This is a genomic window from Pyxidicoccus xibeiensis (assembly GCF_024198175.1).
Lineage (GTDB): Bacteria > Myxococcota > Myxococcia > Myxococcales > Myxococcaceae > Myxococcus > Myxococcus xibeiensis.
In genome coordinates, this window is the sequence record NZ_JAJVKV010000011.1 from 288,358 (window position 1) to 346,028 (window position 57,671).

The 57,671-nt window shown below is 69.4% G+C and carries 41 protein-coding genes (2 of these 41 only partly in view); 23 read left to right on the forward strand and 18 right to left on the reverse strand.

What is annotated here, in order from left to right:
• Window positions 1–1,672, reverse strand: partial view of a protein kinase domain-containing protein gene (locus tag LXT23_RS36685; protein ID WP_253985121.1) — the 5' portion only. The gene continues 1,904 nt to the left of window position 1, outside the view; the window shows 1,672 of its 3,576 coding nt (coding positions 1–1,672); the start codon lies at window positions 1,670–1,672; the stop codon falls past the left edge of the window.
• A gap of 419 nt (window positions 1,673–2,091) precedes the next feature.
• On the opposite strand from LXT23_RS36685, the gene LXT23_RS36690 reads away from it, so the two are divergent.
• The 3 genes from LXT23_RS36690 (at window position 2,092) to LXT23_RS36700 (ending at window position 3,783) form a co-directional block, all read left to right on the forward strand.
• A complete protein-coding gene (locus LXT23_RS36690; protein WP_253985074.1) occupies window positions 2,092–2,775 on the forward strand; it encodes a S1 family peptidase in 684 nt (227 codons plus the stop codon).
• A gap of 96 nt (window positions 2,776–2,871) precedes the next feature.
• On the forward strand, window positions 2,872–3,174 hold the full coding sequence (locus LXT23_RS36695) for a hypothetical protein (RefSeq protein ID WP_253985075.1): 303 nt from the start codon (window positions 2,872–2,874) through the stop codon (window positions 3,172–3,174).
• Window positions 3,175–3,375: 201 nt separating this feature from the next.
• Complete coding sequence (locus tag LXT23_RS36700) at window positions 3,376–3,783, forward strand: response regulator transcription factor (RefSeq protein WP_253985076.1); 408 nt, start codon at window positions 3,376–3,378, stop codon at window positions 3,781–3,783.
• A gap of 1 nt (window position 3,784) precedes the next feature.
• Here LXT23_RS36700 and uraH read toward each other — a convergent pair whose 3' ends face one another.
• The 5 genes from uraH to LXT23_RS36725 are packed head-to-tail and all read right to left on the reverse strand — an operon-like array spanning window position 3,785 to window position 8,497.
• The gene (gene uraH / locus LXT23_RS36705) at window positions 3,785–4,129 is read right to left on the reverse strand and encodes a hydroxyisourate hydrolase (RefSeq protein ID WP_253985077.1); all 345 of its coding nucleotides are present in this window, start codon (window positions 4,127–4,129) and stop codon (window positions 3,785–3,787) included.
• The gene (uraD, locus tag LXT23_RS36710; protein WP_253985078.1) at window positions 4,126–4,635 is read right to left on the reverse strand and encodes a 2-oxo-4-hydroxy-4-carboxy-5-ureidoimidazoline decarboxylase; all 510 of its coding nucleotides are present in this window, start codon (window positions 4,633–4,635) and stop codon (window positions 4,126–4,128) included. Before uraD ends, uraH begins: the two co-directional genes overlap by 4 nt.
• Window positions 4,632–5,654: an allantoicase gene (gene alc, locus LXT23_RS36715; protein WP_253985079.1), complete on the reverse strand. Its 1,023-nt coding sequence runs from the start codon at window positions 5,652–5,654 to the stop codon at window positions 4,632–4,634. The genes uraD and alc overlap by 4 nt, the downstream gene beginning before the upstream one ends.
• 33 nt (window positions 5,655–5,687) lie before the next feature.
• Window positions 5,688–7,055: an allantoinase AllB gene (gene allB / locus LXT23_RS36720; RefSeq protein ID WP_253985080.1), complete on the reverse strand. Its 1,368-nt coding sequence runs from the start codon at window positions 7,053–7,055 to the stop codon at window positions 5,688–5,690.
• Window positions 7,052–8,497 carry an FAD/NAD(P)-binding protein gene (locus LXT23_RS36725; protein ID WP_253985081.1) on the reverse strand — a complete coding sequence of 482 codons (1,446 nt, stop codon included), beginning with the start codon at window positions 8,495–8,497 and terminating at the stop codon, window positions 7,052–7,054. Before LXT23_RS36725 ends, allB begins: the two co-directional genes overlap by 4 nt.
• Window positions 8,498–8,680: 183 nt before the next feature.
• Between LXT23_RS36725 and pruA the strand changes: the two genes are divergently transcribed.
• Together pruA and LXT23_RS36735 are read left to right on the forward strand one after the other, a co-directional pair.
• Window positions 8,681–10,336 carry an L-glutamate gamma-semialdehyde dehydrogenase gene (gene pruA, locus LXT23_RS36730; protein WP_253985082.1) on the forward strand — a complete coding sequence of 552 codons (1,656 nt, stop codon included), beginning with the start codon at window positions 8,681–8,683 and terminating at the stop codon, window positions 10,334–10,336.
• A 7-nt stretch (window positions 10,337–10,343) separates the two neighbouring features.
• Window positions 10,344–11,192: an aldose epimerase family protein gene (locus LXT23_RS36735; protein ID WP_253985083.1), complete on the forward strand. Its 849-nt coding sequence runs from the start codon at window positions 10,344–10,346 to the stop codon at window positions 11,190–11,192.
• A gap of 124 nt (window positions 11,193–11,316) precedes the next feature.
• Here the strand turns inward: LXT23_RS36735 and LXT23_RS36740 are convergent, their stop codons facing one another.
• Complete coding sequence (locus LXT23_RS36740; protein WP_253985084.1) at window positions 11,317–12,513, reverse strand: cytochrome P450; 1,197 nt, start codon at window positions 12,511–12,513, stop codon at window positions 11,317–11,319.
• A 72-nt stretch (window positions 12,514–12,585) separates the two neighbouring features.
• The gene (locus LXT23_RS36745) at window positions 12,586–13,509 is read right to left on the reverse strand and encodes a LysR family transcriptional regulator (RefSeq protein ID WP_253985085.1); all 924 of its coding nucleotides are present in this window, start codon (window positions 13,507–13,509) and stop codon (window positions 12,586–12,588) included.
• 80 nt (window positions 13,510–13,589) lie between these two features.
• On the opposite strand from LXT23_RS36745, the gene LXT23_RS36750 reads away from it, so the two are divergent.
• The 6 genes from LXT23_RS36750 to LXT23_RS36775 all read left to right on the forward strand — a co-directional run bounded on the left by LXT23_RS36750 (window position 13,590) and on the right by LXT23_RS36775 (window position 19,577).
• A complete protein-coding gene (locus LXT23_RS36750) occupies window positions 13,590–14,825 on the forward strand; it encodes an acyl-CoA dehydrogenase family protein (protein ID WP_253985086.1) in 1,236 nt (411 codons plus the stop codon).
• Between the two features lie 3 nt (window positions 14,826–14,828).
• Window positions 14,829–15,653, forward strand: a complete 825-nt coding sequence (locus LXT23_RS36755; RefSeq protein WP_253985087.1) for an SDR family oxidoreductase — start codon at window positions 14,829–14,831, stop codon at window positions 15,651–15,653.
• A 15-nt stretch (window positions 15,654–15,668) separates the two neighbouring features.
• Entirely contained in the window at window positions 15,669–16,769 is a 1,101-nt protein-coding gene (locus LXT23_RS36760; RefSeq protein ID WP_253985088.1) for a phosphotransferase family protein, read from the forward strand.
• Entirely contained in the window at window positions 16,769–17,461 is a 693-nt protein-coding gene (locus LXT23_RS36765; RefSeq protein ID WP_253985089.1) for a histidine phosphatase family protein, read from the forward strand. The genes LXT23_RS36760 and LXT23_RS36765 overlap by 1 nt, the downstream gene beginning before the upstream one ends.
• 11 nt (window positions 17,462–17,472) lie before the next feature.
• A complete protein-coding gene (locus LXT23_RS36770) occupies window positions 17,473–18,219 on the forward strand; it encodes an SDR family oxidoreductase (RefSeq protein ID WP_253985090.1) in 747 nt (248 codons plus the stop codon).
• 68 nt (window positions 18,220–18,287) lie between these two features.
• Window positions 18,288–19,577, forward strand: a complete 1,290-nt coding sequence (locus tag LXT23_RS36775; protein ID WP_253985091.1) for an Nramp family divalent metal transporter — start codon at window positions 18,288–18,290, stop codon at window positions 19,575–19,577.
• 14 nt (window positions 19,578–19,591) lie between these two features.
• On the opposite strand, the gene LXT23_RS36780 is transcribed toward LXT23_RS36775, so the two are convergent.
• Both LXT23_RS36780 and LXT23_RS36785 read right to left on the reverse strand, forming a co-directional pair.
• A complete protein-coding gene (locus LXT23_RS36780) occupies window positions 19,592–20,170 on the reverse strand; it encodes a hypothetical protein (protein ID WP_253985092.1) in 579 nt (192 codons plus the stop codon).
• Between the two features lie 122 nt (window positions 20,171–20,292).
• The gene (locus LXT23_RS36785) at window positions 20,293–21,177 is read right to left on the reverse strand and encodes a bifunctional transcriptional activator/DNA repair enzyme AdaA (protein WP_253985093.1); all 885 of its coding nucleotides are present in this window, start codon (window positions 21,175–21,177) and stop codon (window positions 20,293–20,295) included.
• A 160-nt stretch (window positions 21,178–21,337) separates the two neighbouring features.
• On the opposite strand from LXT23_RS36785, the gene LXT23_RS36790 reads away from it, so the two are divergent.
• Both LXT23_RS36790 and LXT23_RS36795 read left to right on the forward strand, forming a co-directional pair.
• Window positions 21,338–21,979, forward strand: coding sequence for a glutathione S-transferase family protein (locus LXT23_RS36790; protein WP_253985094.1), 642 nt, complete (start codon window positions 21,338–21,340; stop codon window positions 21,977–21,979).
• 270 nt (window positions 21,980–22,249) lie between these two features.
• A complete protein-coding gene (locus LXT23_RS36795; RefSeq protein WP_253985095.1) occupies window positions 22,250–23,560 on the forward strand; it encodes a homoserine O-acetyltransferase family protein in 1,311 nt (436 codons plus the stop codon).
• Window positions 23,561–23,579: 19 nt separating this feature from the next.
• On the opposite strand, the gene LXT23_RS36800 is transcribed toward LXT23_RS36795, so the two are convergent.
• The 5 genes from LXT23_RS36800 to LXT23_RS36820 form a co-directional block, all read right to left on the reverse strand.
• The gene (locus tag LXT23_RS36800; protein WP_253985096.1) at window positions 23,580–24,671 is read right to left on the reverse strand and encodes a potassium channel family protein; all 1,092 of its coding nucleotides are present in this window, start codon (window positions 24,669–24,671) and stop codon (window positions 23,580–23,582) included.
• Between the two features lie 14 nt (window positions 24,672–24,685).
• On the reverse strand, window positions 24,686–25,891 hold the full coding sequence (gene tatC, locus LXT23_RS36805) for a twin-arginine translocase subunit TatC (RefSeq protein WP_253985097.1): 1,206 nt from the start codon (window positions 25,889–25,891) through the stop codon (window positions 24,686–24,688).
• Window positions 25,892–25,933: 42 nt separating this feature from the next.
• The gene (locus LXT23_RS36810) at window positions 25,934–26,509 is read right to left on the reverse strand and encodes a twin-arginine translocase TatA/TatE family subunit (protein ID WP_253985098.1); all 576 of its coding nucleotides are present in this window, start codon (window positions 26,507–26,509) and stop codon (window positions 25,934–25,936) included.
• A gap of 133 nt (window positions 26,510–26,642) precedes the next feature.
• Window positions 26,643–27,926 (reverse strand): MFS transporter, encoded by a 1,284-nt coding sequence (locus LXT23_RS36815; RefSeq protein ID WP_253985099.1) that lies wholly within the window; start codon window positions 27,924–27,926, stop codon window positions 26,643–26,645.
• A 39-nt stretch (window positions 27,927–27,965) separates the two neighbouring features.
• Window positions 27,966–30,020 (reverse strand): methyl-accepting chemotaxis protein, encoded by a 2,055-nt coding sequence (locus LXT23_RS36820; RefSeq protein WP_253985100.1) that lies wholly within the window; start codon window positions 30,018–30,020, stop codon window positions 27,966–27,968.
• A 106-nt stretch (window positions 30,021–30,126) separates the two neighbouring features.
• Between LXT23_RS36820 and LXT23_RS36825 the strand changes: the two genes are divergently transcribed.
• From LXT23_RS36825 to LXT23_RS36850, 6 genes are all read left to right on the forward strand, one after another.
• A complete protein-coding gene (locus LXT23_RS36825) occupies window positions 30,127–31,152 on the forward strand; it encodes a histone deacetylase family protein (protein WP_253985101.1) in 1,026 nt (341 codons plus the stop codon).
• A 235-nt stretch (window positions 31,153–31,387) separates the two neighbouring features.
• Window positions 31,388–32,632, forward strand: a complete 1,245-nt coding sequence (locus LXT23_RS36830) for an SH3 domain-containing protein (RefSeq protein ID WP_253985102.1) — start codon at window positions 31,388–31,390, stop codon at window positions 32,630–32,632.
• 27 nt (window positions 32,633–32,659) lie between these two features.
• Entirely contained in the window at window positions 32,660–37,543 is a 4,884-nt protein-coding gene (locus LXT23_RS36835; RefSeq protein ID WP_253985103.1) for a hypothetical protein, read from the forward strand.
• Window positions 37,543–40,020, forward strand: a complete 2,478-nt coding sequence (locus tag LXT23_RS36840; RefSeq protein WP_253985104.1) for a hypothetical protein — start codon at window positions 37,543–37,545, stop codon at window positions 40,018–40,020. Before LXT23_RS36835 ends, LXT23_RS36840 begins: the two co-directional genes overlap by 1 nt.
• A gap of 32 nt (window positions 40,021–40,052) precedes the next feature.
• Window positions 40,053–41,606, forward strand: coding sequence for a hypothetical protein (locus tag LXT23_RS36845; protein ID WP_253985105.1), 1,554 nt, complete (start codon window positions 40,053–40,055; stop codon window positions 41,604–41,606).
• Window positions 41,603–42,565 carry a LysM peptidoglycan-binding domain-containing protein gene (locus LXT23_RS36850; RefSeq protein ID WP_253985106.1) on the forward strand — a complete coding sequence of 321 codons (963 nt, stop codon included), beginning with the start codon at window positions 41,603–41,605 and terminating at the stop codon, window positions 42,563–42,565. Before LXT23_RS36845 ends, LXT23_RS36850 begins: the two co-directional genes overlap by 4 nt.
• Window positions 42,566–42,577: 12 nt before the next feature.
• On the opposite strand, the gene LXT23_RS36855 is transcribed toward LXT23_RS36850, so the two are convergent.
• Window positions 42,578–42,973 (reverse strand): response regulator, encoded by a 396-nt coding sequence (locus tag LXT23_RS36855; protein WP_253985107.1) that lies wholly within the window; start codon window positions 42,971–42,973, stop codon window positions 42,578–42,580.
• A 307-nt stretch (window positions 42,974–43,280) separates the two neighbouring features.
• Between LXT23_RS36855 and LXT23_RS36860 the strand changes: the two genes are divergently transcribed.
• Together LXT23_RS36860 and pyrF are read left to right on the forward strand one after the other, a co-directional pair.
• A complete protein-coding gene (locus LXT23_RS36860; protein WP_253985108.1) occupies window positions 43,281–44,042 on the forward strand; it encodes an SDR family NAD(P)-dependent oxidoreductase in 762 nt (253 codons plus the stop codon).
• A 27-nt stretch (window positions 44,043–44,069) separates the two neighbouring features.
• Window positions 44,070–44,939, forward strand: a complete 870-nt coding sequence (gene pyrF, locus LXT23_RS36865; protein ID WP_253985109.1) for an orotidine-5'-phosphate decarboxylase — start codon at window positions 44,070–44,072, stop codon at window positions 44,937–44,939.
• Here the strand turns inward: pyrF and LXT23_RS36870 are convergent.
• Window positions 44,920–47,493, reverse strand: coding sequence for a penicillin-binding protein 1A (locus LXT23_RS36870; RefSeq protein WP_253985110.1), 2,574 nt, complete (start codon window positions 47,491–47,493; stop codon window positions 44,920–44,922). The genes pyrF and LXT23_RS36870 overlap by 20 nt on opposite strands.
• 24 nt (window positions 47,494–47,517) lie before the next feature.
• Window positions 47,518–48,483, reverse strand: a complete 966-nt coding sequence (locus LXT23_RS36875; RefSeq protein ID WP_253985111.1) for an RluA family pseudouridine synthase — start codon at window positions 48,481–48,483, stop codon at window positions 47,518–47,520.
• A 44-nt stretch (window positions 48,484–48,527) separates the two neighbouring features.
• Between LXT23_RS36875 and LXT23_RS36880 the strand changes: the two genes are divergently transcribed.
• A complete protein-coding gene (locus LXT23_RS36880; protein WP_253985112.1) occupies window positions 48,528–49,997 on the forward strand; it encodes a pentapeptide repeat-containing protein in 1,470 nt (489 codons plus the stop codon).
• Between the two features lie 1,539 nt (window positions 49,998–51,536).
• Window positions 51,537–57,671 carry the 5' portion of an RHS repeat-associated core domain-containing protein gene (locus LXT23_RS36885; RefSeq protein WP_253985113.1) on the forward strand. It continues 342 nt past the right edge of the window, so the window shows 6,135 of its 6,477 coding nt (coding positions 1–6,135); the start codon lies at window positions 51,537–51,539; its stop codon lies beyond the right edge, outside the window.

Here is a 57,671-nt window from a genome sequence, read left to right on the forward strand (position 1 = left end):
TGCTGGCGGGCAGGGGCCGGGTGTCCAGCCCCTCCGCCGCCGTCCACCGGCCGCCCACGCGCGCCAGCGCGTTCTCCTCCACCAGCGCGCGCAGGCACTCGGTGGCGAAGAAGGCGTTGCCGCCCGTGGTGGCGTGCAGCCGCGTCACGAAGCCCTCGGGCACCGACAGGCCGGGCAGCGCCAGCTCCACCAGCGTGCGCACGTGCTCGGCGGCCAGCGGCTCCAGGTCCATGCGCGTGGTGAGCTTCTCGTCCACCGTCTGGAAGGCCAGGCTCAGCCGGCTCAGCTCGCCGGAGCGGAACGTGCCCACCACCATGCCGCGCGTGCCGTGCAGCGTGCGGATGAGCACGTTGAGGACCTCCAGCGTGGCGCTGTCCGCCCACTGCAAGTCCTCGAAGCACAGCACCAGCGTCATCTGCCGTCCCAGCGCCTGCACCCACTCGGCCAGCGCGCCGAAGAAGGCCAGCTTCTCCTCGCCCACCGCCTGGGGCACCGCGACGGCGTCCGGCCCCAGCCCGGGCAAGAGCCGCCCCAGCTTCGGCGACAGCCGCTCCAAGAGCTCCACCGGCGTGTGCGGCAGCAGGCAGCGCAGCGCCTGCGTGATCGGCGCCAGCGGCGCCTGGCCCTCGGCCCGGCACTGCCCGCGGCCGAAGGGCAGCTCCGCCAGCTTCGCCTGCAGCTCGAACTCCTGGAGCAGCCGCGTCTTGCCCACGCCCGCCGGCGCGCCGATGAGCACCGCGTGTGACTGGCCCCAGTCCGCCTCGGCCAGCGCGTTCATCAGCGCTTCCAGCTCCGCCCCGCGCCCCACCACCTCCGGCACGTGCAGGTAGCTGGCGCGCGCCGACAGCGTCTCCTCCGGCAGCGGCTCACCGCTGGCGTGGCACAGCGCCTCCAGCAGCTCGCCGGCGTCCTGGAAGCGCTCGCGCGGGTCCTTGGCCAGCAGCGTGAGGATGAGCTCCTCCAGCCGCGGCTCCACGGGGCATATCGTGGACGGCCTCGGCGGCGGGCGCGTCAGGTGGTCCGCCAGCAGCGCCGCCGGGGTGTTGCGCTTGAAGGGCAGCCGGCCCGCGACGAGGTAGTAGGCCATCACCCCCAGCGAGTAGAGGTCCGCGCGCCCGTCGATGCTCGCGCCGCGCTGCCACTCCGGGGCCAGGTACTCCAGCGTGCCCTTGAGCCGCCCGGGGCTGGGCGTGCCCAGCTGGTGCATGACGCCGAAGTCCATCAGCTTCACCGCGCCGGAGCGGGTGATGCGCACGTTGCTGGCCTTGATGTCGCAGTGCACGTACAGCCGCGAGTGCAGGAAGGCCAGCACCTGCGCCATCTGGATGAGCACCCGGTACAGCGTCGGCGTGTCCAGCGGCGTGTCTCGCACCAGCGAGCTCAGGTCCTTGCCGTCCACCACCTCCATGGTGATGAAGCGGTTGCCGGCCTCCGTCATGCCCCAGTCGAAGACCTTCAGCGTGCCGGGGTGCTGCAGCTTCTTCATCGCGAAGAACTCGTGCCGGAACATCAGCACCAGCTCCTCCGTCTTCGCGACCGTCAGCCCCGCGGGGACCTGCATCTCCTTGAGCGCCACCTTGCGCTGCTCGTGCAGGTCCGCCGCCAGCCAGATGCGGCCCATGCCGCCCTCGCCCAGCAGCCCCTCCACCCGGTAGCGCCCCGTCACCACCATGCCCACATCCAGCGAGCGGCGCTCCCCGTCCCCCGCCACCGGCAGGGTGATGGGCGTACGCAGGCGGTCCCCCCATGAACTTGGAGGACGGCTGCGCTCGTCCAGGACGGCTGTCTTCTCCTCGTCGCTCACGAAGGTGGGGTGGACCCGGCGGGTCAGCGGAATCCAGGGGTCAAAGGACTATCACGTTTCCATGGGACCGGCACATTCCATTGTCACTGAGGCACATGGCACGCGGAGGGCCCTGACACATGTAACAGCGGAACGGCGCTCCGTGTCGTGACGGCAAGCGTCAGCCGTTGCGAGCCCCGGCCGCGTGCCTGCCCGACGGCCCTGCCTGAGGGGCGCTGTGGGTGGGTGCACATCCTTCCTCGCGGGGACGCCAACCAAGGGGCTGTGCCCCGCGAGGGAGGCGGACGATGCGAGCGGGCTCGAAGCGGTGGCGGAGGTGGGCGTCGGCCCTGGCGGGCCTGGCATTGGCGGCATGTGAGGGACGGCCTGCGGAGGCGCCTCGGGACGACGCCGCGCCCGCGGACGTGGAGGACGTGGAGGCGGCCACGGTGACGCTGGACGCGGGCCACTGCGCGGGCGTGGTGGTGGAGGACGGCCGGCACGCGCTCACCGCCGCGCACTGTGTCCGTCCGGCCCAGAGGCGGGTGGAGGTGTCGTTCCTGGACGGACAGCGGCTGGCTGGCACCTACGTCGACGTGGACCGGGGGCGCGACGTGGCGGTCATCCGGTTGGATGAGCGGGCGCCGGTGCGGCCCCTGGACGTGGCGGACGCCCTGCCCGCGCCCGGTGACGGGCTGGTGTTCGCCGGCCGGAACGACCGTCCGGGCGAGCCGCAGGAGGCGATGGTGGAGCGGCTGGGCCCGTGTCCCTCGCTGCCCGGAGTCCCCGCCGCGCTCTTCACCACCATGCGGGGCGAGCCGGGGGACTCGGGCGCGCCGCTGGTCGACTTGCAGATGCGGGTGGTGGGCCTGGTGCACGGCGGCGCGGCCTGCCGCATCGCCACGCCCACGAATGGCCTGGGCATGCGCGTGCAGGAGCTGTCCGGGCAGGGCCCTCGGATGGCGCGAAAGGGACCCGCCCGGCCGCGCTAGCCCACCGGCCGGACGGCCAGGCTGGCGTCGGTTGCCCGCTGCTCCGCTGCTTCCGAACTTGTGCCGTGCGGCGTGAGCACACACGGAGGCGACACCATGGCGGGCAACAAGGGCAAGGGTCCCAACGACGAGCATCCCCGGGGCGAGAACTTCCAGCCCCGCAACCGGGGGCAGATGGAGGACGCGCAGGACCGCGGCGCGGCCGAGGTGGCCCGCCGGCTGGCGAGCGAGCGCGACGCCAACCGGGGCCCCCACTCGGACACGACGTGGGAGGAGCGCGTCGAGCGCGGCGAGGAGTGGACCACGGAGAAGGTGCCCGAGCGCGAGGCCCGGGGCGACGAGGAGCCGAACTCCGAGGTGTCCCGCCGGGGGTTGGTGAATCCCCCACCTGAGGAGTAGGGCCCTCACCCGCCGGGGGCGGACGCTCCAGGCCGCGCCCGGCGAGGCGAGACACCCGGTGGGGCCCCCGCACCCCGAGCGGGGGTGGCGCGGACCCCTTGCTCGGCGTGCGCGGTGCGGTGATGCTGGAGGCGCAGTCGAAAGGAACCGGCGCGCTCGGTCCTGGCCGATCGCCTCACCCACCCTGGGAGTCGGAGCACCGTGAAGCCGAAGGTCCTCATCGTGGAGAACTCCTGGACGATGCGGGAGACGCTGCGCCTCCTGCTCTCCGGCGATTTCGACTGCACCACGGCGGCGGACGGAGAATCCGGTCTCGCGCAGGCCCTGGCGGACCCGCCGGACGCGGTGCTGTCCGACGTGAACATGGACGGCATGGACGGCTACGAGCTGTGCCGCCGCCTCCGCGCCGAGCCCTCGCTGAAGGACATCCCGGTCGTCTTCGTCAGCGGCTATCCCGCGCGTGAGGACGTCGGCCCGGACCAGGGCGCCCCGGATGCGTACCTCGTCAAGCCGGCGAAGCCCACGATGCTCATCGCCCAGCTCCACGCGCTGCTGCGGCGGGACGGCGGAATCCCGCCTCCCGCCAAGGCCATGGGCAAGAAGGGCTGAGTCAGCTCCCCCGGTACGTGGAGTAGCCGAAGGGGCTCAGCAGCAGCGGCACGTGGTAGTGCTCGTCGGGCGCGGCCAGCTCGAACACCACCGTCACGGACGGGTAGAAGCCCTTCACGCCGAGCGTGCGGAAGTACGCGCCCGTGTCGAAGGCCATCCGGTAGACGCCCGGCTCCACGCGGGCGCCCTGCGGCAGGAAGTCGCGCACGCGCCCGTCGTCGTTGGTGACTCCGCGCGCCAGCTCCTTCCAGGTGCCCGAGGGCCCCTGCACTTCCAGGGTGATGGGGACGCCCGCGGCGGGGCGGCCCCGGTTCGTATCGAGGACGTGGGTGGAAAGAGTGCTCATGACGCCAGCAGCTTCTCCAGACGGATGCGGGTGATTTTCGCCTGCTCGCCGGCGGCGATGCGCAGCTCCTCGTCCGGCGCGTTGTCCAGCCGCTCGCGCAGCAGCTCCAGCATCTCCGCCGCGCTCTTCCCCGTGGCGCACACCAGGAAGATGAAGCCGAAGCGCTTCTCGTACTGTGCATTGCCCTCGGCCAGCCCCTGGAGCACCGCCTCGTCCGCGCCACTCACCCCGCCCTGCTCCTGCGAGGACCAGCTGGCGGTGGAGGCGAACTTCGCCCGCAGCTGCGACACGTCGCCGATGCGCGGGTGGTGTGTCATCGCCTCGCGCCAGTCCTCCGGGCCCGTCTGCTTCCAGAGCCACGCCGCCTCGGAGAACAGGTGCTCCGCGTCGCGGAAGGGGCGCGCGCGCACCATGGCGTCCGCCCAGCGCGAGGAGCCGCAGCAGCGCAGCATCTCCGCGCGGGCCTCGGAGACGAGCAGCTTGTTGAGCCTTTCCAGCGCGCTCATGCCGGCCGCCCGTGGACGCGCAGCCGGCTGACGCCGCCGTCGGGGAAGATCTTCAGCCGCACGTGGGTGAAGGGCCCCTGGGCCGTCAGCTCGGACTCGTAGAAGTGCCGGTGGTCCGCCTGCAGCTTCGTGCGCGGCAGCAGCTCCGTCCAGGTGATGTGGTGCGCGTTGGCGAAGTCCACCACCGGCTCGCGCAGGTAGCAGCCCTCGAGGGACGCCGACTCGGGGAAGTTGCCCTTGTAGTGCGCGGTGTCCACCTCCACCTTCTGCACGGAGCCCGGCACGGCCAGCTTCACCACAATCCAGTCGAAGCCCGGCAGCGTCCGCTTGCGGCGCGTCTCCCAGCCCTCGCCCATGTTGGCGGCGCGCCCCGGGAGGATGAGGTTGTCCTTGGGGCCGAAGAAGGCGTCGTTGCACGCCACCACCGTGCCGCCGTGCTCCGCCGCCGCCAGGTCCACCGTGCCGCCCGCGCGGGTGAGGCGCTCGAAGTCCGGCCGCACCTCGCCGTGCACGCGCAAGCGCGCCACGCCGCCGTCCGGGAAGATGTTGAGGCGCAGGTGCGTCCAGCGCTGCTCGCTGGCGATGGGGAACAGGTTGCGCGAGCCGCCCTGCAGCCGCAGCTGCGTGAGGATGTTCGTCCAGCGGGCCTGCGCCAGCGTCTCGGGCGTGGGCGTGCCCTCCACCTCCAGCGCGTCCACCGAGGCGTACTCGGGGAAGTTGCCGAGGAAGTGGTTGGTGTCGATGTCCACGCCGCGCACCACGCCCGGCAGGCCGAGCTGGAGGATGCACCAGTCATGGCCGGGCACGCGCTTGCGGCGCGACTCCCAGCCGTCCATCCACTTGCCCTGCTCGGTGTACTTGCCGGGGATGAAGACGCCCCGGCCGGGCTTCAGGAGGTTCTCCTTGGCCGCGAAGAACTCGTCGCTGGCCAGCAGGGCCCGGCCGCCGACGTGCTCGGCGGCCAGGTCGATGAGCTCGGTGAAGGCAACGCGCAGCTTCCCTTCCTCGGGTGCGTGCATGGTCTCTGTGTTCTCCCAGGATCTTCAGTTGCTTCAGGCAGCGACGCGCGCCGCGACGGGGCGGCGCACCCAGCGTCCAACCGGGCGCGGCAGCTCCTGGCCGCGCTCGAAGACCTTCATCCCTCGCAGGAACGTCATCTCCACCACGCCGTTCAGTGTCCGGCCCGCGTAGGGCGTCAACGGATGCCGGTGTAGCAGGCGCGAGCCCTCCACGGTGAAGGAAGCCTCCGGGTCGAAGACGACCAGGTCCGCGTCCGCGCCGGGCGCCAGCGTGCCCTTCACGCCGTACAGCCCCACCAGCCGCGCCGGGGCCTCGCACATCCAGCGCGCCAGCGCCTCCAGCCCGTGCCCCCGCCGCCGCGCCTCCGTCCACACCGCCGGCAGGCTGAGCTGCAGCGAGGCAATCCCGCCCCACGCCGCGCCGAAGTCCCCGCGCTCCAGGTGCTTCAGCGCGGGCGTGCAGGGCGAGTGGTCCGACACCACCAGCTCGATGTCGCCCTGGGCCAGCCCGGCCCACAGCCGCTCGCGGTTCTCCGCCTCGCGGATGGGGGGCGCGCACTTGAAGTGGGTGGCGCCGTCCTCGATTTCCTCCGCCGTGAAGGACAGGTAGTGAGGGCACGTCTCCACCGACACGTCCAGGCCCTCGCGCCGCGCGTCGCGCAGCACCGGCAGCGCGTCCGCCGAGGACAGGTGGACGATGTGCACACGGCAGCGGTGCTTGCGCGCCAGCTCCACCATCATCCGGATGGCATCGTCCTCCCAGCGCTTCGGCCGCGACTCGAGGTACCCCCGGTAGGTGCGCGGATTGGCGCCCGCGCCGCCGTCCACCGGGGACTCCAGCTCCGCATGGACGATGAGCGGCACGCCCCGGCGGGCCAGCACGGGCATGGCCACGTCGAGCACCTCGCGGGTGGCGGGGGGAAACTCGTCCACGCCGGACGGGCACAGGAAGCACTTGAAGCCGGAGATGCCCGCGTCGATGAGCCCCTCCAGCTCCTCCGCGTTGCCGGGGATGACGCCGCCCCAGAAGGCATGGTCCACATGGCAGCGGCTCCAGGCGGTGCGAGCCTTGAGCAGCAGCGCATCCAGCGTGGTGGTGGGCGGCAGCGAGTTGAGCGGCATGTCCACCACGGTGGTGATGCCGCCGGCCGCCGCCGCGCGCGTGGCCGTCTCGAAGCCCTCCCACTCGGTGCGGCCGGGCTCGTTGATGTGGGCATGGCTGTCCACCACGCCGGGCATCACCACCTTGTCGCCCACGTCCGTCACCGGCAGGCCCGAGGGCACGTCCGCGGGGGACACCACCGCGGCCACCCGGCCGTCGCGCACCACCACCGCGGCCTCGCGCAGCCCGCCCGGCGTGAGCACGCGGCGGCTGCGCAGGACGAAGTCCTCTGCGTTCATGATTCGAATTCCTTCTCGTCGTAGCGTTCCAGGGACTCGAAGAAGGCGTCCCGGTCATCCAGGTAGAGCTGCCGCGTCACCCCGGACACGAGCCGGGGCAGGCCGTACTTCATGCCGGAGATGCTGGCGCCGCCGAAGCCCAACGACAGCAGGCAGCCGAAGGTGAAGTTGAAGATGGAGCCGAGGTGCGGCGCGCGGCCCGGGTGCTTCTCCTGCAGCTCGAAGTGGGCGCCCAGGTACGGGTGGCGCGACAGGTCCGCGTGCTCCTGGCCCGGGGGCGGGGTGTAGCGGTCCTTCCACAGGGCGATGTCCTCGTGCAGCAGCGCCAGCTCCGGGCGCAGCGACAGGTCCGTCACCGTGCCGCTGCCGACGATGAGCTTGTCGAAGGTGAACTGCCCGCCCGGCGTGGTGATGCGCGCCCGGCCGCCCACGGCCTCCGCGGACAGCCAAGGGCTGCCGCCGTGCAGGTGGAACTGGGGGTAGTCCCGGGCGCGGCGGAAGGTGTCCGCGGGCGGCAGCTGCCCCATCTCCATGATGCGGTGGATGAAGCGCCACCGGTCCGCGTCCGGCAGGTCCGCGTGGTGCTTGAGGAAGCCGACGAACTCCGCCCAGCGGTACGGGTTGACGTTGGGCAGCGACTTGCGGCGGTAGAACAGGCGCACCTCGGCGGCGCCATGCTCCAGCGCCACCGCCGCGTTGTCGAAGGCGGACGCGCCCGCGCCCAGCACGCCGATGCTCTTTCCCCGCAGCGCCTCGAAGTCGATGGCGTCCCGCGTGTGGGCGTACAGCTCGCGCGGCAGGTTGGCCACCACGGACGGCACCTCCCAGCGGCCCGAGCCGTCGATGCCGGTGGCCAGCACCACCTTGCGCGCGTACACCACCCCGGCGTCACCCTCGCGCGTGTGCAGGAGGGGCGCGACGAAGCACTCCTCCTCCGCGCTCCACCGGAGCGCCCCGACACGGGTGCGGCAGCGCACGGGGATGTCGAGCGTGCGGCGGTACCAGTTGAGGTAGTCCGCCCACAGCTCCTTGGGGATGCGCTCTACGGCCTGCCACGAGTCCGCGCCGTGCAGGGCCTCGTACCAGGACTGGAAGCAGAGGTTGGGGAGGTTGTGGTCCGGGCCGGTGAGGTGCTTGGGCGTGCGCAGCGTGTGCATGCGCGCGAAGGTCTTCCAGGGCCCGGCCAGGTCCGGCTCGCCGTCGTCCACCACCAGCAGATTCGTGACGCGCTCGCGCATCAGCCCGAAGGCGGCGGTGAGCCCGCTCTGCCCGCCGCCGATGACGAGCACGTCCAGGACCTTCTGCCCGTCGCGCGTGCAGCGCGGCAGCACCCAGGGGCGGCGGGGGTACTCCAGCCGCTCCAAATCCCGCCGGATTGCGTCCTCCAGCGAGGCGAGGCCGGGAGAGGACGGCAGCTCGGGACCACGGGCGGGGATGCGCATGGCCCACATCGTAGCCGCGCACCGAGTCACCGGGCCAATGTCACCCGGATGACAGGGAACTCCCTGGAAGTCCGAGGGGCCCCGGGGGCAGCAGCCCGCTTCCTCGCTTCCCCGGCGGGGCGGGTTGGCTATGCTCCGCGCCCCTTCGTTCCGTCCCTTCGTTCCGTCCCGAGGTCAGCCCGCGTGATCAACGCCCATACCCGCGTCCCGCCGCCGAAGAACGAGCCCGTCCTCTCGCACGCGCCCGGCTCGCCCGAGCGCCGTGAGCTGCAGGCCACGCTCAAGCGCATGAGCGGCGAGCAGCTCGACATCCCCATCATCATCGGCGGCAAGCACCTCCGCACCGGCAAGACGGACACGGTGCGCATGCCGCACAAGCACTCGCACGTGCTGGCCACGCTGCACGAGGCCGACGGCAGCCACGTGGAGCAGGCCATCCAGACCGCCATGTCCGTGAAGGACGACTGGGCGCGGATGCCCTTCCAGTCGCGCGCGGCCATCTTCCTGCGCGCCGCGGAGCTGCTGGCCACGCGCTACCGGCCCATCATCAACGCGGCCACCATGCTGGGTCAGTCCAAGACGGCCCACCAGGCGGAGATCGACGCCACGTGCGAGGCGGTGGACTTCCTGCGCTACAACGTCCACTTCGCCGAGCAGCTGCTCTCCATGCAGCCGGAGAACGCGCCGCAGACGTGGAACATGTCGGACTACCGCCCGCTGGACGGCTTCGTCCTCGCGGTGGCGCCGTTCAACTTCACGTCCATTGCCCTCAACCTGGCCACGGCGCCGGCGCTGATGGGCAACGTGGTGCTCTTCAAGCCGTCGTCCACGGCGGCCCTGAGCGCCTGGTACATCATGGAGCTGCTGCGCGAGGCGGGCCTGCCCGACGGCGTCATCAACATGCTCCCCGGCGACGGCCCCACGGTGGGCAACCCGGCCATGGCCAGCCCGCACCTGGGCGGCATCCACTTCACCGGCTCCACGCCCACGTTCAACGCGATGTGGCGGACGGTGGGTGAGAATATCTCCAAGTACAAGCAGTACCCCCGGCTGGTGGGTGAGACGGGCGGCAAGGACTTCATCGTCGCCCACGCGTCCGCAGCGGATGACCTGGAGGCGCTCGCGGTGGCCATCGTCCGCGGCGGCTTCGAGTACCAGGGCCAGAAGTGCTCCGCGGCCAGCCGCGTCTTCATCCCCGAGTCGCTGTGGCCGAAGCTCAAGCCCCGCCTCCAGGCGCTCACCGCGGACATCCGCATGGGCGACGTGACGGACTTCCGCAACTTCATGGGCGCCGTCATCGACGAGAAGTCCTTCAAGCGGACGTCCTCGTATATCGAGCTGGCGAAGAACGACGCGCAGGCCAGCATCGTGGCCGGCGGCACCGTGGAGTCCAAGGACGGCTGGTTCGTGAAGCCCACGCTGGTGCAGCTCAACGACCCGCGCCACCGCATCCTGCGCGAGGAGATCTTCGCTCCGGTGGTGGGCATCCACGTCTACCCGGACGCGAAGTACGAGGAGACGCTGCGCGAGGTGGACCAGGCGGCGTCCTACGCCCTCACCGGCGCGGTGTTCGCGCGGGACAGGAAGGCCATCGACACGGCGCTGCGCGAACTGCGCCACGCGGCGGGCAACTTCTACATCAACGACAAGCCCACGGGCGCGGTGGTGGGCCAGCAGCCCTTCGGCGGTGGCCGTGCATCCGGCACCAACGACAAGGCGGGCTCGCTGCTCAACCTCATCCGCTGGACGAGCCCCCGCACCATCAAGGAGACCTTCGTCCCGCCCGTGAAGGTGCCCTACCCCTTCATGGACAGCGACCCGAACGAAGGCGCCATCTGAGGAGCGCATGAGCGGCCCGTTCCCTGGCATCGCCGGTCTGGACACGTACGCGCTGGTGGACGGCGGCAGCCGCGTGGAGGTCATCCCCTCGCGCGGCGCCCTCGTCACGCGGATGACGGTGGAAGGCGACGAGGTGCTCTACCTCGACGAGGCCACCGTCGCCGACCCGGCGAAGAACGTGCGCGGTGGGATTCCGGTGCTGTTCCCCATCGCGGGGGCGCTGCCGGGGGACACGTTTCCGGAGGGCCGCCAGTCGTACACGCTGCCGCAGCACGGCTTCGCGCGGCGGCTGCCGTGGCAGGTGCGGCAGGCGGAGGATTCCCTGCTGGTGGTGGGCCTCACGTCCAGCGAGCAGACGCTGCGCCAGTTCCCCTGGGCGTTCGACGCGCAGCTCGCCTTCTCGCTGGTGGGCACACGGCTGACGTTGGACTTCGACGTGGAGAACCGCGACAACCGGCCACTGCCGCTGCACCTGGGTTTCCACCCCTACTTCCGGGTGCCGGACGCCGCGAAGGCTCGGGCGGGCGTGACGACGCAGGCCACGCACGCGTGGGACAACCGCCTCAAGCGGGAGGTGCCCTTCACCGGGTGGGACTTCACCGTGGACGAGCTGGACCTGCACCTGAGGGACCACAAGGACGCGGGCACGAAGCTGGAGCGCGGGCCGGGGCTGCGGCCGGTGCACCTGTCGTGGAGCCCGGAGTACCGGCTGATGGTGGTGTGGACGCTGAAGGGCAAGGACTTCATCTGCGTGGAGCCCTGGACGGCGGCCGCGGGCGCGCTGGCTACCGGAGAGGGGCTGCTGCACGTGCAGCCCGGTGAGCGGGCCTCGCTCGCCTTCGACATCGAGGTCTGAACGGGGCGTGAGGCCGCTGGCACCTTCGACGGTGCCGGCGCTACCTGGGCTGATGGAGGCTCACTTCGCGCGTGAGGTGCCGGCACCTGGAAGCGGTGCCGGCATCATCCGGGCCACGGCGGGCTCACTCCGCGTAGGCCACCACGGGCATGCTCACCGGCCCGCGCACGGTCATCGACTGGTTCCACTTCAGCGGCCCGGCCGGGGTGAGGCGGGCGAAGCGCGTCAGCAGGGCCTCCAGGCCGAGCCGCGCCTCCAGCCGCGCGAGCGGAGCTCCCAGGCAGAAGTGGATGCCGTGCCCGAAGGGCAGGTTGTTGGTGCCCTCGCGGTCCATGTCGAAGGCGTCCGCTCCGGCGAAGTGCGTCTCGTCCCGGTTGGCTGCGCCCATCATCAGCGCCACGGGGGAGCCCTTCGGAATCGTCACGCCGCGAATCTCCGTATCGCCGGTGGTGACGCGCATGATGGCCTGCACCGGCGGCTCGTAGCGCAGCACCTCCTCCAGGAAGCGCGGAATCCGCGAGCGGTCCGCGCGCAGGCGCTCCAGCACGTCCGGGCGCTCCATCAGCACGCGGACCGAGTGGCTCATCAGGTGGATGGTGGTCTCCAGCCCGGCCACCAGCAGCAGGAACATGAAGTTCATCAGCTCGGTGTCGGTGAGGGACTCCCCGTCCACGCGGGCATTGATGAGGTCCGTCACCAGGTCATCGCGAGGCTCGACGCGGCGACTGGCCAGCACGCGCCCCATGTACTGCTCCGTCTCCTTCACCGTGGCGCGAATCTCCTCCATGCGCGGCGTCTCCCGCTCGGGCCTCGGGCCGATGGCGGAGATGCTCGTGAGGTCGTCCGCCCAGCGCTTGAAGAGGTGGTGCTGCGTGGGGTCCAGGCCGATGAGCTCGCCGATGACGCTGGCGGGCAGCGGCAGGCTGAAGGCATCCACGAAGTCCACCGGAGTGCCCTCGGGGAGGCGGGCGACGATGGAGTCCGCGAAGGCGCGCACGCGCGGCTCCAGGCGGGCCAGCGCGGACGGGCCGAAGGCGCGGTTGACCAGGCTCCTCAACCGGCCATGGTTCGGCGGGTCCATGCCAATCATCGAGTCCGCGAAGGGGTTGTGCCCCAGCCACGCCGGCTTGGTCGCCACGCGCATGCCGATGTTGGAGAACACCTGCGGGTTCTTGAAGGCCGCCACCACGTCGTCATGCCGGGTGAGCACCCAGTAGCCGCCCGGGTCCACCTGGCACACGGGGGAGCGCCGCAGCTCGGCATAGGTCGGATAGGGATTGGCCCGCACCTCGGGCAGCAACAGATTCACACGTCCGCTCATGGACGGAATCCTCGCCTGGGTGCGGGGACGCGCGAAACCCCGAAACCTCCCCGGGCCCAGGCTCCCGAAATCCTACCTTGCACGCAGCAGTGAGCCCGTGAGCGACAGCAACTCCGAGCGCAGCCATCGGCTTCGCGGCTCGCTGTCCACCTGCCGGTGCCAGTAGAGGTGGAGCTCCAGCGGCGGCAGCGCCAGCGGCATGGGCAGCAGGTGGTTGCCCAGGAGCGCATGGAGCGCCTCCGCGCGGCGCCGGGCCATCGTGAGCAGCAGGTCGGAGCTGGAGACGATGTGGAACGCGGCCTCGTAGTGCCGGCACCGCACGGTGACGTCGCGCTGATAGCCCAGGCGGCTGAGCACCAGGTCCTCCACCGCCAGGCCCGTGCGGCGCGAGGACACGGTGACGTGCCGGGCGGCCATGTACGCCCCCACGTCCAGCTTGCGCCGCCGTCGGCTCACCACGCAGAAGGTGTCCTGGAGCAGCGAGGTGTGCCGCAGGTCGGCGCCTGTCTGCTGCTCCACGTCGATGGCCAGGTCCAGCCGCCCCGACGCGAGGTCCCGCTCCAGCCGGGCCCGGTCCAACCGGACGCTGCTGACCCGCGCGTCCGGCGCGCGCTCCCGGAAGCGCGCCACCAGCGCCGGGAGGATGGACGGCTCCAGCATGTCGCTCATCGCCACGGTGAAGTGGCCCACGTCGCGCCCGGCGTCGAAGCCGCGGGTGCGGTGGATGGCCCCTTCGAACAGGGCGAGCGCCTCGCGAATCTCCGGGGCCAGCCGCTCGGCGAACGGGGTGGGCGCCACGCCCCTGCCCTCCCGGACGAACAGGGGCTCGCCCAGTTGGTCCCTCAGGCGGGCCAGCGCATGGCTCACCGCCGACTGACTGAGGAAGAGGACCTCCGCCGCACGCGTCAGGTTCCGCTCCCGGAGGACGACGTCGAAGACCCGGAACAGGTTGAGGTCGAGCCGGGCCAGCCGGGCCGAATCCTGAATCGCATTCATGACAACACATGACCAACATTCAGTAGATGCATCAACCCCCCGCGCGGAGGATGGCGCTCCCACAGTGTGAGGAGGACCCCATGGACTTCGAGCCGAGCGCCAGAACCAAGGACTACCTGGAGCGCATCAAGCGGTTCATGCGCGAGCACATCGAGCCGGTGGAGCCTCGCTACCAGGAGGAGGTCCACGCCACCTGCAAGGGCGGCGACTGGACGACGTGGAAGGTGCCCTCGGTGATGGTGGAGCTGAAGGCCCGCGCGAAGGCGGAAGGGCTGTGGAACCTCTTCCTCCCCGACGAGAAGCTCGGCGCCGGCCTCAGCGTGCTCGAGTACGCGCCCCTCGCCGAGGAGATGGGCCGCAGCTTCATGGCCCCCGAGGTCTTCAACTGCAGCGCCCCGGACACCGGCAACATGGAGGTGCTCACGAAGTACGGCTCCAAGGAGCAGCAGGAGCGCTGGCTCAAGCCGCTGCTGGCCGGTGAAATCCGCTCGGTCTTCTGCATGACGGAGCCCGAGGTGGCCTCCTCGGACGCCACCAACATGCAGGCCACGGCCGTCGTCGACGGGAAGGACATCATCCTCAACGGCAGCAAGTGGTGGTCCAGCGGCCTGGGACACCCGAACGCGAAGGTCATCATCTTCATGGCCCGCACGCCCGACACCGGGGGCGACCGCCACCACCAGCACTCCATGGTCCTGGTGCCCACGGACGCGCCCGGGGTGAGCATCCGCCGGATGCTGCCCGTGTTCGGCGACTACGACGCGCCTCACGGCCACGGCGAGGTGTCCTTCGAGAACGTGCGCGTGCCGCTCTCCAACATCATCTCCGGCCCAGGCATGGGCTTCGAGATTGCCCAGGGCCGGCTCGGCCCCGGCCGCATCCACCACTGCATGCGCTGCATCGGCGCGGCGGAGCGGGCGCTGGAGCTGATGATTGACCGGGGCATGAAGCGCACCGCCTTCGGCAAGCAGCTGCTCAACCTGGGCGGCAACCGTGAGCGCGTCGCCGAGGCGCGCGTGGCCATCGACCAGGCGCGGCTCCTGACGCTCTACGCCGCCTGGAAGATGGACGAGGTCGGCGCCCTGGGGGCGATGACCGAGATTTCCGCCATCAAGGTCGCCGCGCCCAGCGTGCTCCAGAAGGTGGTGGACGACGCCATCCAGATTCACGGCGGCGCGGGCGTGTCCCAGGACACGATGCTGTCGGGCTTCTTCGCCCAGGCGCGCACCCTGCGCCTCGCGGACGGCCCGGACGAGGTGCACAAGGGGCTCATCGCCCGTATCGAGCTGTCCAAGCGCGGCTTCTCCCGGAGCTGACCCATGGCCGGCCAACGCATCTTCATCACCGGCGGCGCCAGCGGGCTCGGCAAGGCCCTGGCCCTGCGCTTCGCCCGCGCGGGCTGGAAGGTCTGCATCGCCGACCTCAATGACGCGCGGGGCGCGGAGACGCTGAAGGAGCTGTCCGCCCTGGGCCCGGACGCGCACTACCTGCGCTGCGACGTGACGCGTGAGGAGGAGCTGGTCTCCGCCGCCGAAGCGCTCACCGCGCGCTGGGGTGGCGTGGACGTGGTGGTGAACAACGCGGGCGTGGCCCAGGCGGGCGCCATCGAGGACGTGTCCATCGACAACTGGCGGTGGATCATCGACATCAACCTGCTGGGCGTGGTGCGCGGCTGCAAGGTGTTCACCCCGCTCTTCAAGAAGCAGGGCCACGGCCACTTCGTCAACGTCGCCTCCATGGCGGGCCTGCTCGATGTGCCCCTCATGAGCAGCTACAACGCGACGAAGGCGGCCGTCGTCTCCCTGTCGGAGACGCTGCAGAACGAGCTGGCGGACGCCCGCATCCACGTCAGCGTCGTCTGTCCGTCCTTCTTCAAGACGAACCTGACCGACTCGCTGCGCACCACGGACCCGACGATGGGCGCCACCATGGCGCGGCTGCTGGAGAAGTCGCCCATCACCGCGGACGACATCGCCAACGACGTCTTCCGCGCGGTGGAGCGGCGGGAGTTCTACATCCTGCCGCACGAGGAGGGCCGCAAGGCCTGGCTGATGAAGCGCTTCCTGCCGCGCGAGGTCTACGCGAAAGTGATGCGCAAGCGCACCGCCCGGATGCGTCCTCGCACCGGCCCGACACCCGCCTGAGGGAGGTCGTCCCCCATGACAGCCGCCGCAGCAGCTGCCGCCCCTACCGCCGCCCCCATCGACCCGTCCGGCGCCGTGCGCCCGGGCGAGGAGCTGAACGTCCCCGCCGTCGATGCCTGGCTCAAGGCCCTGGTGCCCGCGCTGCAGGGCACGCCGGAAATCACCCAGTACTCCGGGGGCGCCTCGAACTGGACGTACCGGCTGAAGTACCCGAACCGGGACCTCATCCTGCGCCGGCCTCCGGCGGGCACGAAGGCCAAGTCGGCGCACGACATGGCCCGCGAGTTCAAGGTGCAGCAGGCGCTCAAGCCCGTGTACCCGGCCGTGCCGGACATGGTCGGCCTGTGCCAGGACCCGTCGGTCATTGGCACGGACTTCTACGTGATGGAGCGCATCGAGGGCATCATCCCTCGCAAGCACATGCCCCGGGGGCTCACCCTCGACAAGGCGCGCACGCGGCAGCTGTGCCTCAACGTCATCGACAAGCTGGTGGAGCTGCACTCCGTGGACGCCCAGGCCGTGGGGCTGACCTCGCTGGGCAAGGGGCCGGGCTACCCGAAGCGGCAGATTGAGGGCTGGTCGGACCGGTACGAGAAGGCGCGCACCTGGAACGTGCTCGGCTTCAAGTACGTGCGCGACTGGCTCAAGGCGAACACGCCAGCGGACGTCGCCACCTGCATCATCCACAACGACTGGCGCTTCGACAACGTGGTGCTCGACTCGAACGACCCCACCCGTGTCATCGGCGTGCTCGACTGGGAGATGGCCACGCTGGGCGACCCGCTGATGGACCTGGGCAACGCGCTGGCCTACTGGATTGAAGCCGACGACAACTTCATGATGCAGGCGACGCGCCGGCAGCCCACGCACCTGCCCGGCATGCTCCGGCGCCAGGAGGTCGTCGAGTACTACCTCGACCGGATGAAGCTGAAGACGGACAACTGGACCTTCTACGAGGTCTACGGAATCTTCCGCCTCGCGGTCATCATCCAGCAGATCTACTACCGCTATCACCACAAGCAGACGCGCAACCCGGCGTTCAAGAACTTCTGGGTCCTGGCGAACTACCTCGGCCTGCGCTGCGAGCGGCTCGTCCGGACGAAGGGGAGGCGCTGATGGGTGTCGTGTACCTCGTCCGCCACGGGCAGGCCTCGTTCGGGGCCGCGGACTATGACCAGCTGTCGGAGACGGGCATCGCGCAGTCGCGCGTGCTCGGGGAGACGCTGCGGCCGAGGCTGCCGCGCGTGGACGCGGTGGTCACCGGCACGCTGGTGCGCCACCGGCAGACCGCCGATGCGTGCCTGGCGGCGCTGGGGCTGCCCCTTCCGCCCCGGCGCGCGGCGGCGTTCGATGAGTTCGACATGGACGAGCTCATCGTCCGCCACGCGCCGCGCTACGAAGACCGCACGCTGCTCATGCAGGACATCGCCGGAGCGCCCGAGCCGCGCCGTGCGTTCCAGGAGCTGTTCACGGAGGCCGTGGCGCGCTGGGTCAGCGGACGGTACGACGACGAGTACCACGAGTCGTGGCCCGCCTTCCGCGACCGGTGCATCCAGGGGCTGGACGCGCTGATTCGCGAGCTGGGCGCCTCGAAGAGCGCGCTGGTGTTCACCTCGGGAGGGCCCATCACCGCCATCTGCCAGGACCTGCTGCGGATTCCCGACGAGCACGCCTTCCGCCTGAACACGGCCCTGGCCAACTGCGGCGTCACCAAGGTCGTCTACAGCGAGCGGAGCCGGTTCCTGTCCACGCTCAACGACCACGGCCACTTCGAGGGCGCGCAGCGCGCGCTGCTCACCTACCGCTGAGGGCTGCCTCCATGCGAAAGAACATCCTGATTACGGGCGCCAGCTCGGGCCTCGGCGAAGGCATGGCGAGGGAGTTCGCCGCCCTGGGGCGCAACCTCGCGCTGTGCGCGCGCCGCACCGAGCGCCTGGACACCCTGAAGGCCGAGCTGCTGGCGAAGCACCCGGGCATCCAGATTTCCGTCCGGGCGCTGGACGTGAATGACCACGCGCAGGTGTTCAGCGTGTTCGACGCCTTCGCGCAGGAGCACGGGAGCCTGGACCGCATCATCGTCAACGCGGGCGTCGGGGTGGGCAAGCGCATCGGCACGGGGAACTTCGCCACCAACGTGCAGACGGCGCAGACGAACTTCGTCGCCGCGCTCGCGCAGTGCGAGGCGGCCGTGGGCATCCTCCGCAAGCAGGGCCAGGGGCACCTGGTGACCATCTCCTCGATGAGCGCCTTCCGGGGGCTGCCCCGCCACCTCACGGCCTACGCGGCCACGAAGGCGGGACTGGCCACGCTGACCGAGGGCATCCGCGCGGAGCTGCTCGGCACGAAAATCAAGGTCAGCACCCTCTACCCCGGCTACATCCACACGGAGCTGAACGCGGGCGCGAAGAACCTGCCGTTCGCCGTGGACTCGGCCACCGGCTCGCGGGCGATGGTGAAGGCAATCGAACGCGAGCCGGTGAAGGCCTATGTCCCCGGCTGGCCGTGGGCGGCGGTGGGCTTCCTGCTGCGCAACCTCCCGCTCAAGCTCGTGGCGAAGATGTCCTGAGCGGGCTGTTCGGGTGCTCTGGCTGGCCCCGCACGTGAGGGACCGGCTAGCTTGCGTGGCTTCTCCCCATGGAAAGCCCTCTGCCTCCCTCCGTACAGTCCACCGCAGCGGCCCCTCCGGACCGCGCCGGGCTGTTCGCGCGCTTCGGTCCCGGCATCCTCGTGGCCGCCACCGGTGTCGGAGCGGGAGACCTGCTCACCGCCAGCCTGGGTGGCTCGGCGGTGGGCGTGTCCATCCTCTGGGCCGCCATCGTCGGCTCGGTGCTGAAGGGCTTCCTCAATGAGGGCATCGCCCGCTGGCAGCTCGCCACCGGCACCACGGTGCTGGAGGGCTGGGCGCGGTTCGGCGCGGGCCTGCGCTACCTGTTCCTCATCTACCTGCTGGGGTGGAGCTTCTTCACCGGCGGCGCCCTCATCTCCGCGTGCGGAGCGGCCGGTGACGCGCTCTGGCCCCTGAGCACGGACGCGGACACGTCGCGGCGCCTCTGGGGCGTGCTGCACTCGCTGGTGGGCCTGGGCCTGGTGTGGTTCGGCGGCTTCCGCCTGTTCGAGAAGCTGATGGCCGCCTGCATCGGCCTCATGTTCTTCGGCGTCATCTTCACCGCCGTGGCCTCGGGTCCGGACTGGGGCGCCGCGGCGCGAGGCCTCGTCATCCCCTCCATCCCCCGAGGCGGCACGGGCTGGGTGCTGGGCCTGCTGGGCGGCGTGGGCGGGACAGTGACCATGCTCTCCTATGGCTACTGGATTCGCCTGAAGGGCCGCGAGGGCCCCCGGTGGCTGCGGACCTGTCAGGCCGACCTCGCCGTGGGCTACTCGCTGACGGCGATGTTCGGCATGGCCATGGTGCTCATCGGCTCCACGCTGCAACTGGAGGGCTCCGGGCTGAAGGTGGCGAACCTCCTGGCGCAGCGGCTGGGCGAGGTCATCGGCCCGGCCGGGTACTGGCTCTTCCTGTGGGGCTTCTGGGCCGCCGTCTTCTCCAGCCTCCTGGGGGTCTGGGAGGGGGTCCCCTACCTCTTCGCGGACTTCCTCCGCATCCACCGGAAGCAGCCCACGCCCCAGGTCGAGCTCAGGAGCACCCGGGCCTGGCGCCTGTACCTCGTGGCGCTGGCCCTGGTGCCCCTGCCCATGCTGTGGGTGCCGCTCAAGAATGCGCAGCTCGCCTACGCGGTGGTGGGCGCGCTGTTCATGCCGATGCTCGCGGCGACGCTGCTCTGGATGAACAACCGGCGCGACTGGGTCGGGGAGCTGCGTGGCGGCTGGCTCGTCAACGCCGCGCTCGTCGCCACGCTGCTCCTCTTCCTCGGGGTCGGGCTCGAGGAAGCGCTCGACGCACTCCGCAAGCTGCGCGGGCCGTGAGGCCAGAGGCGTGCCTAGGTGGGGTCCGACATCTTCTCGAACTGGAAGACGTAGAGCGCAGGAGTGGGGGAGGCCCCGATGGCCGGCCCCCAGCCGTACATCACGTTGTTCAGGCACACCGGGTTGGTGAGGTACCCCGTCACGCCCCAGGTGTTCGAGATGAAGCTCACAGTGCCTGTCGGAGTCACCACGACATCACTCGAGTCCGGGAGGCTGACGGCGAACGGCTGGCCCGAGACATAACGATCTGAGTAGAGCACCGGCACATACCCGATGGAGGCTCCGAACCGCGTGTCCAGGTTGCCCGTCGCGGAGACGTAGTGCAGGGAGCCCGCGTTTTGGTAAGTGTGCTTGACGTAGCTGGCCCTGCTGTCCCCCTGCATCGAGACGTACGTGAAGCCCACGTACTTGCTGGCTCCCTGGGCGGCCCAATTGAAGTACGGCGCCAGGAACGTCTGGCAGTTCGCGTCCGCGGTGCCCGCGGACAGGCACACCATCAGGGCGCACACCCCGACGAGGCTCGAGCGAAGCGTGGACAGCGGGCCGGACTCCAGGGTGAAGGTGCTGGCGATTCTCTTCGAAAGCGTGTGCATCGTGGCTCCCTTGTACGGGCGAAGGTGGACTCGTGTCGGGTGGAGGCCTGGAGTGCTGCGTCCAGGCGCGCCCGACCTGAGTACCCGTAGCAAGCGGAGGGTGATGGAAGCGTGACGGCCCCTCAGGCGACTCCGGCTCCAGCCCCCATGGCCTCGTCGCTGTCGTTCTCCGCGCCGTAGCGCAGCGACTCCCACGCGAGCATCACCTTCTTGCGCGCCGGGCCCCAGCGGTAGTCGCCGAAGACGCCCGTCTTGCGCAGCACGCGGTGGCAGGGGATGAGCAGCGCCACGGGGTTGTCCCCCACCGCCGAGCCCACCGCGCGCACCGCCTTCGGGTTGCCGATGGCCTTCGCGAGGTCCTCGTACGTGGCCACATGGCCTGGGGAGATGCGCAGCAGCGCCTGCCACACCTGCACCTGGAAGGGCGTGCCCTTCACCAGCACCGACAGCGGCGTGGGCTCGCGCGGCGGCTGCTCCGGAAAGATGCGCTCCGCCCAGGACGCGGTGGCCTCGCGTGACTCCACGAAGGTGGCGCGGGGCCACTGCGCGCGGAGCGAGGCCAGGGCCTCTTCGGCGGACTCCCCGGTGAGGAAGTGCAGGCCGCAGATGCCGCGCTCGCAGGTGGCGATGAGGCAGTCGCCAAAGGGGGACGGGTGGATGCCGTACCGCACCGTCAGTCCCTCGCCTCCCTGCTTGAACTCCCCCGGCGTCATCGCGGTCAGGGTGATGAAGAGCTCGTGCAGCCGCCCGCCGCCGGACAGGCCCACGGAATAGGACGTGTCGAGCACGCTGCGCCGCTCGGCCAGCAGGCGCCGGGCCGAGCTGAGCGTGTGGACCTGGAGGAAGCGCTTCGGGCTGATGCCGGCCCAGCGGGTGAAGAGCCGCTGAAAGTGGAAGGGGCTCAGGCCCACGTGCGCGGCCACGTCATCCAGGGACGGCTGCTCGAGCGCATGGGTGTCGAGGTAGTGAATCGCCTGCTCGATTCGGGCGTAGTCGCTGGTCGCCATGCCACGGCTCCTTGGAAGAGGTCGCTCCTGGCCTCAGGTATGGCCGCCAGGGTGCCCGCGAACAACCCGGTTCTTGCGGAGGGAAGGCCGCAAGCATCGGGTCGTCCACCCGGGCCGGGCTCCCTACCCTGCCTCGCATCCCTCATCTCGGAGCCCCGCGATGCGCCTCTACGACTATCTCCCTTCCGCCAATGGCTACAAGGTCCGCCTGCTGCTGTCCTGGCTCGACCGCGCCTATGAGCTGGTGCCGGTGGACATCTTCGCCGGCGAGAGCCACACCGAGGACTTCCTGCGTCACAAGAACCCCGACGGCCGCATCCCCGTGCTCGAGCCCGAGCCGGGCCGCTTCCTCGCGGAGTCCAACGCCATCCTCCTCTACCTCGCGGAGGGCACGCCGCTGCTCCCCCAGGACGCCTTCGAGCGCGCCCAGGTGCATCAGTGGCTCTTCTTCGAGCAGAACAGCCTGGAGCCCAACGTGGGCACCGTGCGCTTCTGGCACCTCACGGGCCGGGCCCCGCTCCATCCGGAGACGTTCCGCCTGCGCATGGCGCGGGGCCATGAGGCGCTCGCCGTCCTGGAGCGCCACCTGAAGGGGCGCACCTTCCTCGTGGGTGGAGGCCCCACCGTCGCGGACATCGCGCTGTATGCGTACACGCACGTCGCGCCCGAGGGCGGCTTCGACCTGGGGCGCTACCCGGCCGTCGCCGCCTGGCTGGCGCGAGTGAAGGCCCTGCCCGGCCACATCGGTGCGCTGCCGCCTTACACCGCCAACGCGCACGTCGTCGTCGCGCCGGCGGCGTGAGACGGGCAGCCCGGGCGCTGAACGCCGGCACGGACACGCGGCTTGACTGGCGGGAGGCACGGGACTATCCGTAGCGGCGAATGACGCACTTCTGCTCCATGTGTCGAATGTCGATGCCGGGTGGGCTCCAGCCCGCCAGCGTCGGCTGACGTCCGTCTGTCCGACACTGACGAGCCACCGGAGCCCACCCACCCGCGAGGGTTGGTGGGCTTCGTCGTTCCTGGACGCGCGCTCTCTCCCCTCGCCCCTTCCACCGAGGAACCCGCGTCCATGCCCCCATCCGCCATTCCGTCTCCGCGTCTCTTCGACCTGTCCCTGCCCGACCTGACGTTGGAGGCTGGCGCCCGTGTCACGAACCACCTGGTGCGCGGCTGGTGGTGGGGCCCCGAGGAGGACCTCCCGTGGCTCCACTCCCGCGCGCGCCTGCTCTCCGAGGACGAGGCCCGCGACAGCACTCTGCGCGTCGTCCGCCGCACCGTGGCCGAGCAGCGCCACGCCGTCGAGCAGACCCGCCGTCATGGCTCCGCCCGCCCGCCGTCCGCCGTGCCCACGGTGCTGGTGGTGCACGCGCTCACCGGAGACATGCGCGCGGGCGGTGAGGGAGGTTGGTGGGAGCCCGTCATCGGTCCAGGACGCGCGCTGGACCCGAGCCGGGTGCGGCTGCTGTGCTTCAACAACCTGGGCTCCTGTTACGGAACCACCGGCCCCGCGGACGAGGGCTTCCCGAAGAGGACGGACGACACGCGCTTCCCGCCGCCGCCCGCACTCCTCAAGGGGGACCTGCGCCAGGACGAGTCGCGGCTGCCCGCCACCCTCACCCCGTGGGACCAGGCGCGCGGCATCCTCCTGGCGCTGGATGCGCTGGGCGTGGACGAGGTGGCGCTCGTCACCGGCGGCTCACTCGGCGGGATGATTGTCCTCTGCCTCGCGGCGCTGGCCCCGGAGCGCTTCGCACGCATGGCCCCCATCGCCACGGCCGAGTCCGCCACGGCGTGGGTGGTGGGCTTCAACCACGTGGCGCGGCAGGCCGTGCTGCTGGACCCGGACTTCCCGGAGGCGCCGCACCGAGGGCTGGAGCTGGCGCGGCAGCTCGCCATGCTGACCTACCGCGCCGAGCCGGGCCTGGAGGCGGACCAGGGCCGTCCTGCCGCGTGGTCCTCTCGCGCGCTCTACCCGGTGCAGAGCTACCTGGAGCACCAGGGGCGCAAGCTGGACGCGCGCTTCGACGCACGCGCTTACCTGTCGCTGCTGGGCGCCATGGACCACCACGACCTCGCGCGCGGGCCCGAGGGCGGCCTCGCCCGCATCCGTGCGAGCGCGCTGTGCGTGGGCATCGACCAGGACCAGCTCTTCTTCCCCGCCCACATGGAGGCCCTGGCCCGGCGCCTGCGCGCCCTCGGACGCCACGCCGAGCACGCCCAGCTGTCCAGCCTCTACGGCCACGACGGCTTCCTCGTGGAGTGGGAGCCCATGGCCGCGCTGCTCACCCGCGCGCTCGCGCTGCCTGCCGGAACGGGCTTCGCGCCGCCGCTCCCCGCTCCTTCCACCGTCAGCCGCGTGCACGCACGCCACGGGGTGTAGGCCCGAGGAGCCGGGGGACTCAGCCCACCTTGCGCTGCCCTGGCACCGTCGGCGGCTCGTGGTGGGACCAGGTGGGGGGCTCCGACTCGCAGGTGAAGGCGCGCAGCCGGCGGTACTCCGGGTACGACGCCTGGAGCATCAGCAAGTCCCCCGCCTGGATGACGTCATCGCCGCTCGGGTGGAGCTTCTCGTTGCTGCCCCGCACCAGGGACAGCGTCAGCGCGCCGAACCTGTCGCGCACGCTGGAGATGTTCAGCCCCGGCAGTCCCTCGCGCGCCTCGAACTGGGACACCACCATCAGGTGCTTGCCCAGGTGGAAGGAGTGGATGATGCGCGGGTCCATCGCCGCCAGCGCCATGGCCGGGGCCGCCAGCGACGAGCTGGAGAGCGCCTCCGCCTTGAACGTGTCGCGCACCTTGCCGCTCAGGTCGTCGTCGAACAGGCGGATGACCACCCGGATGTCCGGGTTGAGCCTGCGCGCATCCAGGGCGATGTTGAGGTTGGCCAGGTCGTCGTCCGTGGCGCAGACGATGGCGGAGGCCTGCTTCACGTTGGTGCGCGGCAGGCACAGCGGGCTGCGCGTGTCGTCGATGAGCAGCGGCACCTGCTCGTCCCGCAGCGCGGAGACGAAGGCGGCGTCCTCGCGCTTCTCCACCACCACCACGTCCCGGCCCATCTCCCGCAGCTGCGCGACGACGCGGTAGCCCACCCGGCCCGCCCCGCACACCACGACGTGGCCCTTCATCGTCTCGGTGACCACCTCTATCCACTCCTTGTCGTTCTTGTGCCGGGCGAAGAAGAGGTAGGCGAAGCGCACCACGCCATCCACCACCAGGGCGATGCCCACCGGCGGAATCACCACGTTGAGCAGCTCGATGAGCCAGTCGTGCACGTACGGCAGCGACGGCTGGCCGTAGAGCAGGAAGTAGACGTGGTGCAGCCCCTCACCGAAGGAGATGCCCGTCCCGTCCGGCCCCACGTAGCGCCAGTGGAACAGCAGCGGCCCCAGCAGGAACAGCCCCGCCGACATCACCAGCGTCGTGCGGAAGCGCCGCACGAGGGCCCGCAGGTAGAGCAGGTTGGCCCGGAGGTTCCTGCGGGTGTCCACCATGACGCCTCCGCGGCTCAGGACGCCGGGGTGATGCCGGTTTCCGCCGCGTTGCGCGCCCGCCGCCGCTCCACCAGCCACACCAGCAACACGCCCAGCTCGTAGCAGAGCAGCATGGGGCCGGCCATCAGCGACAGGTTCACCACGTCTCCGGTGGGGGTGATGATGGCCGCGGCGATGAGGCACACCACGAAGGCGTGGCGCTGGTACTTGAAGAGCCACCTCGACTGCACCACGCCCACCACGCCCAGCAGCGCCATCACCAGCGGCAGCTCGAAGATGATGCCGAAGGCCAGGATGAGCAGCAGCACCAGCGACAGCTGCTCGTGCATGGTCAGCATGGGCCGCGTCCAGCGCGCCGCCTCATGCAGCGCGTTCGCCGCCGCCAGCTCCTTCTCCAGCTTCCACAGCCCCGCCAGCTCCTCCGTGCGCGTGGGCGCCACGCCCGCCAGCAGGCTCGCCGCCGCGTCCATGGCCGCCGACGCGGCCACGTAGTCCTGGCGGGCATACGCCGTCACCGCCTCCACCCGCTTCTCCACCGCCTGCCGCAGCACGTTCCGCTCGGCCACGCCGTAGCCGTCCGCCGCCGCGTCCAGCAGCTTGCCCAGCCCGTCCATCCGGGACTTGAGCTCCACCGAGGCCGAGGGCGCCCGCTCCGGCGCCGGGGCCTGGCCCTCTCCTTCCGCGCGGAGGCTGGTGCTCGTCTCCCTGGCCAGCAGGCCCGCCCGCTCGGCGTCACCCACGCGCAGGAAGCGCAGGGCGTCGTCCGCGCGCAGCCGGGCCGTGTCCAGCCGCTGCTCCAGCGCCAGCGTCTCCTCCTCGTTGAGGAGGAACTTGAACATGGAGGGCAGCACCGCGAAGTAGCAGAAGGCCGCGCCCAGCAGGAACGCGATGGAGCCGAACGCCACGAAGGGCGCGGCGTAGCGGCGCTCCTCCGGATACAGCCCGGGCGACACGAAGCCCCAGATCTGCATCAGGATGACGGGCGTGGTGAGGAAGATGCCGCAGTACACGCCCACCTTCATGAGGACGTTCAGCTCCTCGATGCCGGACGTGTAGATGAGGGCGCGGTTGCCCTCGGGCAGCGCGTCCAGCACCGGGCGCATCAGCACGCCGAAGATGGGCTTGGCGAAGAGCAGCGACACGGTGCCCAGCACCAGCACCGCGATGGTGCACCGGAACAGGCGCGAGCGGAGCTCCGTGAGGTGCTCCGCCAGGCTCATCCGCATCTCGGGTTCAGGGGCGACAGGCGGGGGACTCAGGGCTCAGCTCCGTTTGGACGCGTTGCGCGCCACCGTGCCGGGCACGGGCACCGGCGTGTCAGGGGTAGGCACCACCGGCTCGGCCGCGGCCGAGGCCTCCGCGGGCGCATGGAGCGCCGAGGCCTCCAGCTCCCGGGGGCCGTTCAGGTCCATCTCCAGCACCTGCGTCCCGGAAGCCGGAGCCTGCGCGCCGGGCTCGGGAAGCGCGGCGAGCGCGCCGGCCTCGGGAGCCACCGCGAGCGCATCCGGGGTGCCCGGGGCGAGGCCTTCCGGAGCCCCCAGCATGGGTGAGCCCGGCGCGGGGAGCGCGGGCCCTTCCGGCGGGACCAGGGGCGAGGAGGGGCTGTAGGCGAATGGCGTACCTGGACGGACGGGCGGAGCCGTGGGCTCGCGCGAGATGTCCTGGTCCATGGTGTAGAACTCGCGCTCCACCACGTTGCGGACCTCGTCCGTCTGGCGGCGGAACTCGCGCATGAACTTCCCGAGGCCGCGCGCCAGCTCGGGCAGCCGCGTCGGCCCGAGGATGAGCAGCGCGGCCACCAGGATGAGCATCATTTCGCCTGCGCCGATGTTGAACATGTCCTGACGCGCTCCCCGGAAGGCAGCCTGGGTTATCGCGCCTGGGGCCGGCGGGCGCAACCGCTCGTCTCGTCCGGACGTCCGCCCGCTACCGTGGGAGGGCGCCAGGCAGCCAGGGGGACGGGCGGCCCTGCTACTGGTGGGGGTGGGCCTCCGGGGACAGGGGGACGGCCATCCCCTGGGCGGGGGGCACCGCCAGGGCGCGCGCCCGCTCCCGGGAGCGCACCCGCCGCTCCACCACCCACAGCATGGGGGGCACCAGCAGCGTCAGGCCCATGGAGACCCCCGCCACCCAGGGCATGCCGCCCAGCGTGCCGTCCGGCAGGTCGGTCAGCAGCTTCACGCTGACGAAGGCGCCCACGGCGGCGGCCATGTGCTGGATGGCGGACTGCAGGGACATGAAGCGCGCGCGGACCGGGTTGTCCGGCACGCGCGAGGTGAGCGTGTTGTAGGCGACGTTGCGCATGCCCATGGCCAGCATGAAGGCCATGAAGAGCACCGGCACCGGCAGCCAGCGCGGGTAGTGCACGAAGCCCACGTCCGTGGACACCACGGCCAGCACCGAGCCCACCGTGCCCACCACGAAGGCGCCGTGCCGGTCCACCATGGGGCCCGCCACCCGCAGCGTGGCGAAGCTCACCAGCCCGCCCACGAAGTACGCGAGCTTCAGGCTCTCGCGCGGATAGCCCAGGTTCTGCTGCACGTAGGCGGAGATGTTGGGGATGATGACGAAGCTCGCCATCATCACCACCGCCGTCATCAGATACGACAGCTGCACGTCCGTGCGGCCCAGCAGCTCCAGCACGCCGACCTTGCGCGCCGCCGGGTGCGCCTGCTCCAGGTGCCCGCGCACCGGGGGCAGCAGGAAGATGGCGCCGGCCGCCACCAGGAGCCCCAGCCCCGCCACCACGAAGAAGGGCATCCGCCAGCCGCCCCACTCCGCCATCGCCAGCGCCAGGGGCACGCCGAGGATGGACGCCACGGAGAAGGCCCCCATCACCGCGCCCAGCGCCCGCCCGCGCCGCTCCACCGGCACCAGGTCCGCGATGATGGACAGCGACAGCGACGTGGCCGGCCCGCCGAAGATGCCCGCCGCCACGCGCGCCAGCAGCAGCGTGGTGAGCCCCGTGGCCAGGCCGCCCGCCGCGGTGGCCACCACCAGCCCCAGCATGGACACCGCCAGCGCCTTGCGCCTGTCATAGCGGTCCAGGAAGTAGCCGCCCGCCAGCCCCGCCACGCTCGCCGCCGCCGTGTAGGCGCCGCCGATGGTCCCGATGTGCGAGGCGGCGATGCCCAGCCCCTTCGCGAAGTCCGGGCCCAGCGGCATCACCATCACGAAGTCCAGGATGTTGACGAACTGGACCGCGCCGATGAGGAACACCACCGCGCGCTCGGAGACCTGTCTGCCCGTCGCCATGTGCCGCCTCTCCTGAGCCATTCCCGCCCTGCGCGCCCCCTACACCCGGAAGCGGCGCACCTCGGCGCGCAGGATTTCCGCCTGCCGCTGGAGGTTGTCGATGGCCTCCTCCAGCTGGCGCACCGAGCGCGTCTGGTGCTCCGACACGCCCTTGATGGTCTCCACCGCCTTGAGCACCTGCTCGCTGCCCTTGGTCTGCTCCTTCTGGGCGCGGTTCAGGTGCGTCACCATCTCGTTGATGCTCTCGATGGAGCGGGTGATCTGCTTGCTGCCGTGCGCCTGCTCCTGGCTGCTGCGCTGCACGTGGGCGGTGAGCGCCTTCATCTTCTCCGCGCTCTTCATGATCTGCTCGCCGCCCTTGGCCTGCTCGTTGGAGGCCTTGGAGATCTGCGACACCGTCTCGCTGATGCGGTGGATGGAGGCCGTCACCTGCTTGCTGCCGCGTGCCTGCTCCACGGTGGCGCGGGCAATGGCCTTCACCATCTGCGTGGACTTCTGGGTGCTGTCGTTGATTTTACGCAGCGCCCCTTCCGCCTCGCGGCCCAGCTGCACGCCCTCCTCCACGTTGCGCACGCCCTGGTTCATCACCACCACGGCGTTGCGGCTCTCCTCCTGGATGCTGCGGATGAGCTCGGCGATTTCCTTCGTGGACGCGCCGGTGCGCTCGGCCAGGTCCTTGATCTCCTCGGCCACCACCGCGAAGCCCTTGCCGTGCTCGCCCGCCTGCGCGGCGATGATGGCGGCGTTGAGCGCCAGGAGGTTGGTCTGCTCCGCCACGTCGTCGATGACGTTGAGGATGTTGCCAATCTCGGAGATGCGCCGCCCCAGGCTGTCGATGACGCCCGCGGCCGTGCGGCTGGTGTCCTTGATGCGGTCGATGCCGGACAGCGTCTTGCGCAGGGACTCCACACCCGTCTGCGCGTCCTCGAAGACCTGCTCGGACAGCCGCGCCGTCTCCTTGGCGTTGGCCTCCACCTGGCCGATGGCGGCGTCCATCTGGCTGATGGCCGAGGACGTCTCCTCCGTGGAGGCGGACAGCTCCTGGATGTTCTTGGCCACCTCCTTGATGGAGAACGTCATCTCTTCGATGGCGCTGGTGGTCTCCTCCACGCTGGCGGCCATGGCCTGGACGTTCTCCGCCACCTCGTCGTTGGTGGCGGCCATCTCCATGATGGAGGAGCTGCTCTCCTCGGCGCTCTGGTAGAGGACCTCGACATTCTCCGCGATGCCGCGCAGCGAGGCCATCATCTCCACCATGGAGGAGGACGTCTCCTCCACGCGGGCCTGCACGGTGGAGGCGCCGGTGGACACGGTGGTGCCGGTGCGGTGGATCTGCTCGACGACGCCGGCCACCACGTCCGACACGCCGCGCACCCGGCCCAGCGTGTCGCGCCAGCTCTGGGCAATGCGGTTGAGCGCCTCGGCCAAGAGGCCCAGCTCGTCCCGCGTCCCCACCTCCACCCGGCCGGTGAGGTCCGCCTCCGCCAGCCGGCGCGCCATGGTCATCATCGCGTCCAGCGGCACGAGGATGAACGCGCGGGAGATGAAGAAGGCCACCACCAGGAAGAGCGCCAGGCCGATGCCGAACGCCAGCAGCACCAGCTGGCGCAGCTCGCTGACGAACGTGTCCATGGTGGAGAAGTCCACCACCACCAGCGCCTGCCCCTCCCCGCTCTCCCGCAGCGACACCTCGCTGGTGGCGAGCTTGTCGCCGTTCTCGAAGCGCAGCTCCTCCAGCGACTTTCCTTCCGAGCGGGCCTTCGCCAGCTCCGGCAGGAACCAGCCAGGGGGCGGCGAGGGGTGGGTGGCCACCACCCGGCCGTCAGCGGAGAGAAGGGCGAGCACGTCGAAGTCGTCGTCCCCGGCGAGCACGCTCTCCAGGGTCTTCGCCAGATCCGCCTCGGGCTGAGCGGCCAGCACGCTGGCAATCTGCTGCGCCTTGTCCTCGCCATGGGTCATCAGGCGCGTCGCCAGGTGGTCCTCGACCCGCGACGGGATGACGAAGTAGAGCGTCCCGAGGATGAGGGCGAGGACCAGGGCGAAGGAGCCGAGCAGCAGGCTTCGCAGGCCGGGTTTCTTGAAGCGTTGAGCCAAGCCGGGGCACTGTAGGGAGGGAATCACCGGCAGGGCAAGGACCGAGACCCGGCCGGCCCTCCAGGGACCTGACTTCCATCCGTATGGATGCGTAAGGTTCTAAGTGATGACCGCTACGCTCCTGCTCACCGACCCCCTCTTCCTCCAGCACGACCCCGGAGAGGGCCACCCGGAGTCCCCTGCGCGGCTCCAGCGCGTGCTGGGGGTGCTGGCCAGTACCCCCGTCCAGGGCACGGTGATGGCGTCGCCCCGCTCGGCCACGCGCGAGGAGCTGGCCTCGGTGCACACCCCTGAGCTGCTCGCCTACCTGGGGCGCCTGAGCGGGCACGAGGCGCGGATAGACCCGGACACGAAGGTGTCGCCGGACAGCGTGGACGCGGCGCGCCTGGCAGCGGGGGCCTCCGTGCAGGCCGTGGAGGCCGTCATGGCCGGCCACGCGCGCAATGCCTTCGCGCTGGTGCGCCCGCCGGGGCACCACGCCGAGCCCGGCCGCGCCATGGGCTTCTGCCTGTTCAACAACGTGGCCGTCGCCGCCGAGGCCGGGCGCAAGCTGGGCGCCGAGCGCGTCCTGGTGCTCGACTGGGACGTGCACCACGGCAACGGCACGCAGGCGGCGTTCTACGGGCGGCGCGACGTGATGTACCAGTCCATCCACCAGTACCCCTACTACCCGGGCACCGGCGCCGCGCCCGAGGTGGGCGTGGGCGCGGGCGAGGGCTACACGCTCAACGTGGGCCTGCCCGGCGGCAACTCGGACGCCGACTACGGCATGATTTTCGAGGAGCTGCTGCTGCCGGTGGCCGAGGCGTACCGGCCGCAGCTGGTGCTGGTGTCCGCGGGCTTCGACCCGCACCAGCATGACCCGATTGGCGGCATGGACCTCACCGAGCGCGGCTTCGCCGCCATGTGCTCGGCGATGAAGTCCCTGGCCGAGCGCGTCTGTGATGGCCGGCTGGTGCTGCTGCTGGAGGGAGGCTACTCGCTGGAGGGGCTCTCCCAGTCCGTGCACGCCTGCGTGGAGGTGCTCGCCGGACGCAGGGACGGCTTCCCCACCGGCCCCACGCACGCGGACGCGAAGCAGGCGCTCACCGCCAGCCGCGAGGCGCTGCGGCCGTACTGGTCCATGCTGTAGGCAGGCAGCGCGCATTGCTCCGTCATCCGTGGCCCAGAGTGTCACCACCGGCCGGGGTGCCCACACCCCACTACTGAGTCAAAATGCTCGGTGAATTCCCGGCAGTGCCGCGAGTCTTGGAAGTGTGAGCGGAGCCCCGCGTCCACTCCGGGCGCGCATGGACAGGCATCTGAGGGGCATGTCACCCTGACTGGGTTTTCGAACAGACAGAGTCCCACGGCCCATGGAACCTCGCATGCCCTCCCTGCTCCTGAGTCTCCTGCTCGCGACGACGGCCGCGGCCGATGGTGGTGCCGGGCAGCCCGCGGATGCCGGTGTCGCGAAGCCCGGCGACGCGGGAGTCGCCCTGGCGGCGGATGCCGGCACGGAGCCCCTGCTCTACGTGCTCGGCTCATCGCTCAACCTGCGCAAGGAGCCCTCGGCCCAGGCGGAGGTGGTGGAGAAGCTGCCCATCGGCACCGCGTGTCGCCAGAAGGGGCCCGCGCAGGGTGAGTGGTTCCAGGTGTGCTGCGGCGGCAAGCCGGGCTACGTGTCGGCCTCACTGATGGGGCCGCAGAAGCCCTCGGTGGAGCCATATCTGGCCGAGGTCAAGGACACCCGGCTCCCGCTGGAGCAGCGGCTGGAGAGCGCACTCCGGGCCTCCACCCTTGAGCCCAGAGACATCGCGCTGCGGAAATTCCTGGGAGAGCTTTTCTACAAACGCCAGCTGGAGCTGGCCGCCGCGGACAAGAAGCCCGCGAAGGAGCGGACCTTCACGATTCGCTGCCACCTCATGTCCGAGGTTTCCTGCATCAAGCTAGATATCGCCAAACTCATCCAAGGCATCGGAGCGGACGGCGCGGGCAGGGATCACCTGTTCGTCGTGGCCCTCGGGAACCGTGAGCACGTCAAGGTCTTCCGCGGGACGTACACCACGAGCCCCTACCCGGAGTTTCCGGAGACCGTCCTGGTGACCTACACGGTGCTCGCAGAGGAGAGCTTCACGCCCACGGATGTGCTGCAGAAGGCCCTCTTCACCATCTGTGGCACGTACGCGCCCTGCAGCGAAGACCCGGGTTCGATACCACTGGGCCAGTTCGTCCTGGATGAAACCTCCCAGGCCCTCCTGAACTCCATTCCTCACGAGTGGGCGTGGCTGGAGCCCGCCTTGAAGCCTCGGGGGTTCGGCGAGGGCCCTCCCTTCGACATGCTGTGGGACTGCCCCGAGAAGAAGCCGCTCCTCCTTACTTTCAAGGGGGACGCCCACGGCAGGTGGCGGGTCTCCTTTCCCAAGGAGGGCTGGGGCTGGCTTTCAGCCGTGGAAAAGGCGGAGGAAGGCCTGCGACTGACGCTGGTCGAGCAACTCCCGTCTCCGAAGAGCACGAAACAGCTCCTCTTCAAGCCACCAACGGGCGGCAAGGACATCGCCACTCTGGGTGACGAGCTGTTCACCAGCAACCTCCGGCGCTACGCCCGCAAGCACTACTACCCGTGTCCCTGATGGCTGGACGCGCTTCAAGGCTCCACGATGACGCTCAAGCGCTACTGGCCGAACTGGAAGTATCCACTCTCCCCACAGCTGCTGTCGGCCCTGGACGAGTACCACATCCTCAAGGTCCCACTGCTGGGCCAGCACTACACCGGCGGCCCCGAGGACTGGTGCGGGCGCACCGCCTGCTCCATGGTGTTCAACTACTACCAGGTGGTGCAGGGCCCCGACTTCGAGTCGAAGCTCATCACGCACTGGGACGCGGGGCAGGGACACTACGTGGACCTGCGCTACCCGGGCGGGCAGCGCGCATTCCACAAGGTGCCCACGGACTCTCCGCACAAGGCACTGGAAGGGGCCTGGGTCTCCGACCTTTCCGAGCAGCTCGAACTCGCGGTGGTTGTGCCACCACCCGACTTCTCCGCGACGGAAAAGCTGAACGCGTCGCATGTCCTGGGGTTCTCGCCCAGCAAACTGCTGCCCTATCTGAAGCCCTCTCGAAGAGACGAGGCGGCCCTGCTCGCCAGCACCCCCGCGCTCATCCCCGCGAAGCTCTCGCTGATGCTGGAGGCCCTCAACGCCAACAACCCGGTCATCTTCTACTCCGGGTTCTCCATGCGGGAGGCGGCCCCCATCCACCTCATCGTGGTGTGCGGGTACGCGTGGATTGCGGACGACACGGGCCGACACCTGTGGCTCGTGGTGGCCGACCCCTCCACGAACAACGACAAGGTGCACCAGCCCGGCAGGAAGCCGAACATCTACACCGCGCTCAACCCCGGGGGAGGAACCGACGAGGAGGCGTTCCTCCAGGGCAAACTCCGCGGCGAGCACGACATCATCCGCATCATCCGCGGGGATTGGCACACCGCCCAGGCCTCGCTGGTGTTCATCCGGGCCCGGAAGCTCTTCGAGGCGAACACGCACAGCGTCGTCAAAGACGACCTGTACATGGACTACTGGGACGGCGACGAGAAGAAGGGAGGGACGTTCATCTACTCCCTCAAGCCGACGACCGTGCCCGACGGGTTCCTCTTCAGCAACGTGGCGAAGGCCGTAGGCTTCCCCATGGACACGCACCGGGAGCGCCTGCGTCCGGCCAACTGCTACGTGTGCTCGGAGCAGGCGGGCGTGGGGCTCTTCCCGCTGGGAAGCCAGCGCAACCTCCACTCGGGTGTCCACCTGGAGCTCGCGAGCTTCAAGCCCGCCCAGGCCGCCGCTGACGCCTCACCCGCGCCGAACCGACAGGTGCGCTGCCTGGCGCCCGGGTACGTCGTGGCCGTCCGCCTGGCGAACGCCCTCCCCGAGCCCGGGCTCAAGGACGCGGCGAAGGCAGGACTGGAGAAGAACGAGCTGTCCAGGGAGTTCGCGGGCAACCACAACTCCTTCATCCTCGTCCGGCACGACGTGGAGGAGCGGCCCCGCAAGGCACCGGGAGAGGAAGGGAGCCAGGGTGGGCAGCAACTCCGGCGCTTCACCTTCTACAGCCTCTACATGCACCTGGCGCCCCCGGACTGGAGCCGGGTGGACACGTATGAGGGCGTGGGCTGGCTCAACATGCTGGCGCGCCGTGACGGCAGTCTGACGGTGGTCGACCCCCGGCACCCGGCCTTCCAGCAGGTGCGCTGGCTCCAGGGCTCGCAGGGGATGGCCGCTCCCACGGAGGAGACGCCGAAGCTCATCCCCCGGCTGGGCGGAGGCTGGCAGGTGCTGGGAGCAGGGCTCGGCAAGCCCGAGCTGTTCGACCTGGGCGATGGCAGCGAGGGTCTGGTCCGAGGCGTCCTCAAGAAGCCGGACCGGGACCTGACGGAGCTGCACGAGGCGCTCGTCGGAGGCAAGGTCGTCACGCTGTGCCACCCCTATCTCAAGGTGCGCGCGGGCGAGGTGCTCGGCTACCTGGACGAGCGGAGCAGCGCGCGCGGTGACGGCTTCCTCCACTGGGAGGTGCTCGCCCCCAGCGCCCCGGACCAGCTCCAGCAGTTCCTCTCCTTCGCGGAGGAGGCGCTCGGGCTCTCCGAGGACGGCAAGCCGTTCTTCAAGCTGTTCGAGGAGAAGAACCCGAACAACTTCTTCGACCCGCCCGTGGTCCGCGAGGGGGGCGGCAGCGAAGAGGCGGAGCTCGACGGCCTGCTGGCGCTCGCGCGCCTGTCCAGGCAGGCGGCGCCGGGCCAGCAGGACCTCCTCGATGACTTCCGGCAGACCTACAGCCAGCAGACGCTCCAGCAACTGCTGGAGTCCGCGCAGGCGCTGCCGTTCACCGCCTCGGACGACGCCCCGACGGCCCAGCCCAGCTACCCCGTCGACGTCGTCATCGAGAACTACAAGAGCATCCTGACCGCGGGCAGCTACGAGCTGCGGTTCACCTTCGAGCCGTCCGACCTCCCGCCCCAGGAGGTGCGCTGGGACGGGCGCAAGCCCAGCGTCCGCATCCACGTTCCCGCCCGCGCCCGGAAGGTCTTCGTCGAGCCGAAGGCCTTGGGCAGCTTCCACGTCCAGCCCGGGGGTAGCGGTGACGGCGACAAGCTGAAGCAGGACGTCCAGCACTTCCGCAACCTGGCGGGAGTCCGCTGGCGCAACGTCGTCCTCCGGCACCTCAACGAGTGGTACCCGGAGAACATCGTCAAGCAGGTGCGGGCGCACCTGAAGGCGCGCAAGCGGCTGCGCCTGGGCAGCTCCGTCCTGGATGCCACGAAGGAGCAAGACGCCCAGGCGCTCATCCAGGAGTACGCGAACGCCGTCGGCTGGTGGGCGCACGACGAGACCGCCGTCCTGGGTCCCAGGGGAGGCGGCGCCGAAGGAGGCGAGAAGCGCCTCTTCGTGGATGGGCCGGACGCGGAGCAGCTGCCCAGGGACTCGCTCGTCGACAACCCGCACCCCGTCACCTTCACGTGGCTGCTGATGCTGATGGTGCGGCATGGCCTCATCCGGTTCCTCGATGCCCCGCTCTGGTACTCCGAGGAGGAGCAGAAGGTCGTCGGGATTGGCTGGCTGCCCGCGAGGGAGGCGCATGAGCCCCAGCGCGTGGGCGAGCTCGTCTACGCCACCGCCGTGCAGCGGGGGTACGGCGACCACGAAGTCACCGTGCGCGTGCAACACGGCGGGCAGACGCTCGAGCTCGCCCGGGGTAAGTTCAAGGACGGCCTGTTCGCCCATCCCGTGGAGCTGCCCGGCTGGGGCACGTGGGTGCTCGACGCAGGCGAAGCGCGCGCCATCGGCTCGCTGGAGCACACGGGCCTGACCCCCTCCCTGATGAAGGCGGCGGCCCCCATGGGCGAGGACGGCACCCAGTCCGCCACCACCGACGAGGCCCCGGTGGGCCGCGGGGACGAGACCTTCACCTGGCGGGTCGCCTTCCGGGAGAACTGTCCTCGGGTGCTGCGGGGCTGGGTGCTCGTCCGGGCCTGGAAGGGCAAGCAGACGGACACCGTCCCCACGGACGCGGCCCTCTTCAAGCCCACCGGCCTGGCCATCCCCGTCTACGCCCGCGAGACCACCGCGATCCAAGAGGAGCTCGGCTTCGCGGTGGTGGACGGCTTCCTCCGCAAGGGCAGCGTCAAGAAGGCCGGCACCTATGTCACGCAGCACTTCACGTACCAGGCGTACGTCGACGCCGCGAAGGGCAAGGCCGAGCCCGTGCTGGCCCATGACCTGGTCGAGGCGGTGGAGCGCATCCAGTGCGCCTACTCCGCGCGCCAGGTCGTGACGCTGTCCGCCCTGGCCGAGGACGGACTGTCCCTCCAGCTCACGGGCTCGAGCCTGGAGAAGCTGCGCGCGGCGGTGGCCCGGGCGAAGGACGACGGCTGGATTGACGACGCCGAGGAGGCGGGCAAGGGGCTCATCCTCATCCGGGTGAAGCCGCCCCGGGAGAGCCGCCACCCCGGAGAGCTGGCGCTGGACTTCAACGCGAGCGCGGCCTTCGAGAAACTGCGCGAGGGGCTCACCCACGAAGACCAGCTCGCCGTGCGCTTTGGCTGCTTCTTCCCGAACGGGGGCTTCACGTGGGACTCCCGGTTGCTGTCTGCGGAGTCGCTCGGCAAGGGCGTCGAGGCCGTGGACGAAGAGGCGCTGAAGCGGGAGTCGAAGGCGGGCTTCCTGGAGCTGTGGTCGACGGGCGTGGCGGAGGTGCTGCACCGCCCCATGTTCGGGCGGCCGCAGGTGCGGCTCACCTCGGACGGCGTCCAGTTCGTCGTGCCGTTCCTGGGGGGCACCACGGCCTTCTGGAAGGCGACCGCCCCCGTCATCCACCTGGGCATCGCGGAGCTCGACAAGAATCCCAGGTCCTCCATCCTCGCCGACCCGCCCCGGGTGGTGCGTAAGCTGCTCTTCACGGAAGAGAAAGCGAAGAACCAGGTCCTGACGGTTCTCGCGAAGGCGAAGAAGGACGCGCCCCTGAAGGGCGAGCGCGTCGACGTTCCGGACTCGGAGGAGCTGCGCTACGACATGCAGCCCGACGCCCTGCTGGAGACACAGCCCAGGGCGGATGACGCGTTCATGCTGACGGTCATCTTCCGGACCCAGGCGCTGCCCTCCGGCAAGGGCTTCAAGCTGGAGGTCTCCAGCGCCAGCGCGCCCGTGGACGCGAAGACGCAGCGCCCCCCGCCGCTGACGCTCCAGAAGAAGAGCCTCGTGTACAAGACCTCCATCAAGGACGGCGTGGCCCTGACGGACGCAGAGGGCGTCATCCGCGCGGAGCTGAACCTGGCCGACGTCAAGGTCGCGCTCAAGGGAGAGCAGCGGTTCACGGTGTGGGTGGTCCCGGTGGCGAAGGCGGACAAGTCCCTGGCCCGCGACGCCACGCTGGAGCTTCCCGCCCCCCTCCATCCACCGAGCATGGAGGAAGACGCGCTGATGAACGAGCCCTTCCAGGGAATGTGGCCCGAGCTTCAGAACATCCCCTGGAAGGGTGAAGGCGGTTACCTCTGATGACATCCGAGCGCCTGGAGTTGAAGCTCGAGCCGGGGGTGGAGGGCGTCATCCACCTGATGGCGGTGGCCCCCACCACCCTGCAGCTCTCGCTCGCGAGCTACGAGCTGAAGGGGCGCAAGTACCGGCTCCAGCTCAAGGGCACCCACAAGAACCTGCCGGCGGACACGAAGTGCCGCGTGTTCATCCTGGCCGGCCCCGCGGCCGCGAAGGAGGACAAGCTGAATCAGGCGGTCCTGGACGGAGTCCCCCTCCAGGGCACCGAGAAGGGCTGCAGCCTCGACGTGGAGTTCGACCTCTACGAGTGCGGGCTCTTCGGCAAGGGGCAGGTCCGGCTCGGCGTCCTCCCGGACTTCCCCTTCGCCGCCCGCTGCACCGTCAACGGCGTGGTGCCCTATGAGCACCCATTGGACGTCCCGGACACCCACCACGACAAGGGCGTCCTGCTGGGAAGGAAGCTCGAGCTCACGCCCAGGCGCGGCGACAAGGTGGCCAACGCGACGCTCCGGCTGTCCGCCTTCCCGGGCGGCGCCCTCCAGGCAGGCCTCACGAACGAGGCCCTGGCCTTCTCCATCTTCGAGTGGCCCGCCGGTGACACCTCGACGAAGGAGTGGCGCGTGGGCTGCGCGGCGGAGAGCGACGGCTCGCCCCTGCTGACCTGGCTCAGCACGTCCCAGGCGGAGTGCGCCTACGACCTGCGGCTCGAGGTCATCCCGGAGAGTGACGGGGACGAGGTGGCCTACGTCGTCTGGGAGAAGGCGCAGGCCATCAAGTTCCCCAAGCCCAGGCTGGCGGGCTTCAAGCTGGGCTTTGGCCGGGCCACGGCGAAGGTGGAGAACGTCGACCCCGACTTCGCGCTGCCGCTGGAGCTGACCCTGTGGAGCCACGCGCACCATGACCGGGACGCGGTGGTCCGCTCGTTGGTGATGAACCCGCTCACGCGGCCCGCGGAGGCCGTCGCGTCGGCCGCCGAGTACTTCTCACAGCTCTTCACCCCGGGGCCGGTGCCGGACAACTACTTCGCCCTGCTGCGCATCCCCCGGACGCTGACGGGCACCGAGGCGTACGTCCCCGTCAGCGCGGTGATGGACTATGACGAGGCGGCGTTCCTGCCCTTCGACGACGACCAGCTCTGGCTCGAACCACCCCCGAAGAAGAAGCAGGACAAGGCGAAGAAGGGCGCCAAGGAGCTGGCCACCGCGGTGGCGTCCCAGGAGCTGGCGGACCAGAAGGTCCGTCCGACGCGAACGCCCCACTTCGGCCGCGTCACCGCCGGCGTGCGCGACGGCAACCTGCTGGTGGCCATCAAGCTGGTGGGCGACACCCAGTACTGGAAGGACGCGAAGCCCGCCTACTCCCTGCGCGACGCGGCCACGAACGCGGAGCTCGTCTCCCTCAGCCCCAAGGCGTCGGACCAGAACCCGCACCTGCACGAGGCGCTCATCGCCCTGAACGACAAGCGCATCTTCGGCAAGCAGGTGAGTGTCCACGGTGCCGTCACCGTGCCGGACGCCCTGCTGTGGAAGGAGCTGTGCGCCGCGCCGCCCGCCTTCTCCATCCCACACGATTGCGTCCCCCGGCTGGGCGAGCTCGAGCGGGAGACCGTGGAGCTCACTGATGCCACGTCCCACCTGCTGGTGCGGTGCCGCGCCAACCACATCCCCAACGGGCAGAACGGCGCCACGCTGGGCTTCCGCCTCTACGAAATCTTCGCGGACTTCCCGGAGCCGGTGCTGCTGCGGCGCGTGCGCTTCCAATACGACCTGGCCAAGGGCGCGGGGGGACAGTGCGACTCCCGGGGCCGGCTGGTGGCGCGCATCACGGACCCGGAGCTGGTGGAGCGGCTGGGGACCCACGGCAGATACCGGCTCGAAGCGTGCGTGCTGAACAAGGAGCAGACGGTGCTGACCGTGGAGGTCAAGCCCATCACCGTGGAGTTCGGTGGCACGCCGCGAGAGACGGCGGGCACCATCTTCTACGGACAGCTGGTCCCGGATGAGTTCCGGAAGAAGGTCCTCCTCATCTGCGCCGACCTGGAGATGAACCCGGACTACCTCATGGCCTGCATGGCCTTCGAGACGGGGGAGACCTTCAAGGCGAACAAGCAGAACAGCGCGGGCCGCCAGGCGTATGGGCTCATCCAGTTCACGAAGATTGCCGCGAAGGACCTAGGCAAGACGCTGTCGGAGCTGAAGGCGATGAGCGAGCTCGAGCAGCTCGACTACGTCCACGAGTACATGGCCCGCGCCAAGAAGCGGAACAGGGGGCCCCTCAAGACACTCAGCGACGTCTACATGGCCATCCTCTGTCCCGCGGCCATGGGCAAGCCCGAGACGTACGTCTGCTACGCGGGCGGCACGGAGGCGTACAAGGCGAACGACGGGCTGGACAAGGAGAAGAAGGGCTACATCACCAAGGCGGACGCTACGGCCAAGGTGCAGGCGCATTACGAGGTTGGCAAGGGCCTGCGGAAATGAGCGCGAGCCCGCCGTGGAAGAGGGGGAAGTCGATGCGTTGTGACTGGCGGGCCGTCGTGGCGGCCCTGTCGCTGGCGGCCTGTACACAGTCCCGAGAGGCACCGTCCCCGCAGCCCGCTGCCGGGGCCCAGGCTCCGGCAGCGCCCGCGGTGAAGGGCCCGGTCCGCTACGTGCTCGTGTCCGGGATGAAGCTCCGGAAGGAGCTGCCCTCCGACAGCGAGGTGCTGATGGAGCTTCCCCAGGGCACGGCCTGCACGCTGCTCAAGGAGCCGGAGCAGTTCGCCCTCGCGCTCCACGTCAGCTGCCTGGGAAAGGAGGGCTACATCCCCACGAAGGGGGTCGGCCCCGACAAGCCGAGCGTGGAAGAGGCGCTCGCCGCGGCGGAGAAGCCGGACCTGCGGCCCGTGGAGCGGCTGGACCACGCCCTGCGCGCCATCGGCATGGCACCGGAGAACGCGGCCGCCCTGTCCGCGGTCAAGAAGCACTACCTCGCGCTCCAGTTCGACCGGTTGTCGAAGCGCGACAGCGGTGACGAGCTGGACTGGCGCCCGGCGGAGTGCGCGGACCCGGCGAAGCAGGACGCCTGCCTCGCCGAGGCGGCGCTGCCCGGGCCTCCGTTCACCGCCCGGACACTGGAGCGCCGGGGGCAGGACTTCCTCGCCATCGGGGCCCGGAAGGACTTCCTCTCCGTCGTGCTCGGGACGTGGAAGGAAGCCGCCTCCGGCTTCGAGTACGCCGTCCACGACCAGGAGTTCGAGAGCCTGGACGTACCCGTCATCCGGCGCGCCTTGGGACTGCCGCCCCCGGAAGGGGCCTCGAAGCCGCGCTGGGCCGTGGGCCGGGGGGAGCGCAACAGCTTCTCGCGCCAGCTCAAGGGCTCGCGGCTGGAGGCCGTGGAGGGCGACAGCCGCCTGGTCGCCATCGACCTGGAAGAGAACCTCCCGCCCGGCCGCGATGGGAAGCGGGCCGACCTGCAGCCCTTCGAGGCGCTGGAGGTTCTGCTCGTCGACGACTTCAACCAGGACGGCCGCGACGACGCGCTGGTGCAGGTCTACACGGTGGGGAACTGCTGCGAGCCCTGCTACCTCTTCGCCACCGTCGCCGCCAACGGCAAGCCGCTGGTGACCAACTCCTACTGCTCCGGCATGGGCCCGCCGAGGGTGGGCACGTCGGACGGGAAGGTGACGTTCACCCTCGATGACGAGGAGGGGCAGAAGACCTTCGTGCTGAGCGGCAACAAGGCCCGGCTCCACGAGGAGCGCGAGACGCCCCTGCTGGACGTCTCGTTCGAGTTCACCGCCGAGCAGCTCTGGAAGCTGGCGAAGGAGCGGGAGACGAGCCCCGGCGAGACGGTGGAGACGCTGGCCTACGACCTGAGCGGGGACGGCCAGGACGAGCGCATCGAGTGCACGGGATGGGAGCGCTGGAGCGCGCTGTCGTGCAAGGTCTTCCTGGGAGGCAAGCAGGTCGGCGATGTGTCCGGCTGCAAGAGCCTGGGCGTCCTTCCGAGCATGACCCAGGGGATGCACGACCTGGCGTGTGACCGGCGCAAGACGTTCCGCTGGAACGGGAGCAGCTACCCATGAGCCTCCTGCGCTTCCGGCTCCGCGACGGGCACCGCGAGTACCTCATCCTCGAGGCGCATGAGCCCTTTCCCGAGGGTCATGAGGACGTCTCCGCCGGTCGTGGGTGGTGGCTGGAGCGCCACCTCCACCAGCTCTCGCGGGATGAGGGCAACCTGCGCACGCTGCGCAACGTCCTCTACGCGCATGGCCACCTGGCGTCGTTCGGCCCGCTGTCCACGGAGCAGGTCGCGCGGCAGGCCGCCGCGCTGTTCTCACTCGGGAGCCTGCGACTGGCGCGAGCCCCCCTGCCCCTTTCCACGCAGGCGCCCGCCTTCCCCGAGGCGCTGCTGGCCGTGGCCCCTCCCCCCACCCAGGAGGAGCCGCGCTGGCTGAAGGTGCAGGTCCTGGACGACGTCAGCGGCGCGCCCGTGGCCGGCCTCAAGCTGCGCATCCTGCTCTCCGACGACTCGGAGAAGCAGGCCACCACCGACTCCGACGGCCTCATCGAGCTGAAGGGCATTCCCCCGGGCCATGCCACCGTGAGCTCGGACCTGGAAGGCGCGACGCTGGCGGAGACGCTGGCCCTGGTGAAGGTGGAGGGCCTGCCGCCGCCGCGCGACGAGGAGGCGGAGGCGGGCGACGCGGGTTCGAAGCCGCGCTTCCTCGCGCGCCTCATCGAGCACCGCGTCCGGGACGGAGAGACGCTGGAGAGCGTGGCCGAGCGGTACGAGACGACCGTGGACGCACTGGGGCAGTTCAACTGGAGCACCACCGAGCCGGCGCAGATTCAGCGCCACCTCTACCTCGACGTGGGCTGCACGGTGCGCAAGGGCGGGAAGTTCGTGTTCACCCGCCGCGACTCGCCCGGCATCCTCTTCGTGCCGCAACCACTGTCGCTGCGCCGGCTGGCGGTGGAGCGCCACCACACCCTGCGCGTGAAGCAGGCCTACGAGCCCCGCGGCTACCTGTTCTCGGCCTGAGGTCGCGCCCCGTCACGCGTGCTGTGGCTGGGACTGCCGCGGCCGCACGTAGCGCTCAACGGTGCCCAGCAGTTGCTCCAGGTCCACCGGCTTCTTGAGGTAGCCGGCCACGCCCAGGGTGGCCACGTCGCGCGCGCTCACGCCCTGGCCGGAGATGACCACCACGGGGAGCGAGGCCAGCGAGGGGTCGGCGAGCTGCCGCTCGCGGAACTCCCAGCCACTGACGTCCGGCATCATCAGGTCCAGCAGGATGACGGCCGGGCGCGCGCCCCGCTGCAGGAGGTCCAGCGCCTCGCGGCCGCTGCGGGCCAGCATCACGCAATAGCCCTCCATCTCCAGCACGTCCTTGAAGGCGAGCAGGATGTCCGCGTCGTCATCGACGGCCATCACGCAGTTCCACACCGTCATGCTGGCACCCTCCCCGGAGGCCGTAAGGTGCGGCGGCGAGGAATCCTTCGCCAGTGTCCTGGCGGCCCAGCCCCCGGGGACGGCCGTGGGCCGGGCCGAGCCTGCCGCGCGCCCGCCAGCCAACAGGCTCCCGGGCTCCGGGGGCTCCGGGGCTCCGGGGACGGGGTGGCCCGAGCCCGGGTCCACCCGGGCAGCCAGGGCCCCGGACCACTGCTGGCCGGGGGGCATGGGAGCCCGGGGTGACACGGATTTGTGTCCCACCGCGTCCCCAACCATGCGAGAAGCCCCTCGCACACGGGAGGACGGCATGGCGGAGATGAGCTACCGGACGGCGCTGGTGACGGGGGCCTCGAGCGGCCTGGGCCGCGGGCTGGCGCTGTGGCTGGCCAAGCGGGGCCTGCGCGTGTTCGCCGCCGGACGGCGCCTTCCGCAGCTCCAGGCCCTGGCCGCCGAGGCCCAGGCGGCCGGCGCCACGGTGGAGCCGCTGGAGCTGGACGTCACCCAGGCCGACGCCACGATGGAGCGCATCCGCGAGCTCGACGGCGAGTGCGGCGGGCTGGACCTGGTGGTGGCCAACGCCGGCATCGGCGGCATCACCCACGGCAAGCGCCTCCAGTGGGAGCGCGTGCGCGCCATCATCGACACCAACGTCACCGGCGCCGCCGCCACGCTGAGCGCCGTGCTGCCGCAGATGGTGGAGCGGCGGCGCGGGCACGTGGTGGGCATCTCCAGCCTCGCGGCCTTCCGGGGGCTGGCGGGCCATGGCGCCTACTCCGCCTCCAAGGCCTTCCTGGCCACCTTCATGGAGAGCCTGCGCGTGGACCTGAGCGGCACCGGCGTGCGCGTCACCTGCGTCTACCCCGGCTTCGTGAAGAGCGAGATGACGGCGCAGAACGCCTTCCCCATGCCCTTCCTCATGGAGACGGACGCGGCCGTGGACCTGATGGGCCGGGGCATCCTCCGGGGGGAGACGGAGCTGTCCTTCCCCTGGCAGCTCGCCCTCCCCACGCGCCTGGTGAAGGTGCTGCCCAACTCCCTCTTCGACGCGGCCGCGCGCCGGCTGCGCTGACTTCCCCTCGCCCCTGGAGGTAGACCGGTGACGTCCCCCCAGTCCTTCGCGCAGCGATTCACCCTCCTGGCCGAGCAGCGCTCCCCGTTCTGCCTCGGCATCGACCCCTCGAAAGATTTGCTCACCCGCTGGGGGCTGCCCGACACGGCCCGGGGGCTCGCGGACTTCTGCGAGCGGCTGGCGGACGCGGCCGGAGCGCGCGTGGCGGTGGTGAAGCCGCAGAGCGCCTTCTTCGAGCGGCACGGCCCCGCCGGCCTGGAGGTGCTCCAGCGGGTGATGAAGCACTTCAAGAGCGTGGGCACCCTCACGCTGCTGGACGTGAAGCGCGGGGACATCGGCTCCACCATGGACGCCTACGCGGAGACGCTCTTCGGCGCGGGCAGCGCGTACGAGGCGGACGCGGCGACCTTCTCGCCCTACCTGGGGCTGGGCGCGCTGGTGAAGACGATTGAGCGGGCGCGCGCGTCCGGCGCCTGCGCCTTCCTGGTGGTGCGCTCGTCCAACCCCGAGGGCACGTCGCTGCAGACGTCCACCGGCGCCGACGGCCGCACCGTGGCCGAGGCCCTGGCGGACGGCATCCGCGAGCTGAACGAGCAACCCGGCAACGGCGCGCCGCCGGTGGTGGGCGCCGTCATGGGCGCCACCCTGCCCCCTTCCGACAGGAGCGTCGTGGAGCGGCTGGGCGGCGCGCTGATGCTCACGCCCGGCATCGGCGCGCAGGGCGCGGGCTTCGACGACCTGAAGCGGCTGTTCGCCGGCCGCGAGGCCCAGGTGGTCCCCACCGCCACGCGCTCCGTGCTGGAGGCCGGGCCGGACACCGCGTCGCTGCGCGCGGCGCTGGAGCGGCACCTGGAGCCCGCCCGCCGCTTCCGCGAGACTACTGCGCGCCCATCATGAACTGGTCCACGTCGACCTGGTTCTTGTCGGGCACGGCGTCCTTGGGCTCGGTGCCCTTCTTGAAGAACATCAGCTCGGAGTTCTTGGCGCCGGGCTGCGCAATCTTGCCCGTCTTCTTGTCGATGTGGAGCCGGACCAGGTCCATGGACTGCCACGGGAAGAACTCGGACTGCGGCCGGCCCTCCAGGGCGCGCTTCATGTAGTCGAGCCAGATGGGCAGCGCGGCGCGGCCACCCGTCTCGTAGCGGCCCAGCGGGTGCGGGTTCAGGTCGTAGCCCACCCACGCCACCGTGACGAGGTCCCGGGTGTACGCGGCGAACCACGCGTCGAACGAGTCGTTGGTGGTGCCCGTCTTGCCGGCGGCGGGCTTGCCCAGCCTGGTGGCCGGACCACCGGTGCCCTGGAGCACCACGCCGCGCAGCAGGTGCGTGAGGATGAAGCCCGTCTCCGGGCTCATCACCTGCTCACCCGGCTCGAACAGGCGCGCATAGCCGGCGGCCACGCGGTCCTGCAGGGGCGCCCACGCGTCGTCGAAGGCGGTGTGGTCCTCCAGCGTGCGGCCCCAGCGGTCCTCAATCTTGCGGATGAAGTACGTGGGCTTCTTGCGGCCGTACCGATTGAACGTCGCGTAGGCGTTGGCCAGGTCGAGCGGGTACACGCACGAGGAGCCCAGCGCCGCGGAGAAGTCCATGTTCATGGGCGTGGTGATGCCGAGCTTCTGGCTCCACGCGGCCATGTTCTTCACGCCCACCGCGCCGAAGGTCTTCACCGCGGGGATGTTCATGGAGTTGATCATCGCGGTGCGCAGCAGCACGTCGCCCACGAACTCCTCGCTGTAGTTCGCCGGCTTCCACGACACCTTGTTGTCCGGGTCGTGCTCGACAATCGGCGAGTCCACGATGACGGTGGCCTCCGTCCAGTTGAGCTGCTCCATCGCCGCCGAGTACACGAAGGGCTTGAAGGAGCTGCCGGGCTGGCGGCAGGCCTGGAAGGCGCGGTTGAACTCGTTGTCGTCGAAGTCGTACCCGCCCACCATGGCGGTGAGGTACTGGCGGTGGGGGTCGATGGAGACGAGCGCGCTCTGGGCCTCGGGCGTCTGCTCCAGGCGGAAGAGCTTCACGCCCTCCTCCGGAATCTCCTCGGCCAGCTTCTTGTCCCACTGCTCCTTGTCGTCCGTCAGGTCCTTCTTCGTCACGTGGCGCACCACGATGACGTCGCCCACGGCGATGGCCCGCTTCACCGACGAGAGCATCATCGCCGGGTAGTAGCCCTCCGGGTTCACCTTGCGCGCCCACCGCATGCCCAGCAGCGGCAGCCGGCCCTGGTGCGGCCCCACCTGCACGTCCGCGCCCTTGCCGTCGGAGTCAATCGCCGTGACGACGGCCACGTAGAGCCGGTTCTCCCGCAGCTCCTCCTTGCCCATGGACTTCTTCGCCCGGTCCAGGAAGGACTTGATGTCCTCGGGCGTGGTGAGCTGCTGCACCGGCCCGCGCCAGCCCTGGCGCTTGTCCACCGACAGCAGGCCGTCCAGCACCGCGTCCTGCGCGGCGCGCTGGCGCTCGCTGTCCATGGTGGTGAAGATCTTCAGGCCTTCCTTCAGGAGCACCGGGTTGCCGTACCGGTCCACGATGTCCTTGCGCACCTGCTCGACGAAGTACGGGGCGAACTCGTGGAAGACGTCCTCCACCGGGTACACCTTCACCGGCTCCGCGTTGGCCGTGTCGTGCTCGGCCTGCGAAATCATGCCCTCGTCCAGCATGCGGCGCAGCACGTAGGAGCGGCGCTTGCGCGCGGCCTCCGGGCGCAGGAAGGGCGAGTAGCGGCTGGGCGCCTGCGGCAGGCCGGCGATGAGCGTCATCTCCCCCAGCGTCAAGTCCCGCACGTCCTTGCGGTAGTAGTTCTCCGCCGCGCTCTGCACGCCGTAGCTGTGGTGCCCGAGGAAGACGTTGTTGAGGTAGAGGTAGAGGATCTCTTCCTTGGTGAGCGCCTGCTCCAGGCGCAGGGCGAGGATGGCCTCGCGAATCTTGCGGGTCAGCGTCTTCGCGGTGGCGGACTTGTAGCCCTCCGCGGAGATGAGGACGGCCTTCGCCGTCTGCTGCGTCAGGGTGGAGCCACCCTGGATGCCGCCGGAGCGCAGGCCCAGCTTGGAGCCCACCGTCTTGAAGCCGGCGCGCGCGGTGCCCAGCACGTCCACGCCGAAGTGGTCGAAGAAGCTGGAGTCCTCGCTGGCGATGAAGGCCTGGACGAGCCGCTTGGGAATCCGCTCGTACGGCACCACCTTGCGGCGCTCGTTGTAGAACTCGCCGGCCAGCACCGCGTCGTCGGTGTAGACCTCGGTGACGATGGGCGGCCAGTACTCGTCCACCTTGGGGATGGCGGGCAGCCCTTCCGAGTACACGTAGTACACGGCCGTCACGGCCACCACGGCGGCGGTGGCTCCGGTCAGCGTCAGCCACCCTGCCGCCTTGAGGAGGAACTTCCACCAGCGCTTGGGGGGGACGCCGTCGAGCACCAGCTTCGAGCGGCTGCGGTCAGTCGTCTTGGGGTCGGCCATACGCGTTTCGGAACCTTGCGGGCTTCAGGGCACCAATGCGGCCCGCTTGAGCACGTCCCGGAGCTCGGGAGCGAGGGGGGCCTCCACGGCCACCTTCACCCCGCCTTCGGGGTGCGGAAATTCAATGCGCTCGGCATGCAGGAACAACCTCTTGAGCCCCCAGCGCGCCCGCACGTCGCGGTTGAAGGCGAAGTCTCCGTACTTCTTGTCCCCCGCCACCGGATGTCCGATGGCGGCCAGATGCCTTCTTATCTGATGGGTGCGCCCGGTCTCGATGGAGCAGGACAGGAGCGCTGCGTCGCCCGACTGCTTGACGACCTTCCACCGGGTGACGGCGTCCTGCATGTTCACCCCTCGACGGGCCTTGGACTCGGCCGTCTGCTGGTGTTCCGACAGGGGCAGCTCGATGACCCCGGAATCCTTGGGCATCTTCCCCTTCACCAGGGTGAGGTAGCGCTTCTTCGACAGGCCGTGGGTGAAGACCTCGGTGAAGTGCACCATCGCCGGGCGGCGCTTGGCCACCAGGATGACGCCGGAGGTCTCCCTGTCCAGCCGGTGGGCGGGAGAGGCGGCGAAGTCGTTGCGGACGGCCTTGGGGCCCAGGTAGGCGCGCACATAGTCCACCAGCGTGCCGCCGGTGATGCCGCTGCCGGTATGGACGGCCATCCCGCTGGGCTTGTCCACGGCCATGAGCCAGTCGTCCTCCTTGAGAATCACCAGCCGGCTGGGGTCCACCGGCGGGGGCGGCGGCGTCGGACGGTCCGATTTTGGACGGTCGTCGGCCGTGAGCTGCTGCTCGTCGCCGCGGATGGTGAGCACGTCTCCCTCGGCTAGCAACTGCTCGGGCTGCGCACGCTTCCCATTTACCCGCACCTTCTTGGTGCGAATCATCTTGAAGAGGTGGCTCACCGGAACATTGGGGAGCCGTTTGCGCAGGTGCTTGTCCAGCCGCATCCCGGCGGTGTCGGCTTCGATTCGGTACTCGATCATTTGTGCTGGCGCGCGGACCAGACCATACGAATAATCCGGGGTCCATGGCGAAAGCCCCAAGTATCGAGAAGCTTCTTCAGAGTGGCTCGGCGGAATGGAACCGGATGCGCAAGTCCGGCCAGGTCTCGACCGACCATACCGGCGCCACCTTTACCCAACTGTTCTCCGCCAACACGGACCTCTCCGGCCTGGGCCTCATCGGCTCCGAATGGGAGCGGTGCGACCTGTCCAAGGTCAACTTCCGGGACGCGGACCTCTCCAACGCCTACTTCCACGGCGGGCGACTCCAGGACTGCGACTTCCGGGGCGCGAACCTGGAGGGCGCCACGTTCGAGAAGTTGAAGCTCCTGCGCTGCGACTTCACGGGCGCCAAGGGGCTGGACGACGTGGAGATGGACGACGTGGACATGGACCGGGTCGTCGGTCTGGACGGCGAGGAGGCCCCTCCCCCGCCCCCGCCGCCCGCCCAGGGCATCACCGCGTTCACCCGTGAGCAGCGCGAGAAGGCGCTGGGCGCCCAGGCCGCCGCGGTCATGCAGGGCGAGCCGTCTGGAGGGGAGGAGCTGCCGCCCTTCCGCCCGCAGGACCCGCCCGGCTCGCTCTTCTTCCGGGGGCTGAAGCGCATGGCCATGCCCCCGCTGTGGGTGCTGGACGTGCCGGGCCTCCGCCCGCTGCTGCCGCAGCGGCTGCCGCCGGGCAGCTCACTGGAGACGCTCTACCGCGAGGCGGTGAAGACGCGGCTGGAGAACAAGAAGCCGGCGGCGGACCCCGCGGTGGTGGAGCGGGCGCAGAAGGCGCTGCGGATGGGGGCGAAGGACTCCGCCGTGGCGGCCATGTACCTGCGCGAGGTGGGCGTGCTGCCGATGGCGCGCTTCTCCGCGGCACAGGTGCTGAAGGGCGCGCTGCGAGAAGAGGTGGAGGTGGATGACCTCACCGGGCAGATTGACCCTCGCACCACGGGGGCGCTGCTGGAGCTGCGGCTGACGCACGAGGTGGTGGACCACCTGCAGGAGGCGCGGCGCCGGCTGGCGGCCACGCAGCTGTACACGTCGCTCTTGGAGGCGGGCTTCAACCCGGAGAACAACTGGGACGAGGCGCTGGAGTCGAGCGACGCGGCGATGGAGCTGGCCCAGGCGGCGACGGGCGAGGACCGCAACGCGCTGTTCGAGGGCTTCCAGGTCTTCTCCGCGCTGCCCGAGGAGTCGCGGCTGCGGCGGCTGGCGTACCTGGCCGAGTCGGTGTCCCACCTGGAGTTGGTGAGCCGGCTGCCGGAGGGCATGGAGCCGGCGTGGCTGAACGGGCCGGAGACGCGCGAGTGCCATGACCGGGAGATGACGTACGTCCAGGCGCTGAAGGCGCAGGACATCCCGACGAAGGTGGCGGCGCTGGCGAAGGCGGAGCTCGGCGTGCCCGAGGGCGAGGTGCCCGAGGACAGCGACGACGACCTCTTCGTCCACGTGCGCTGTGACGTGTGCGGCAAGGAGAAGCTCATCGTCCAGTCACCGGACGCCTGACGGCACGGTGAAGGGCGGGGCCCGCGGGGCCGCGAGGTCCGGGACACTTCCCGGGTCTGGCGGCCCCGTGGTGTTTGTGCGTTGCACCTGCACTCCGATGACGGGACCACGAGTCCGTGCCGCTACGAACGCGCTGCGGCCGCACTCCATCTGTTCGCCACTTGACGCTTTCGCAACGCGATGCGTTAGAGTGCGCCCTCGCCACGGAGTTCACTCTCCGTCACATTCGCGCTCGGGCCCGCCGGTCAATTGGCAGCCTGCGCCCGGAAAGGTTGCCCATCGCCCATGAGCCGAGTGCACACCCTGGTCGCTGTCATCTCCATCCTTGCCCTCGGACTCATGCCCCAGTCAGCCGAGGCCGAGTGCACGGCTGGAGCCACCCGTTCCAGCACCATGAGCAATGGTTGCGTGATGAGGGAGGTCTGCAACAACCGCACATGGGAACCTCTCGGGTGCAGCGGGACTCGGACATGTACGGGGTGCGGCGGCAAACAGGGAACCCAGACTTGCGACGAGGATTGCGGCACTTCAGGCTGCAACGTTGGACCAGAGACTTGCAACAACTGCGACGACAACGGGGATGGCTCCATTGACAACGCATGGAATAATTCGAACCACAACTCGTTGGCCGAAGCCTGCAATCCGAACGCCTGCGGACAAGGCGGCACGCGAACCTGCACGGCAGGTATTTGGAGTGCATGCACAGGCTGCGGGGGTGTCGCAGCCTGCGTGGGTTGCGATAGCAAACCAGGCACCAGGGCGTGCGCCTCCGATTGCTCGGCCGCACCGAGATGCAACGCTGGCGCCGAGGCATGCAACAACTGTGATGATGACGGCGACGGACTGGTGGACGAAAGCCTGACACGCAACACCTGCAGCAGTCCGGTCGGATGCAGTGGTCTCGAAACCTGTGTCAGCGGACAGTACGTGTGCAAGTTCCAGGCGGGGACCCGCCGCACGTGCTGGGAGTTGGGTGTTTCCTGTCCAGATTCCACCGCTGAGTGCCGCGCAGATGGCAGTGCGGGTCCCTGTCAGCCCGCCACGGCACGCCCCGAGGACTGCAATTCCTGCGATGACAACCTGGACGGTGTCGTCGACAACGCTCCTGGTGGGATGACTGGCAGCATCACTCGCTCCTGCACCAACTCTGTCGGCGAGTGTTCCGGGGTGAGCCAAGTCTGCGAGGTTCGGCTCAGCAATGGCGGAGTCTGGCTCGACAACCGGTGGGGAGTCTGCGTCGGGCCCGCAGAGACCTGCAACGGCGAGGACGATGACTGTGATGACGACATCGACGAGGGCGACGTCTGCCGTTCTGACACCACCGCCTGCTGCGTCCCGGTCTCGCAAGAGGCAGCATGTAGGGGCAAGGACTGCGGCCCCGTTTCGGATGGATGTGGTGGAACCTACGACTGCGGCACGTGCCCTATGGGAGACCCCTGCTTCAGGAACTACTGCTGCCAGCCCAACCCTGAAACGGGCGGGTGCTGACACCTGCGGGCAGTGATGTGCGGCTTCTTTGAGATTCGAGGGGTGGGTACGATGAAGCGGCTGATTGTGCTGATTGTGGTGTCCGCGTCCGTCTTCGGTGCTTGCGGGCCAGACAACGGCAAGCCGGCGACAAGTAGTCAGGAGTTGCCAGAAACACGGCGGCAGCGCCAGCCACTGGCGCTGCCGCCAGAGGTTATTCTTCCAACCGAGACCGACTCGGATGGAAATGCTGTGGGCAACACGAGCGGCACTTCCGGAGTAGGGCCGGATGGCGCGGCGACCTTCCGCATTCCACTGTGGGTGCCCGAAGGCCGCGCGGGTCTACAGCCTTCTCTAGCGCTGAATTACAATAGTAATGAAGGTAGCGGGGTGCTGGGTGCGGGGTGGAGCCTATCCGGCATGTCTCGCATCACCCGCTGCAAGAAGACGGTGGTCCAGGACGGCGTGGCCGAACCTATTACGTTCACCGCGCAGGATGCATTCTGCCTTGACGGACAGCGTCTGGTTGCGGTTCGAGGCGCATACGGCGCGAGCAATACAGAGTACCGCACCGAGGTGGACAGCTTCGCGAAGGTGGTCTCCCTGGAGACGGACGCACTGGGTCCGACTCTCTTCAGGGTCTACCTTAAGGACGGGAAGGTACTGATTTACGGCCAGCTCAATGGGTCCACCTTCGCGGGAGAGCGTATCCACGTCGCCCCACTGGCTGAGACGTCCTTCAGCACCACACGCGACGGCTTGGCCAACCGCTACGCCTGGGCACTGGCTAGGGTGGAGGACCGCAGCGGCAACTACATGTCGATGCACTACACCCTATCCAAGGAGGACAACGAGGAAGACGGTGAGCAGGACGACGAACCCCACCTCGGTTACGAGCACCTGCTGACCCGAATAGAATACACCGGGTCCTCGCTGGGTGCCGGCACACTCCCGCGGCGCTCCATCCTCCTCACCTACGCGGACCGGCCCGACAAGCGCACATCGTTCGTCTCCGGTTTCAAGCTCAGGGCCCGCAGGCGCCTCTCTGGGCTGGAGATGTATGGGCCCAAGCCGGAAGCGCCCGGTCTACTGCGCAGCTATCGCTTCACCTATTTCTCAGATCCTTCGGTTGGAAGTGAACTAACGACCGTCAAGGAGTGCGACGGTGCCACTCCAAGCGTCTGCAAGGCCCCCCTATCCTTTACCTACACCAGCAGCAGCCCCCAACATCAGGAACTCCAGACAGGCGCCGACGACCTGACAGACCGTGCCGGCTCCAGCGGTGACCGTGACATCTGGATATTGCAGCCAGCTGACGTGGACGGTGATGGGCGGGATGATCTGCTGTATCGCAAGCCGAGCGGCACGACGGACCCGGTCAATGGCTACGCCCAGTTCAAGTGGGTCGTGCGCCATGCGCTGCCCTCTGGAGCGGGCCTGGGCGCCCCCGTGGACACGGCGCTGCCGTTGGCGTGTGCATCTCCTATTGAGGGTGAGAACGGCCGATGGCTCGACCTCAACGGTGATGGACGTACCGACGTCAGCATGGTGCAGAAGCTCAGTTGCGGCCCGTCGCCGTCACGACAGCTCCTCAATTACCTGAGCAGCGCCAGTGGCTTTCAGCAGGTGGACACGGGCGAGGCAGGGGACGTGCGATTCGCAGACCTGGAAGGCGATGGAAGCATCGAGTTCCTCCAGGTGCTGTTGCAGCCATCCGGACGTCCACAGCTCTCATACCGTCCCAACACACTTGGCAATCTCCAGCCCTTCCTACCGGTGAGCACCTCCAACTACAACGACAACATCGGCTTTTCGCTGGACCTGAATGGCACCGGACGGATGAGCCTGCTCATCACAGAGAAATACACACCGCCACCCGCTGGCACCGTCACCGTGGGCAAACGTTACTGGGCCGTCGAAAAGCGCGACGGCGCCTTCTCCAAACAGGAGACCACTCTGGTACGGACGGACGTCAATCAGAAGGTCTACCTGTTCGCCGACGTCAACGGAGACGGGCTGCCGGACGCCATCCGCTCCCCTCTGGCGGGGGGGGCGGTCATCGAGACGTTGCTCAACACAGGCAACGGCTTTGCCGAGCCGGTGGCGCAGACCCTACCGGCCGCTGCGGCACCGAGGTCGTGGACACGGGACAACGGCGTTCGCGTGCTCGATTACGACATGGACGGGCGCGAGGACATCCTGTTGATGGACGGGGAGCGCCCGCAGCAGAACCCCGTGGTGCTGCTTTCCCGCGATGATGGCTTCGTTGTTTGGATTGTCACCGTTCCGGTGGGCCGTGGCACTCCGGCGGGCTACGTCCTTTCGCAGGTGCTGGATGTGGACGGCAATGGACTACCGGACCTGGCCCAGGTGGTGAACGGCACGCTTCGCATCCACAAGCGCACGGGTGTCATGCCGGGTCTTCTGCAGCGCGCCGACGACAGCCTGGGGGCGCAGACCACCTTCCTCTACAAGCCACTGACAGACTCCACGGTCTACCAAGCCGGCACAAGCTGCGCCTTACCACGCCCCTGCGTACGCAAGGGCCGCTGGGTTGTCGGCGAGCACTTGGTGGACGCAGGCGAAGGGCATCCTGCTCGAACCACCCGCTTCTTCTACGAGGATGGCCGGGTGGACGCGGCCGGGCGAGGATGGCTGGGCTTCGCGGCGGTGGTGGCCACAGACGTGCAAACGGGGGGCATCGTCCGCACCGAGTACGACCATCAGACGATGGTGGGCACCCACTACCCGTACGCCCTGAAGCCGATCCGCGAGAGCATGTCGGTGATGGATAACGGCTGGAAAATCGTGCGCGAACGCTCGCTGATCTACCGCACCACGACGCGTCCTGGATCGAACGGCGTGTCGCAAGTGATGACCATCCTCCCCTCCAGCGGGGAAGAGACGGAGCGCATCCACGCTCAGCAACTCCCCTCCACGAGCGGATTCTCGCGCACCACGAACACGACATGGAGGTACGAGGATGCCTATGGCAACCTGCTGGCGACGACGCAGAGCACCGTCGGCGGTGATGAGCTGACCTGGAACGCCGAGTACTCCAATACCGAGTCGAGCTGGCTCGTAGGATTGCCTACCCAGATACGGGAGACGAGCACTATCGGTGGCACCTCCACCACGCGCACCCGGCAGTTGGAGTACGCGCCGGACACGGGGCTGTTGACGAAGGAGCTCCTTGAGCCTGGAGACCCGCAGCTGCGGCTGACGACGACCTTTGTTCGGGACGCGGATGGCCTGGTCTCCCAGGTGGTGCGCGAAGCGGTGGGGCTTCCGGCCCGCACCACCACCTTCGGGCATGACCCGCTGGACAGGACGTACCCATCATCAGTGACCAACGCTGTGGGCCACACGGTGCAGTACGCCTATCATCCGGGACTGGGCGTGCTCGCAGCCAGCGTGGATGAGAATGGAGTGCGAGCGGAGTGGAAGTACGATGGCCTGGGTCGACTGAGGTCAGAGGACGGGCCCACCCTGGCGGACACCACCGTCAACTACACTCGGCAGAGCGGCTCTACGCATGCCTTCCAGGTGCACTCAAAGACCGAGGGCGGGCAACAGACCTGGACGGGGTATGACCGCCTCGGACGTGTTGTGACGAGCCGCAGTCTTGGCTTCGACACAAACGTCTACGTCGACGTCTTCACGAGGTACGACGGATTCGGAAGGCTGGAGCAGGTACGTACGCCCAACCCACGGGGCGGTACGAAGCCGGTGACCACGTCGTTCCAGTACGACAAGCTGGGTCGCACGATCCAGGCCACTCATCCGGATGGCACTTCCGTCACCACCCGCTACGAGGCAAAACCGGAGGGCGTGTGGACACGCACGGTAGACGAGAAGGGCAATGTCACCCGGCAACTGGTGGATACGAACGGACGCACAATTCGCAGCGAGGACGAAAAGCAGGCCGGTATTGCCGTGGCCACCACCTACGAGTACGGGCCCTTCGGCGTATTGCGCAAGAGCCGCGATGGAATGGGCAACGAGGTGGTGCTTGAGTACGACCGATGGGGCCGCCGTACCCGCCTGCTAGACCCGGACTCCGGCGAGGACCTGACGCGCTACAATGCGTTCGGCGACGTCGTGGAGACGCGGGACGGCAATGGCGACACCACCGCGTACGAGCACGACGTGCATGGGCGCGTAATCCGGCTCACCAGCAAGGATGGCGAGTCCACCTTCCAGTGGGATGTGGGAGCTCACGCGCTGGGACGGCTGACGGGCAGCACCCGCAAGGGCGATCCGAGCACTTCCCTGGACGACATTGGCGTGACCCACACGTACGACAGCCTGGGCCGCCCCATCCAGGAGACGTGGAGTGTGGAAGGCCGAATCTACGCCCTCATCCAGCGCTATGACACACACGGGCGGTTGCAGCAGGTGGTGTATCCGGCGGTGTCGGGTCTTCGGCTGGCAATGGAGTACGCGTATTCGGCCTGGAACGGGCAATTGACCGTCGTGCGGGAGCCCGCCCCCTCAGGCAAGGTGCATTGGAAGGCGGATGCAGCAACCCTGACGGGACAGCTGTCCCAGGAGACGTACGGGAATGGAGTGGTGACCCGCCGCCTCTATGATGTCATGGGGCGGCTGCGATTCATCGACTCCAAGCTCGGGCCGGCGGGTCCGCCGGTCCAGGCACTTGCCTACACGTATGAGGCAAACGGGAATCTGCGCAGCCGGCATGACCGGCTAGCGAAGACCTCCGAGGACTTCGCCTACGACGCGCTGGACCGGCTGACACGCTGGACGGTGACACAGAACTGCCGCACATCGGTGCTGGATTACGGTTACGACGACCTGGGCAACCTGCTGTCGCGCACGGTGAGGCAAGGAACTGGCGTGGGCAGCAGCTATTCTTATGGAGCGGACACCGCCGGCCCACACGCGTTGACGGGCTCGGCCGTGGGCGTCTACCGCTACGATGGGGCGGGCAACCAAGTTGAGGCACCGGGCCGACTGGTGCAGTACACCGGTTTCCGCCTCCCGACCTCGGTAACGGACGGCGCGCTGACGGCATCCTTTCGCTATGATGCGCACAATCGCCGGACGGTCAAACGGAGCACGGATGGCTCGGTGACGACGTATGTCGGTGGACTGTACGAGGAGCGTCGTACTCCGGACGGTTCGACAGTCCACGCCTTTCAAGTCATGGGCGCCGGACGGGCGCTGGCCCAGGTGTTCTGGATGGTGGCGCCCGGGGCGTCGGCGATTCAAGAAAAATGGCTGTACCTCCACGCGGACCATCAGGGCTCGATGGAGACCATGACAACCGCAGCTGGGACGGTGGAGGGCCGGTCGAAGTATGACCCCTTTGGGCAGCGGCGCCGACCCGATGATCTGACCGCGCCGCAAATCGCGGTCCCCGGAGAAGTGAGGAACGGATTCACGGGACATGAGCATGACGACGAGTTGCGGCTCATCAATATGCGCGGACGGATGTATGACCCGCAACTGGGCCGCTTCCTCAGCCCGGACCCATTCGTACAGGCACCACTGTTCGGCCAGTCATTCAACCGTTACAGCTACGTCTTCAACAATCCGCTGCGTTTCACGGATCCATCAGGATTCGTCGCCACGGAGCGGGTGACGTACTACGACAGTTGGTACGGTGGATGGGTATCTCGAGACTTCGGTGGTGGAACGCCCGCCGGCTCCCGTTCACCGGACATCGGACAAGGAGGCGGGTTCTTCGACGGCATGAAGGGTAATTTTGACTTCGTCTTCGTCATGATGGCGAAGCCTGACTCCTGCACGGACTGCGGCGGTTCAGGAAACGCTGGCAAGGAGGAAGCACAAAGCTCTGGGTTGGAAACCGTCGTACGCGCTCCGAGCTACGTACCGCTGATCAGCGAACAGGAAAGCTACGCGCGACTCACCTTGCTGTACTACCGAGGAATACAGTTCTTCGCAGGTATGGGAATGGGCGCCAGCGCGGGCCTGCTGCCCTTCGGTTACATGCTGCCGCTTCCGGAGAACATGTCGGACGATGCGCGCCTGGGTTTCGGTGTGGGCATGGGGGGTGCGAGCATCTACGAACTCTTCGAGGGATTTGGCGTCATGGCCGGCGGCCTGCGGTCGATAGGGCTGGGGGTGGGAGGAACTGGCCTTAGCGGCGGCTGGGGAGCCGTGCTGGGAGTTCCGCTGACTGTAGCGGGCGCCGTCTCGGTGGGCGTCGGCGGTGTCATGGTG

Excerpts from the sequence above, each read along its gene's own strand:
- LXT23_RS36810 (WP_253985098.1), bottom strand. The coding sequence starts at position 26,509 with ATGTTCAACATCGGCGCAGGCGAAATGATGCTCATCCTGGTGGCCGCG.
- LXT23_RS36830 (WP_253985102.1), top strand. The coding sequence starts at position 31,388 with ATGCCCTCCCTGCTCCTGAGTCTCCTGCTCGCGACGACGGCCGCGGCC.
- tatC (WP_253985097.1), bottom strand. The coding sequence starts at position 25,891 with ATGAGCCTGGCGGAGCACCTCACGGAGCTCCGCTCGCGCCTGTTCCGG.
- LXT23_RS36825 (WP_253985101.1), top strand. The coding sequence starts at position 30,127 with ATGACCGCTACGCTCCTGCTCACCGACCCCCTCTTCCTCCAGCACGAC.
- LXT23_RS36855 (WP_253985107.1), bottom strand. The coding sequence starts at position 42,973 with ATGACGGTGTGGAACTGCGTGATGGCCGTCGATGACGACGCGGACATC.
- LXT23_RS36875 (WP_253985111.1), bottom strand. The coding sequence starts at position 48,483 with ATGATCGAGTACCGAATCGAAGCCGACACCGCCGGGATGCGGCTGGAC.
- LXT23_RS36690 (WP_253985074.1), top strand. The coding sequence starts at position 2,092 with ATGCGAGCGGGCTCGAAGCGGTGGCGGAGGTGGGCGTCGGCCCTGGCG.
- LXT23_RS36780 (WP_253985092.1), bottom strand. The coding sequence starts at position 20,170 with ATGCACACGCTTTCGAAGAGAATCGCCAGCACCTTCACCCTGGAGTCC.
- LXT23_RS36750 (WP_253985086.1), top strand. The coding sequence starts at position 13,590 with ATGGACTTCGAGCCGAGCGCCAGAACCAAGGACTACCTGGAGCGCATC.
- LXT23_RS36735 (WP_253985083.1), top strand. The coding sequence starts at position 10,344 with ATGAGCGGCCCGTTCCCTGGCATCGCCGGTCTGGACACGTACGCGCTG.
- LXT23_RS36845 (WP_253985105.1), top strand. The coding sequence starts at position 40,053 with ATGCGTTGTGACTGGCGGGCCGTCGTGGCGGCCCTGTCGCTGGCGGCC.
- LXT23_RS36800 (WP_253985096.1), bottom strand. The coding sequence starts at position 24,671 with ATGGTGGACACCCGCAGGAACCTCCGGGCCAACCTGCTCTACCTGCGG.
- LXT23_RS36740 (WP_253985084.1), bottom strand. The coding sequence starts at position 12,513 with ATGAGCGGACGTGTGAATCTGTTGCTGCCCGAGGTGCGGGCCAATCCC.
- LXT23_RS36775 (WP_253985091.1), top strand. The coding sequence starts at position 18,288 with ATGGAAAGCCCTCTGCCTCCCTCCGTACAGTCCACCGCAGCGGCCCCT.
- LXT23_RS36765 (WP_253985089.1), top strand. The coding sequence starts at position 16,769 with ATGGGTGTCGTGTACCTCGTCCGCCACGGGCAGGCCTCGTTCGGGGCC.
- LXT23_RS36880 (WP_253985112.1), top strand. The coding sequence starts at position 48,528 with ATGGCGAAAGCCCCAAGTATCGAGAAGCTTCTTCAGAGTGGCTCGGCG.
- LXT23_RS36760 (WP_253985088.1), top strand. The coding sequence starts at position 15,669 with ATGACAGCCGCCGCAGCAGCTGCCGCCCCTACCGCCGCCCCCATCGAC.
- LXT23_RS36795 (WP_253985095.1), top strand. The coding sequence starts at position 22,250 with ATGCCCCCATCCGCCATTCCGTCTCCGCGTCTCTTCGACCTGTCCCTG.
- uraH (WP_253985077.1), bottom strand. The coding sequence starts at position 4,129 with ATGAGCACTCTTTCCACCCACGTCCTCGATACGAACCGGGGCCGCCCC.
- LXT23_RS36815 (WP_253985099.1), bottom strand. The coding sequence starts at position 27,926 with ATGGCGACGGGCAGACAGGTCTCCGAGCGCGCGGTGGTGTTCCTCATC.
- LXT23_RS36725 (WP_253985081.1), bottom strand. The coding sequence starts at position 8,497 with ATGCGCATCCCCGCCCGTGGTCCCGAGCTGCCGTCCTCTCCCGGCCTC.
- LXT23_RS36755 (WP_253985087.1), top strand. The coding sequence starts at position 14,829 with ATGGCCGGCCAACGCATCTTCATCACCGGCGGCGCCAGCGGGCTCGGC.
- LXT23_RS36870 (WP_253985110.1), bottom strand. The coding sequence starts at position 47,493 with ATGGCCGACCCCAAGACGACTGACCGCAGCCGCTCGAAGCTGGTGCTC.
- LXT23_RS36840 (WP_253985104.1), top strand. The coding sequence starts at position 37,543 with ATGACATCCGAGCGCCTGGAGTTGAAGCTCGAGCCGGGGGTGGAGGGC.
- LXT23_RS36790 (WP_253985094.1), top strand. The coding sequence starts at position 21,338 with ATGCGCCTCTACGACTATCTCCCTTCCGCCAATGGCTACAAGGTCCGC.
- LXT23_RS36695 (WP_253985075.1), top strand. The coding sequence starts at position 2,872 with ATGGCGGGCAACAAGGGCAAGGGTCCCAACGACGAGCATCCCCGGGGC.
- LXT23_RS36860 (WP_253985108.1), top strand. The coding sequence starts at position 43,281 with ATGGCGGAGATGAGCTACCGGACGGCGCTGGTGACGGGGGCCTCGAGC.
- LXT23_RS36835 (WP_253985103.1), top strand. The coding sequence starts at position 32,660 with ATGACGCTCAAGCGCTACTGGCCGAACTGGAAGTATCCACTCTCCCCA.
- uraD (WP_253985078.1), bottom strand. The coding sequence starts at position 4,635 with ATGAGCGCGCTGGAAAGGCTCAACAAGCTGCTCGTCTCCGAGGCCCGC.
- LXT23_RS36770 (WP_253985090.1), top strand. The coding sequence starts at position 17,473 with ATGCGAAAGAACATCCTGATTACGGGCGCCAGCTCGGGCCTCGGCGAA.
- allB (WP_253985080.1), bottom strand. The coding sequence starts at position 7,055 with ATGAACGCAGAGGACTTCGTCCTGCGCAGCCGCCGCGTGCTCACGCCG.
- LXT23_RS36745 (WP_253985085.1), bottom strand. The coding sequence starts at position 13,509 with ATGAATGCGATTCAGGATTCGGCCCGGCTGGCCCGGCTCGACCTCAAC.
- LXT23_RS36785 (WP_253985093.1), bottom strand. The coding sequence starts at position 21,177 with ATGGCGACCAGCGACTACGCCCGAATCGAGCAGGCGATTCACTACCTC.
- LXT23_RS36850 (WP_253985106.1), top strand. The coding sequence starts at position 41,603 with ATGAGCCTCCTGCGCTTCCGGCTCCGCGACGGGCACCGCGAGTACCTC.
- alc (WP_253985079.1), bottom strand. The coding sequence starts at position 5,654 with ATGCACGCACCCGAGGAAGGGAAGCTGCGCGTTGCCTTCACCGAGCTC.